At 50.1% G+C, this 50,216-nt stretch carries 42 protein-coding genes, 1 tRNA gene and 2 pseudogenes; 17 read left to right on the plus strand and 28 right to left on the minus strand.

Annotation, left to right across the window (positions count from 1 at the left end):
• Together J4G02_14820 and J4G02_14825 are read left to right on the plus strand one after the other, a co-directional pair.
• Nucleotides 1–691, plus strand: a 691-nt coding sequence (locus J4G02_14820) for a hypothetical protein (GenBank protein MCE2395842.1), incomplete at its 5' end; no start/stop codon positions are given.
• Nucleotides 692–710: 19 nt separating this feature from the next.
• On the plus strand, nucleotides 711–1,406 hold the full coding sequence (locus J4G02_14825; protein ID MCE2395843.1) for a ThuA domain-containing protein: 696 nt from the start codon (nucleotides 711–713) through the stop codon (nucleotides 1,404–1,406).
• A gap of 4 nt (nucleotides 1,407–1,410) precedes the next feature.
• Here the strand turns inward: J4G02_14825 and J4G02_14830 are convergent, their stop codons facing one another.
• From J4G02_14830 to J4G02_14845, 4 genes are all read right to left on the minus strand, one after another.
• A complete protein-coding gene (locus J4G02_14830) occupies nucleotides 1,411–2,376 on the minus strand; it encodes a TIGR03032 family protein (protein ID MCE2395844.1) in 966 nt (321 codons plus the stop codon).
• Nucleotides 2,377–2,575: 199 nt separating this feature from the next.
• Nucleotides 2,576–4,648: a metallophosphoesterase gene (locus tag J4G02_14835; protein MCE2395845.1), complete on the minus strand. Its 2,073-nt coding sequence runs from the start codon at nucleotides 4,646–4,648 to the stop codon at nucleotides 2,576–2,578.
• A 47-nt stretch (nucleotides 4,649–4,695) separates the two neighbouring features.
• The gene (locus J4G02_14840) at nucleotides 4,696–6,930 is read right to left on the minus strand and encodes a TonB-dependent receptor (GenBank protein ID MCE2395846.1); all 2,235 of its coding nucleotides are present in this window, start codon (nucleotides 6,928–6,930) and stop codon (nucleotides 4,696–4,698) included.
• Between the two features lie 34 nt (nucleotides 6,931–6,964).
• Nucleotides 6,965–8,698, minus strand: a complete 1,734-nt coding sequence (locus J4G02_14845) for a thiamine pyrophosphate-binding protein (protein ID MCE2395847.1) — start codon at nucleotides 8,696–8,698, stop codon at nucleotides 6,965–6,967.
• A 260-nt stretch (nucleotides 8,699–8,958) separates the two neighbouring features.
• On the opposite strand from J4G02_14845, the gene J4G02_14850 reads away from it, so the two are divergent.
• The 4 genes from J4G02_14850 (at nucleotide 8,959) to J4G02_14865 (ending at nucleotide 13,483) form a co-directional block, all read left to right on the plus strand.
• Complete coding sequence (locus tag J4G02_14850; GenBank protein ID MCE2395848.1) at nucleotides 8,959–10,095, plus strand: transposase; 1,137 nt, start codon at nucleotides 8,959–8,961, stop codon at nucleotides 10,093–10,095.
• Nucleotides 10,096–10,653: 558 nt separating this feature from the next.
• Nucleotides 10,654–11,538 carry a hypothetical protein gene (locus tag J4G02_14855; protein MCE2395849.1) on the plus strand — a complete coding sequence of 295 codons (885 nt, stop codon included), beginning with the start codon at nucleotides 10,654–10,656 and terminating at the stop codon, nucleotides 11,536–11,538.
• A 53-nt stretch (nucleotides 11,539–11,591) separates the two neighbouring features.
• Entirely contained in the window at nucleotides 11,592–12,374 is a 783-nt protein-coding gene (locus tag J4G02_14860) for a 4-hydroxy-2-oxovalerate aldolase (protein ID MCE2395850.1), read from the plus strand.
• A 35-nt stretch (nucleotides 12,375–12,409) separates the two neighbouring features.
• Complete coding sequence (locus tag J4G02_14865) at nucleotides 12,410–13,483, plus strand: Gfo/Idh/MocA family oxidoreductase (protein ID MCE2395851.1); 1,074 nt, start codon at nucleotides 12,410–12,412, stop codon at nucleotides 13,481–13,483.
• A gap of 39 nt (nucleotides 13,484–13,522) precedes the next feature.
• Here the strand turns inward: J4G02_14865 and J4G02_14870 are convergent, their stop codons facing one another.
• A complete protein-coding gene (locus J4G02_14870) occupies nucleotides 13,523–14,308 on the minus strand; it encodes a hypothetical protein (GenBank protein ID MCE2395852.1) in 786 nt (261 codons plus the stop codon).
• Between the two features lie 783 nt (nucleotides 14,309–15,091).
• Here J4G02_14870 and J4G02_14875 point away from each other — a divergent pair.
• Complete coding sequence (locus J4G02_14875; protein ID MCE2395853.1) at nucleotides 15,092–15,295, plus strand: hypothetical protein; 204 nt, start codon at nucleotides 15,092–15,094, stop codon at nucleotides 15,293–15,295.
• An 18-nt stretch (nucleotides 15,296–15,313) separates the two neighbouring features.
• Nucleotides 15,314–15,475: a hypothetical protein gene (locus J4G02_14880; protein MCE2395854.1), complete on the plus strand. Its 162-nt coding sequence runs from the start codon at nucleotides 15,314–15,316 to the stop codon at nucleotides 15,473–15,475.
• Nucleotides 15,476–15,606: 131 nt separating this feature from the next.
• Here J4G02_14880 and J4G02_14885 read toward each other — a convergent pair whose 3' ends face one another.
• The 3 genes from J4G02_14885 to J4G02_14895 form a co-directional block, all read right to left on the minus strand.
• Nucleotides 15,607–17,451 carry a hypothetical protein gene (locus J4G02_14885; protein ID MCE2395855.1) on the minus strand — a complete coding sequence of 615 codons (1,845 nt, stop codon included), beginning with the start codon at nucleotides 17,449–17,451 and terminating at the stop codon, nucleotides 15,607–15,609.
• Nucleotides 17,452–17,577: 126 nt separating this feature from the next.
• Nucleotides 17,578–18,672 (minus strand): aldose 1-epimerase family protein, encoded by a 1,095-nt coding sequence (locus J4G02_14890; protein MCE2395856.1) that lies wholly within the window; start codon nucleotides 18,670–18,672, stop codon nucleotides 17,578–17,580.
• 492 nt (nucleotides 18,673–19,164) lie between these two features.
• On the minus strand, nucleotides 19,165–20,409 hold the full coding sequence (locus J4G02_14895) for an ABC transporter permease (GenBank protein MCE2395857.1): 1,245 nt from the start codon (nucleotides 20,407–20,409) through the stop codon (nucleotides 19,165–19,167).
• Between the two features lie 307 nt (nucleotides 20,410–20,716).
• On the opposite strand from J4G02_14895, the gene J4G02_14900 reads away from it, so the two are divergent.
• Both J4G02_14900 and J4G02_14905 read left to right on the plus strand, forming a co-directional pair.
• Nucleotides 20,717–21,178: a VOC family protein gene (locus tag J4G02_14900; protein ID MCE2395858.1), complete on the plus strand. Its 462-nt coding sequence runs from the start codon at nucleotides 20,717–20,719 to the stop codon at nucleotides 21,176–21,178.
• Nucleotides 21,179–21,207: 29 nt separating this feature from the next.
• Nucleotides 21,208–22,548: an aspartate aminotransferase family protein gene (locus tag J4G02_14905; protein MCE2395859.1), complete on the plus strand. Its 1,341-nt coding sequence runs from the start codon at nucleotides 21,208–21,210 to the stop codon at nucleotides 22,546–22,548.
• A gap of 82 nt (nucleotides 22,549–22,630) precedes the next feature.
• Here the strand turns inward: J4G02_14905 and J4G02_14910 are convergent, their stop codons facing one another.
• The 20 genes and pseudogenes from J4G02_14910 to J4G02_15005 all read right to left on the minus strand — a co-directional run bounded on the left by J4G02_14910 (nucleotide 22,631) and on the right by J4G02_15005 (nucleotide 40,283).
• Nucleotides 22,631–22,990 carry a hypothetical protein gene (locus J4G02_14910; GenBank protein ID MCE2395860.1) on the minus strand — a complete coding sequence of 120 codons (360 nt, stop codon included), beginning with the start codon at nucleotides 22,988–22,990 and terminating at the stop codon, nucleotides 22,631–22,633.
• A gap of 24 nt (nucleotides 22,991–23,014) precedes the next feature.
• Nucleotides 23,015–23,533 carry a hypothetical protein gene (locus tag J4G02_14915; protein ID MCE2395861.1) on the minus strand — a complete coding sequence of 173 codons (519 nt, stop codon included), beginning with the start codon at nucleotides 23,531–23,533 and terminating at the stop codon, nucleotides 23,015–23,017.
• Nucleotides 23,534–23,823: 290 nt separating this feature from the next.
• Complete coding sequence (locus J4G02_14920) at nucleotides 23,824–23,964, minus strand: HNH endonuclease (GenBank protein ID MCE2395862.1); 141 nt, start codon at nucleotides 23,962–23,964, stop codon at nucleotides 23,824–23,826.
• A 287-nt stretch (nucleotides 23,965–24,251) separates the two neighbouring features.
• Nucleotides 24,252–25,493 carry a beta-ketoacyl-ACP synthase II gene (fabF, locus tag J4G02_14925; GenBank protein ID MCE2395863.1) on the minus strand — a complete coding sequence of 414 codons (1,242 nt, stop codon included), beginning with the start codon at nucleotides 25,491–25,493 and terminating at the stop codon, nucleotides 24,252–24,254.
• A gap of 132 nt (nucleotides 25,494–25,625) precedes the next feature.
• Nucleotides 25,626–25,859, minus strand: a complete 234-nt coding sequence (acpP, locus tag J4G02_14930) for an acyl carrier protein (protein ID MCE2395864.1) — start codon at nucleotides 25,857–25,859, stop codon at nucleotides 25,626–25,628.
• 46 nt (nucleotides 25,860–25,905) lie between these two features.
• Nucleotides 25,906–26,646 carry a 3-oxoacyl-[acyl-carrier-protein] reductase gene (gene fabG / locus J4G02_14935; protein MCE2395865.1) on the minus strand — a complete coding sequence of 247 codons (741 nt, stop codon included), beginning with the start codon at nucleotides 26,644–26,646 and terminating at the stop codon, nucleotides 25,906–25,908.
• Nucleotides 26,647–26,650: 4 nt separating this feature from the next.
• A complete protein-coding gene (fabD, locus tag J4G02_14940; protein ID MCE2395866.1) occupies nucleotides 26,651–27,628 on the minus strand; it encodes an ACP S-malonyltransferase in 978 nt (325 codons plus the stop codon).
• Nucleotides 27,629–27,759: 131 nt separating this feature from the next.
• The gene (locus J4G02_14945) at nucleotides 27,760–28,749 is read right to left on the minus strand and encodes a ketoacyl-ACP synthase III (protein ID MCE2395867.1); all 990 of its coding nucleotides are present in this window, start codon (nucleotides 28,747–28,749) and stop codon (nucleotides 27,760–27,762) included.
• 68 nt (nucleotides 28,750–28,817) lie between these two features.
• Nucleotides 28,818–29,003: a 50S ribosomal protein L32 gene (gene rpmF, locus J4G02_14950; protein ID MCE2395868.1), complete on the minus strand. Its 186-nt coding sequence runs from the start codon at nucleotides 29,001–29,003 to the stop codon at nucleotides 28,818–28,820.
• A gap of 235 nt (nucleotides 29,004–29,238) precedes the next feature.
• A complete protein-coding gene (locus tag J4G02_14955) occupies nucleotides 29,239–29,784 on the minus strand; it encodes a DUF177 domain-containing protein (GenBank protein MCE2395869.1) in 546 nt (181 codons plus the stop codon).
• A pseudogene (locus J4G02_14960) lies at nucleotides 29,781–30,982 on the minus strand (aspartate kinase). Before J4G02_14960 ends, J4G02_14955 begins: the two are co-directional and overlap by 4 nt.
• Nucleotides 30,983–31,275: 293 nt before the next feature.
• Nucleotides 31,276–32,322: a T9SS type A sorting domain-containing protein gene (locus tag J4G02_14965; protein ID MCE2395870.1), complete on the minus strand. Its 1,047-nt coding sequence runs from the start codon at nucleotides 32,320–32,322 to the stop codon at nucleotides 31,276–31,278.
• Nucleotides 32,323–32,595: 273 nt separating this feature from the next.
• Nucleotides 32,596–33,546, minus strand: a pseudogene (locus J4G02_14970) (WD40 repeat domain-containing protein).
• A gap of 126 nt (nucleotides 33,547–33,672) precedes the next feature.
• Complete coding sequence (locus J4G02_14975) at nucleotides 33,673–34,734, minus strand: threonine synthase (protein ID MCE2395871.1); 1,062 nt, start codon at nucleotides 34,732–34,734, stop codon at nucleotides 33,673–33,675.
• A 14-nt stretch (nucleotides 34,735–34,748) separates the two neighbouring features.
• Entirely contained in the window at nucleotides 34,749–36,134 is a 1,386-nt protein-coding gene (locus tag J4G02_14980) for a homoserine dehydrogenase (GenBank protein MCE2395872.1), read from the minus strand.
• Nucleotides 36,093–36,166 (minus strand) — tRNA-Pro (locus tag J4G02_14985). The genes J4G02_14980 and J4G02_14985 overlap by 42 nt, the downstream gene beginning before the upstream one ends.
• Nucleotides 36,157–36,390, minus strand: coding sequence for a hypothetical protein (locus J4G02_14990; GenBank protein ID MCE2395873.1), 234 nt, complete (start codon nucleotides 36,388–36,390; stop codon nucleotides 36,157–36,159). Before J4G02_14990 ends, J4G02_14985 begins: the two co-directional genes overlap by 10 nt.
• A 344-nt stretch (nucleotides 36,391–36,734) precedes the next feature.
• A complete protein-coding gene (locus tag J4G02_14995; GenBank protein MCE2395874.1) occupies nucleotides 36,735–37,526 on the minus strand; it encodes a sugar phosphate isomerase/epimerase in 792 nt (263 codons plus the stop codon).
• Nucleotides 37,527–37,791: 265 nt separating this feature from the next.
• A complete protein-coding gene (locus J4G02_15000) occupies nucleotides 37,792–38,805 on the minus strand; it encodes a mandelate racemase/muconate lactonizing enzyme family protein (protein ID MCE2395875.1) in 1,014 nt (337 codons plus the stop codon).
• 500 nt (nucleotides 38,806–39,305) lie between these two features.
• Nucleotides 39,306–40,283 carry a mandelate racemase/muconate lactonizing enzyme family protein gene (locus tag J4G02_15005; protein ID MCE2395876.1) on the minus strand — a complete coding sequence of 326 codons (978 nt, stop codon included), beginning with the start codon at nucleotides 40,281–40,283 and terminating at the stop codon, nucleotides 39,306–39,308.
• Nucleotides 40,284–40,485: 202 nt separating this feature from the next.
• Between J4G02_15005 and J4G02_15010 the strand changes: the two genes are divergently transcribed.
• The 7 genes from J4G02_15010 to J4G02_15040 all read left to right on the plus strand — a co-directional run.
• The gene (locus tag J4G02_15010; GenBank protein ID MCE2395877.1) at nucleotides 40,486–42,738 is read left to right on the plus strand and encodes a DUF3604 domain-containing protein; all 2,253 of its coding nucleotides are present in this window, start codon (nucleotides 40,486–40,488) and stop codon (nucleotides 42,736–42,738) included.
• Nucleotides 42,739–42,807: 69 nt separating this feature from the next.
• Nucleotides 42,808–43,659: a phytanoyl-CoA dioxygenase family protein gene (locus tag J4G02_15015; protein MCE2395878.1), complete on the plus strand. Its 852-nt coding sequence runs from the start codon at nucleotides 42,808–42,810 to the stop codon at nucleotides 43,657–43,659.
• Nucleotides 43,660–43,726: 67 nt separating this feature from the next.
• Nucleotides 43,727–44,965, plus strand: coding sequence for an FAD-dependent oxidoreductase (locus J4G02_15020; protein MCE2395879.1), 1,239 nt, complete (start codon nucleotides 43,727–43,729; stop codon nucleotides 44,963–44,965).
• A 251-nt stretch (nucleotides 44,966–45,216) separates the two neighbouring features.
• Complete coding sequence (locus J4G02_15025) at nucleotides 45,217–45,483, plus strand: sarcosine oxidase subunit delta (protein MCE2395880.1); 267 nt, start codon at nucleotides 45,217–45,219, stop codon at nucleotides 45,481–45,483.
• Between the two features lie 60 nt (nucleotides 45,484–45,543).
• Nucleotides 45,544–48,477, plus strand: a complete 2,934-nt coding sequence (locus J4G02_15030) for a (2Fe-2S)-binding protein (GenBank protein MCE2395881.1) — start codon at nucleotides 45,544–45,546, stop codon at nucleotides 48,475–48,477.
• Nucleotides 48,474–49,160, plus strand: coding sequence for an aminomethyltransferase family protein (locus J4G02_15035; protein ID MCE2395882.1), 687 nt, complete (start codon nucleotides 48,474–48,476; stop codon nucleotides 49,158–49,160). Before J4G02_15030 ends, J4G02_15035 begins: the two co-directional genes overlap by 4 nt.
• Nucleotides 49,161–49,179: 19 nt before the next feature.
• Nucleotides 49,180–50,216 (plus strand): AMP-binding protein (locus J4G02_15040; GenBank protein MCE2395883.1); only part of this gene is annotated, 1,037 nt, incomplete at its 3' end.

Below are 50,216 nucleotides of genomic sequence, written 5' to 3' on the forward strand. Positions count from 1 at the left end.
GGCATCAGAAGTAGCCCAAAAAGTCACCGCAGCAGGGGTTCAACTGCATCCCAATCTGGATCACGCCGCAATCTTTTGTGACCCGCCGTATATTGTCGCAGGTCCATTAAAAAAACTCGGCTATGTCTCCGGTTGGGATGCCCGTTGTTATCCCTCGCCGGTAGATGAGTGCGACTATATCAACGTTTCGGCACAATTGCCAGAGGACAGTCTAGAGCGAAGAAACGGTTGGTTCGATTATGTCGCTGTTGTCCACCCGGTAGACAACCAAGCCTTAGACCACATGCTAAGTCAGGGTTACGGTAATCCGTTCATCCACCATTTGACATGGGGGATTGTTCCGCCGGAACGTGCAGGTACGAGCGATTTTGATTATGCGGGTCAGGTTGTGCGTTTTATGGTCAGCACCCGAACAGGGGACGAGCCCGGCACCCTGATTATTGCGTTGCCGCAGGAAGTGCTCGATCACCCTGAGTTTGCTGATACACTTCCGACATGGGTTGATGGAATAGAAACGGATCAGTATCAAGTCGAATCAATGCAGGGCGGTGGATTTCTAATTCAGTTTTTCGTATTGACAGGCGGAAGGATTGAAGTCGCATTGAGATCTGGGACAACACAGACGTTTAACCCGAAAAGTGTTCATAAGATCTCCAAAGATGAAATCAGTGCGATCCAAGATGATTCATAAACAGTAAAGGAACGGTTATATGAGCAAAGTAGTTCGAGTAACAGTATGGAATGAATATCGCCACGAAAAGACCAATGAGCAAATTGCACAGATCTACCCCGACGGCATGCACAACGCAATTGGAAATTATCTTAAAGAACAGCCGGGGTTTGCGGTGCACACCGCAACATTAGATGAGCCGGAACATGGGTTGACAGAAGCAGTCCTCTCCAATACGGATGTTTTAATCTGGTGGGGACACGGGGCGCATGGGGAGGTAGCGGACGAAGTTGTTGATAGAATGCACGTCCGCATTCTTGATGGCAATTCCAAGATTTTCACCAAACTGATGGGGACATCGTGCAGCCTCAAATGGCGTGAATCAGGCGAGAAGGAGCGGCTCTGGGTCATAGAGCATGGCCACCCAATCGTCGAAGGGATCGATGAATACTTTGAGATTGAGCACGCTGAGATGTATGGTGAGCCTTTCGATATTCCTGAACCGGACACACTGATTTTCGTCAGTTGGTTCCCCGGCGGTGAGGTATTCCGCAGTGGCTGTTGCTACCACCGCGGCAAGGGCAAGATATTTTATTTCCGTCCCGGACACGAAACCTACCCGATCTATCATAATCCGGACGTGCTACGCGTTATTGCTAATGCAGCAGGTTGGGCTGCGCCGGTTGATGGACCACAACCCGTTTTTGGAAACGCACAACCGATAGAAAGTCTATAGGGAATTACGATGGTTGTGAGGGATTAATGGAGGCTCCCTCCGGTAAAACCTGCACATCATAAATCTCCTCAACACCTGTCTCATACCTTAGGTGTTCAACAATACGTCCTTCAGATAGAGACACTACCACGATGCCGCTGAACAGCGCATCTTCGGAGATTGGCAGTGCTGCGAAGGTCGAACTCGTCTTTCGCAGCTTTGACAATCCCACGAACAGATAGTCCCTACAACGTGCCATGCCACGCACGAAGCCGGGCAACTGAGCAACCACTTCGTATCTGCCCGTTTCGGGTTCGGCACACACTAACTCCCCAGTCGCGGAGAGGAGCAGATAAAGTTTCCCATCATACACCCGTGGTGAGTGCGGCATCGGTAACCCTTCCAACACAATCTCGCCGCTGGGAACATTCATCAGAATCCCGCCCGCCACTTTGTTCTCACGCCAACCCTCAAAGGTGTTCACCCTCCCAAACGCTGTTACATACTCAGGTTGACCATCTACTATGGCCATACTGTTCAGATGGCAGCGGTCTTCCGGCGTTACGTCACTGACAAATGAGGGACGCCATTGGGTCTCGAAATCGGAGTTTTCGTCTGTCAAAGCCATGGAGGAAAGGAGGGTGTTGACAGCCCACAGTCCATCCTTCCCCCAAGCGAGGTCATGGGTGTCGACCTCTCCGCTAAAGTAAGTTTTCTCCTGCACATAGGTATCTTCTGCTGCGGGAGTATTGGTAAGCACCACTACCTCCTCCCGTGTAGCCACTGCGATCCGCTGATCGGAAACCGCCAATCCCATCGGTCGAGGGAAGTCCAAAGCAGGCTGCTCAATCGTTTCCGGGCTTGTGGCGCGGATAAAGATAACCTTACCCGCTTGGTAGGTGCTGAACACTAGCGTGCACCCCAATTCCCAGAGCAATTTGGGTAGAGTTGGCGAATGAGTGTAATGGAATGGAGATAACAGAGCATTCATGAGATTTCACCTTTGTGGTTCTACGCCACTAAGATTTTTTCGATAGATCTTCTCATTTATAGTGGATCTTAGAATTAATGAGACACTTCAAATCGGTGCGGTTAGCAAACCGTCCTACCGTTCTCCTGTTTGGTAGGCACTGTTTCCAACTGCGCACCAACCAAGACCCCCGCCGGGGGTCGAAAGTGTCTATTTATTTTTAGAATTCACTATAATCAATTGACGGACTTTCAATGAGGATAGGAGTTTGGTCAGGTGTCAAAATGCAGTTTTTAGCGTCATGAAATTTTACACTTTGGAGAGTAATCTTGGATAATTGGTAGACCTTCAGCGATTCGCCCTCTTTCATATCTAGGAATGCTTCCACATTGAGCGCTTCGCTTACTGTGGATTCCGATCCGCTGTCTAGTAACAGGGTATAGGTCGAAGTGTCGGTCGAAAGCTGTAAAGCCTTCAAACCGTTCACCTGCTGAAGACGAAATGAGTGCTTTGAAACCTTCAACGACCGGCTAAACATAATCGTGTTGAGAGATTGTAGAGTATAGCTTGCAAGACGTGGATTACAAAGGGTGTCCAACAGACCATGCGTTACATCCATCGTGCGATCGAGATCGATGAGGGGTTCAAAATAGATGCGGCTTCCCGGTATCGTCGCCATCGAAAACAGCCCCTCCGCTGCTAAGTTTGCGTTGGTTTGGTTGTTAGTCGCGGCGAATTCAAGGCTGAAATCCACATTAGAAATATGGCTGAAGGGTGTTATTCCCACAATTTCCTGAATCTGATTACACAGCGATTGATCGGTATCCAGCTTGCAAATAACCCTATCAATTGCTACTCCATTTACCGCCAAAAATTGATTAAGGGTTGGGATTTCCTGAGGAGTGTATCCCAGCCGAAAGCGGGGAAACTGTTTCCCTGAAGTTGCCTCCCTACAAACAATCGGTAACAATGTAACGGACACACCAAAATCTGTCTGAAGTGCTTTGATGATTTCAATACATTTCTCCGACGGATAAAGCGTTTCGACTATCTGGATTTCCAGCCCATCTATCCTTGGATGAATTTGGCGCACCGTATCCAAAATATCCAACTCTTCGGAGAAAATGGCCACGGCATCTAACTTCACGCCCTCTTTGCGCAAGATTTCCAAACGCCTCCGCTGAAAGGTGTCTAGAAAATCGGTAAGTGGTACACGGACATATCCAACCCCCATCTCCATGCATGCGAATAGGGGATAGTCATTTCTCACCTTCTCGCGTATCGCAGCGGGCCAAGCGCGTGGAATTTCGGCGGTCGTCGACAACGGCTGACTCAGCGTGATGCCGAGTGGGGAGTGAGGAAGTGTGCCGCTCACCCGTGTGATGAGCCGTTCTTCCGGTTTTGTTGGAAACTCTTCAACCCCAGATGTCCGAACAAAGTGAATGTCTGTTTTGTCCGCTCTCACCCGCATCAGATAAAACCCAAATTTAGGGGCGTCATCGCGCCCTCGTTCAGGCGGTGGCGAACCGGCAAACAGGCAGGAAAATCCAGGGCGGGTAAAGACAGGGGAGGCTAAAACCGCGTATCGCGTATCCGATAGGTGATCAAAGAAGGCGAAGTGAACATGCCCGGCGAGGAGCATCTCGACCTTGTAAATTCGTACTAGATCGAGCAGCCAAACTCTTGCGAGATTTGCTATATTGTCGTAATGCCCCATCGAAGATTCGGTCTCATCGAACAGATAGGGTGGCATGTGTAGAAGGATGAAAAGGCGTTTCTTTGTATGTTCAGCCAAGTCCTTTTCCGCCCATGCCTCTTGCTCGGCAGCATCAGGGAGTGTACCATTCATGATCTGCGAATTGAGCACCACAAAATGGCAATTCCCCTGATCGAAACTATACCACGACTTGCCGAACCTCTGATGATACCAATCCAACACCTCCCTACTGACGTGGGACGCGGGTGCGGTGGGATCGGGCTTATCACCGATGTCATGATTTCCCGCAACATAGTAGGGCTCAATACCGCATGCTCGCATCTGTTCAAGCGATTCATCCATTGATTTGTAAAATCGCTCTACATTGTCGGGGTATTCTTGAACCATATCCCCGTTGTGCACAACGAATTGAGGCTCAAGTGCGGCCACCATGCGCAAGGCTACTTCTCGCCGCGCAGATTGCTTCCGGCGGTTCTCAAATTCGAGAGATGTCCCGCCCGGATCGAGCATGTAGTGGGAATCGGAAATGACAACAAATTCAAAGAGTGCGTTTGGCAAAAAGGATTTGTTAAACATCTCTCACAACCAAGATTCGGAGGATTGGCGGAAGACCGTGGTGCCCTTCAAAAACGTCGCACCACTTCCAGTCCCCAAAACTGGGGTTCATTGACATAGCTAGTTAGGTTGTTGAAGTCAATGCCGCCGGTAGGAGACATATCGTTAAGAATGTTGCGGCCTATAATTGCTATTTCTGTGTTGCCGTATGGCAATAAACAGGCAAGCCGGAGTCCACCCTCCAAGAGCCAATCATCGGCATATTCCACAGAATCGTAGAGAAAAAAGCGCACGCGGCTGCGATAAGCCCAATCTGTAGAGGCGATGAGGCGCATACCTGCCGGAAGATCAACCGCATAACGCAGCGTCACATCTGCAATCCACTCTGGAGCTTGCGGTAAGCCATTTCCATCAATGGAAAAGGTTCCTTCAGCCGAACCGGGCGGGTCCAGCACCGTACATGGTGCGCCGCAACCCTGTATAGCCAAAATCGGATCGTCAATACGCGTTTGGTTGTAACTAAGCCCGGCTGTCACCTCCAGTGCTGTGGTCGGTGCGAGAACGAGCTCTGCTTCAACGCCACGGCCGATCGTACCTTCAGCGTTCACCAACCGGTTGAAATTGGTCTCTCCACCCACTGCGGTGAGCTGCTGATCCTGCATAAAGTAGTGGAACGCAGCGAGATCCAAGTGCAGGCGTTGTCCCAACAGGCGCAACTTTGTGCCGCCCTCAACAGACAGAATGGTCTCCGTATCCGCTACCGTGACCTCATCACCAAACAGCAGCCGTCCCTGAATACTGGGGGCGCGAAATCCACGCGCTGCGCGGACATACGTCTGCACACTCGGTGCGATCTTATAGCGTAGGCTCAGATCCCCGCTCAATACCGTGGCTTCAGGGGTCTCGTGGATGGGACCGATGGGCCCCGCCTCCGTGACAGCGGGAGCTTCGATCCGCCACGCTGTATAATCCTTCGTATCATTAGACAATCGTAAGCCAGCCCCGAGTTCCAGATCTTCGACCAATCGGAAGGTCAGCGCCGCAAACGCCGCTCGCGCAATGGCTAGTTGCTCTTGACGTACCTTCCCATCTTGAACACCCTTAGCGAAGGTATTGTAGTTGAAATCTTCCATCTCGACAAACTCGCGGAAATAGTACAACCCAAACTGGTAGGCGAGACGGTACCGTCCGGTACTCATCAGACGGAGTTCTTGGCTGAATTGGCGGAGCGCAGGAATGCCGGACGCTGTTTCAGAAGGAAATGGGATTACGCCGGGACCACTCGGCAGACTGAAAGCAGCACCGTATCCACCGTCAATGTCTCCACGCGAAAAGGTGGTGAGCCGTTCCAGCCCTGTCAACGAAACTAGTTGGAAATCCCCTATGTCATAACGGACTTCAGCTGCCAAGCCCTGTGTACTCAATGTCTGCTCATTGCGTCCGTCGTGTGCGATGCGGTCACGCGAAAAATCTTCCACCAAATCTCCCTGCTCCTTCGACAGCGTATTGGCGCGAAACAGACGTGCGGTGCCGTCGAGATCACGGGCATGGAATTTGACCCATGCTTCCAAGTCCGGGGTAGGTGTCCACAAAAACTGTAGGCGCCCAGCTATGTCCCGATGTCCCCCTAGGCCATCTTCCTCGTCTGTGTATTCGTTATCTATCCAATCGCCTCGCTGCTGAACAAGCAGTGAAAATCTCGCGGCGAGTACAGATGGAATAACTGGACCAGACCATGCTCCCTCAAAATTACTGCTGTTGAACCGTCCATAGTTCAACCGACCATATCCCTCTAGTGTCTGGGTGGGACGCGCCGATTCAAATTTGACAGTTCCTGCGGGGGTATTGCGTCCAAACAGTGTGCCTTGTGGCCCCCTAAGCACCTCAATCCGATCCAGATCAAAAGCAGGAAACCCTTTCAACAAGGCATTTTCAAGTACAACCCCGTCGTAGAGAACGGAAACCGGCTGCGAGGCATTGAGGTCAAAGTCCGTATTGCCCAAGCCGCGGATGTAAAAGCGCGGAAATACACGCCCAAACGAGGATTCCATCTGCAAACTAGGGGTACGATTCGACAAAAAGCGCACATCCATGCCAGATGAACGCAAGGCATCGGATTTTTCGCCCTGCAGCGTCGAAATAGAGAGCGGCACGTCAAAAGATCGCTGCTCACGCTTTTGGGCCGTAACCACAACCTCTTCTAGCATCATAACCTCTTCGACTTCCTCATCGGCAACAACTGTGAGCGATATAGCCAGTATCGCTGAGAAAGCCAAAGCACCTAACTGCACGCCAAAACGCATATTTTTCCTCCTACACAGCACGCGGAAATTTGTTCTACATCTGCCAACCCTGATGCCATTCAGACTCATGTCCAAGCCCTTCTCGTGCTACAACAACATCAAGTAGGTAGGGTCGATTTTCTTTGAGGATGCAGTCAATTCCACGCTTCAGTGCTGCCCCCAGCTCTGACGGATCGGTGACACGTTCACCATCGACACCCTGAGACCGAGCGAGCCCAGCATAATCAATCGACGGTCCTCCGAGGAAGAGTCCGGGGTATTTGCCTTCCTGCACCATCTGACTGTCCGGCATTTCTCGCGCCCAGTTTATACGTACAACTTGATAGCTTTCGTTGTTAGAAACAATTGTCAACACGGGGGTCTTGTAACGAGCCATAGACCAGAACCCTGCTGCGCTATAGGTAAGCGAACCATCGCCGATGCTTAAGACAACGGGTCTTTCGTCTCCAATCCCGATCTTCGCACCAACCGCACCGCCGACTGCCCAGCCGAGCGAGCCACCGCCACCACCGAATCGCCACATTTGTTGATGTCCAAATGGCAATAGTGTTGTTCGGGCGGTTGGGTTTTCGCCAATGATTATCGAGTCTTTCGGTAGAAGCGTCGCCATCTGTGCCTCTAGCAGACTAGGATGAATCACATCGTCGTCCGCATGTTCCCGCACCACCGCTTCCTCACGCTCAAGCAGGAGTTTTGCGTAAGTTGAGACCTTGGCGCGTTGGTTGCGCCACAACTCGGTGGTATCAGTTCCGTACATGCTGGATATTGCCTCACACAGTGCGGGCAGGGTATCTTTTAGGTTACATTGGGCAGCTAGATCGAGCGGATAGTGCCGTCCCATCAACGTTGGGTTGGGACCAATCTGCATCACAGTCGGTTCCTCCGCAGATCCATGAAGCCCTCGACAACCCACCATGAATAGGAGATCGGGTTGCAGCCCTGTTACTTCGGAGAATTCCTTTTCTACTGGATAGCCACCGCAGGACAGTGGATGATGGGTCGGGAAGTTGGCACTGGTTTGCCGACTACTCAAAACTGGTGCACCGAGCAATTCCGCTAATTGTACGGCTTCGTCTTGTGCGTTTTGATTCCAGACATCATCGCCGAACATCAGGGCAGGGCAGCCACACTCACCGAGTTTTCGGGCAATCGCTTCGATTGTTTGGGGTCGTGCTGCTCCCGGACCTTCAATCTGATACCCTGCCCCTTCCCCAATCTCCGCCTCAAGGTCCTCCTGATTGAGCAAATTCGCGTTCATTGAGATAAAAACGGGACCCGTTGGTGGGTTCGTCGCCTCCCGCATCGCCCTCGCTGTCGCCAACGTAAGTGCCTCCGGCTGATAGCTAACTTGATAAGCGCAACGCGCCTCTTTAGTCACACCGCGCATCAGTTCTGCCTGACTCAGGCCGGGAAAGGGGGTTAACCCTCGGAAATCCTGAACCTCCATTGTCCAATCTCCAGCGATAACAACCACCGCCGAACCTGCCATCTGGGCGTTGTAGAGTTGACCCGCCATCTGAAGCGAACCGCCGGTCACGTGGGCGATAGCTACGCCTACTTTGCCGCTAGTGCGATGGTATCCATCTGCCATGGCCGAGACCAATCCCTCATGTTTTGCCATAGCAATCCTCAAATCCCCATCTTCGGCAACAGCCGCAAAGAGTCCTGTTTCTGCCGAGCCGGGGTTGGTAAAAAGATATTCAACCCCGCATTCCTTGAGCATTTTGACTAGGATCATTCCGCCTGTACCGCTAATCTTTTGTCGCATTGAGTCCTCCGATGTGTCTGAAAAATAGGTTTATCAAAATCTTCCGTTCTAAAACCCCGTCATTTATGCGTCTTCGTCCCGATTTATCGGGGGCGGGGATACAGAACGGCTAATACGGTTGATAGTCAAAAAAGGTTGAAATTGTAGGTGAAATATAGTATAACTTTTTTGGCTTTCGTGGGGACGTTTCAACCCACCGCTCGGTGGTGGTCCCCACACCCTTTTGAAACAGGATATGAGAGCCAGAAAGCTAGTCTACCATGAAGACCTACAAGTTCAAACTGTATAGCAATCACGGGAATCGTGAATTGCACAAGACCATAGATGGTCATGCTCATGTGTGGAATCACTGCGTTGCGCTTCAACGTCGTTACTATGCGATATATGGCAAGTATATCGGCAAGTTTAGACTGATAAACCATATCTCTAAACTGAAACGGCTTGCCAAGTTCGTCCATTGGCATCAACTGCCAAGCCAAGCGATACAGGACGTGGTGGCTCTTATAGACAAAGGCTACAAGGCTATGTTTGAAGCCCGTGCTGCTGGCAAGAAGTGGGGTCGTCCCCGCTTTAAGCCACGTCGTAAATACAAGTCGTTCACATTGCTACAAGCGGGTTGGGAACTTCTGCCGGGCAACAAGATTCGGATTGGCAAGCGAATCTACCAATATTTCAAGTCCCGTGATGTGCCAGGCAATCCGAAACGTTGCACAATCAAACGGGATGCCATCGGCGATGTCTATATCACTATCCTAACAGACTATGAAGAACCTGACTTCCATCGAGTCATGACGGGTAAAATCGCAGGCTTCGATTTCGGTCTCAAACGGTATCTCACCGGTCATAATGGACATGATATAGACTCACCTGAGTTTTTCAAACGCAGCATCAGCGCTATTAAACGTGCAAGTCGTAACCATTCACAAACTAAAAAGAAGTCAAAGAACCGTGAACGTGCACGGCTTGACTTAGCACGGAAGCATCGCAAGATTGAACGACAACGGGAGGACTTCCACTGGAAACTTGCACATCAACTCACAGACCTATACGATGAGATACGGCTTGAAGATTTGAACCTTAAAGGCATGAAACGCCTTTGGGGACGTAAGGTCAGTGATTTAGGCTTTGCCGATTTCGTTGTGAAGTTGAAATACATTGCAGCGAAAAAGGGTGTAAAAATCACGTTCATTGATAAGTGGTATCCTTCAAGTAAAACTTGTTCAGTCTGTTGGGTTGTCAATGACTCGTTGAATCTGCGTGATAGAACATGGCAATGCAGCGATTGTGGCACGACACACGACCGTGATAGAAACGCTGCAATTAACATCTACAGGGTTGGGGCATCAACCCTCGACGGAGAGGACGTAAGACCATCTTCGGATGGCAATCCTTGTTGATAGCGCAATTCCCAAAACTAACGGACAGGGACATCAAAAGAATCCCCGTCCTTTAGGGCGGGGAGTATGTCAAGATTCGGCTTTAGTTTCGGGTATCATAGCAAAGTCCGTCCAATTCCGCAACGAAAAAGTCGCAGCTTTCATAGAGGGTTTTCAGGCATAAAAAACACCGCAAAAATTTTAGTCCCTTTTCGCTACAGCAATCGGTTATAATGGAAAACAACCTATCATCCAATCATCAGTGTTTTTGGTTGGGGACTTTTCAATGCTACGCTTATTTATAGTGAATTCTAAAAATAAATAGACATTTTCGTTCCCGGTGTTTGGTAGACGCTGTTTCCAACTGCGCCTACCAAACGGGAGACCGGTAGATGCGGCATCCTAACCGCACCAGTTTGGAGTGTCTCATTACGTTTCTAAAAATCCCCAATTATTAGAATGAAAAAAATAATTGGGGATTTTTTGTTTTTGGGTATATTTTCGGCATGAGAATCGTTTTATATTATGAGAACGGGATTGACTTGTTCTTTTACTTCAACGATAAGGAGTACATCAAACATGAAACTAATTCTCAGCAGGAAGGGATTTGATACAGAAAACGGTCGTTGTCCCAGTCCTATTTTCCCTAATGGTAAGCTGTGTTCCCTGCCGATACCTGACTGCGACTCAAACATTAGATACGATGACATTAGATATGGCGATATGAATATCGGGGAGATAGTCGAGAATCTCACCCGCAGACGACAGCCTCAAAACAGGATTGCTCCCGAGTCTCGCGCCCACTTGGACCCAGACATTAACTACGAAGCTTACCCACGTGAAAAAGGTTGGCAACCCCTGTTTGGTCAGGGCAAGGGACATCAAACCCATCTAAGCGACCAGGGTGTGCAAATTGGCGATCTGTTTCTGTTTTTCGGACTCTTCCAAAAGGTTAAAAAAACTTCTGGCAAGTGGTGCTTTGTCAAAGACGCTTCTAGACAACATATCCTATGGGGTTGGCTTCAGATTGGAGAAATACACAAGGTCAATGAACTGACGCAGGACCAGCTTTCATGGACGCGCTACCATCCTCATCTACAATACCTACAATACCCCGAGCCCTACCCAAACAACACACTATACATTGCGTCTGAAGTATTGGACTTGGGCAATGGACCAATAAAACCGGGCGCGGGCCTATTCCCGAATTTTCATGAACGGTTAGTTCTGACAGATCCGGAGGGGTCAGAGGTGACGGATTGGCGGCTGCCTCGGTGTTTCTACCCTGATGAGAGTAAGTGCCCGCTTACCCACTTTCCCGATCTTAACAACAACTGGAATCAAAATGATAAATACGCCTATGCATGTCGCAAGGGGCCAGGACAAGAATTTGTCTTAGATCTCGATCAATATCCCGACGTAACGGATTGGCTCGTCCAGTCCATCTTTACTCATGACTGCTAAACTTGCAAAATATGAATCAGTACTACACGATTAAAACCTGAACGAGAGGAAATATGAGAAATAGCAAAACCCTAAAGAAAATTCGCCAAAACCGATGCGCACGAGTGTGTGGCTTGGGACACTATCTGCCGTTTTTTGTGCGTTACGCCGCCCATTTTGGCTATGATGTCATCTGGCTGGACCTGGAGCACCGAGCGATGACCGATCGTGAGGTGCAGAGCCTGTTGGGACAATGCTATCACAACGATATCGACTGCATGGTGCGACCTCCCACCCAAGAACGGACGCGACTCTATCGTTACTTTGAAGATGGCGCAACCGGTTTGATGATGCCCTTAATCTCAGATGCGGCGGATGCCCAGCACATTGTGAACGCTGTGAAATTTCCTCCTGTAGGTAATCGTGGTATGGACGGTGCCGGTCTGGATGGCGATTTCGGGCTTGGCGTCTGGCGTCCAGACAGCACCTATACCGACGATGCCAATCGAGAGACTTTCATCGCGATTCAAATCGAGACACCGGAGGCACTTGAGAACGTCGAAGAGATTGCGGCTGTGCCGGGAGTAGACGCGCTTTTCGTTGGTCCGGGAGATCTTGGGCTACGCCTGAGCCAGAGTGAAGACGAGACACAGACTAGCCTCGATGCAGCCATCGCCCAAGTTGCCGATGAAGCCAGAAGGCACGGCATCGCTTGGGGCATTCCTGCCGGAACACCTGAACTGATTAAACAGTACCGCGCAATGGGAGCGCAGTTGCTGGCTTACGGCGGAGATTTCTCATTAACGGCTGTGTTGGAGCATAGCAGCCAAGATTTCGACGAAACACTTGGCGAGTAGCACTGACTTTAGATGAGATGTGCGAGGAGGTAATCATGGCTATACCGACAATTCATGTGGGCTGTACCCATTTCGCTCGTGGGCGGCTTCAGGCGTTAGTCACCTGCGAAGGGTTATATCCTGTCGCCTGTGTGGATATCAACCTTGAGGAAGCACAAGAAGGGGTAGGGTCGTTAGAAGGCGCTGTGCCCGAAGGACTTGGGGACCGGATCTATACAACAATCACGGAAGCACGGGCGAGACATCATGCAGAGGCGTGCCTCATCTACGCTTCGACGCCGGTGCACGCAAAGCTGGTTGTCGAAAGCCTAAATCTTGGGCTGCATACGTTGTGTGTCAAACCGATTGCAACGACGCCGGATGAGTTTCGGGAAATTATCAAGGTTCGCAGGGCGCACCCTAATCTGATGCTGGTGCAGGGACAAAATAAACGCTGGAATCCTGCCGCTTCCAAGATGCGGGCGTGGCTGCGTGAATCGGATGGTATCGGCGAAATGCTTGGTGGGGAGTGTCGATTCTGGATTCGTCAAAATCTTTGGCGTGCAGATAATTCACGTTATCCGGACGCTTACGTTGAAGGGATTTTCTTTCACGCTGCCACCGCACATCAACTCGATCAACTTGTTGCGGCGAAAGGACTTCCAAAGCATGTGACGGCATGTATCCACCACCGGGAAGATCATGAGATTGCTCAGACCGGCGTTTGGGGAACAGCGGGCGGTCAGGCATTGCTGGAATACCCAAACGGTGCGCCTTTCTGCTATACGGGAACGAACGCCTCCCATGCAAACCCATTCGGCTGGAGCGGTCACTGGACATTTCACGGGGAAAATGGGGATATTCGACGGGACGGAGGGCATCTCCAGCTTTTCCGTAAGGGTGAATGTGTCGAAGATTGCCAACTTCAAGACCTTCATCCCGGACTCGTCGAAGACGATCGTCTTCAGTTTGATGCCTTTGCAGATGCTATCTCCACAGGCAGAGATCGGGAGTGGTTGCGGGAGAGTACGTTGGGAACATGGATCCTGATGGAGGCGTGTAAGACATCGGCACGCACGCATACCCGTGTTGATGTCGAACGGTTACGTGTGGAGTTGATGGGCCTTTAGCGGGAATTCCTGTCGTCCCCTGTTGGATCTTCAAGCGACTCACACCAACGATACCGAAGCTAGGTAAACATTGGAACCGTGATTATCGCCCGCTGCGTATTCGTGGGATGAATAGTACGCGATAAGTACTTGGCTATCACTGATAGGGAGAATACCGCCGTAGCCGGTGTCTCCCCCGCTGGGAAGGACCGTATGCAGCCGGATATCACCATCTTCGTATAGGAAGACTCCAGTTCTGAGTTGGCTCTGGTCGTAGTCACTGTACTTATCGTTGAACCGATTCTCCGTGGCGCGAACACCTTCATTGGCGAAACTTCTGCCGGTGACAATAACCTCCTCGCCAACTATAGCGAGGGCTGAACCATAGCAGCGGGATTCGCGGGAAAGATAACGGTCCCACTGATCATAAGGCGGTTCTGAGGTGGAAAGCAACGCACAATGTCCCCGCGCTCGTGTGATAGCTAACAGGCGGCCATCGTCAAAGAAACAGAGGGAGGTTTCACTGGGCGCCGGTGTACCAAAGTGGATTCCTGTTGTATCATAATAGGCAGGTTCCTCCGACCCGTGGACGATCTCCGTGACCCACTCCCATCGTTCGCCGTCAGCCGAAGCAAGCAAATCAACTGAATTGTGGTTTCCGAGCGGTGCATGTCCAACTGTATCACATGCTACGTAATAGCGCCCATCGAACTCAGTTGGATGCCAAAAGTCGTGGTTCCTGAGAAAACATCTCTTCGGTGGTGCCCAAGTCGCTCCGTCCGTCGTCCACGTTACTACCTGCTGAGATGGAAAACCGAAGTCAGAATCTCCCGTGTCTTCCTTCACCCCGTACAACAGTAGTTTGTCACCGACAGGGAGCAGATTCGGGTCTATTGTCTTTCTTCCAATGGCAATGTGGGATGTCCAATTCTCTAGGTCAGTGGAGGCACATACCCTGATTTGGGAGTCCTCGGTTCCGTGACCAGTCCCATCAACGAAACAGATGTAGTAGACCCCATCCCCTGCTGTTATTATAAACCGTTTTTACCCAATTCACGTCTATTTTCATGATTATAGTAGATTTTAGAATTAATTGGACACTATGAACGAGCGAGGCCATCAACCTTGTTCGCGGAGTTACGGCACACGGCGTGTGCCTACTACTTTTAATGTCTATTTATTTTTAGCATTTACTATAGTTTCTTTCTTTAATTAGGGTGTGTTGACATTTGTGAAGCTATCTGCAATCGTGGAAGCGAGGTTCTATTTCCCATTCACCAATGCGGGTTAGAAAACCCAAACCATACAGGTTGAATCTATTGTAGATTGTAGGTCGAGATTCATACTTCGACGATGAAACGTCGATTTTGGAAAATCGACCTACAGAAGCCCGACATCGTCTCTGACGTGTAAACAAAGGGTTGGGAGACCCAACCCCTACGAAGAATCATACGTCTGTGCACCCTCTTGATTGTCTGGTTACAACGAAATGTCAGCAGAGCCTAATAACTCAAGTTACACATTGCCATTTATTGACAACTTCAGGGTTGGATTCTATTTGACAAAAGCGATCTCGTCGCATACAATAAATAGGCACTTGATTATAGTCCCAAAGGAGGTGTAACCCAAATGCGCATACTAAAACTGACACTAATTTGCTGCGTCGCAATTCTGCTTGCTATTGGCTGTGCTTCAGAGAAGCAGATGGAAAAGGCGGCTGAGACAGCAGCACCTGCAACGACAGAAGCTGAAACCGCTGCAAGTACGGATATGTCCGAAGCAGCACCGGCGGCTCACGAACAAATCACGTTAAACGTTGATGGGATGACGTGAGGCGGCTGTGTATCCAAAGTGCGGGCCGCACTTACAAACGTTCCGGGCGTGATTAGCGCCGATGTTTCCCAAGCAGATGGTAAAGCCATTGTTAAACTGGAAAAAGGCAAAGCCACTGATGTCCAACTGGCCGATGCTGTCAAAAACGCGGGTTTTAGCGCAAAGACCGCGACAAATTAGTCGATTCCCACAGTTAAAGCGAGAACGGAAGGTGTCGAATCAATTAACCGATACCTTCCGTTCTTCCATTTCTTCCTTCCTACCTCTACCACATCACTTAACAGCTCTTTGATGAAACTAGTGTTGTCGAATTACTGCATTCCTCCCATTTGCTGCAGACCAACAAGCATAATGAGGATTTCCTTAAAATCGCCGAGTGAGATAAATAGCTCTCCTGCAACACCGTTGTCCCGATTTTGGCTAGCAATACCGATGCTGTAGGTTTCGGGAATGTTCACCAAAAACATTTGGATCATGCCAATGTTTGGATCTGCTTGCGCAAAAATCTGTACCAAACTCTTGACTGCAGTGATAGGTGAAAGCGCAAAGAACATGTTGTTTTTGAGCGTCAACGCACCGGTCAATTTGGCGTAGCCAACCCCTTCATCAAAGCCTGCCTCCATACCCGCCATTCGGTCTAGTACGCTTTTTATAAGTTGGGCGTTACCCGCCATTGCGTAGAGCATTTTTCCACCGTTGATGACATAGTAGATATTCCACTGCTCTGGGGCAGCAACTTCCATTCCGGGCGGAAGTTCAGCGAAAATGGCGTTGATATTTGGCAGCATATAACTTTTAATCTCCACACCACTGTATATCTCTGGGGGACCTGCAGACACATCGCTGTACATACCAGCGAATTCCTCCGTGGTTCCCAGCGCTTGTATTAGTCCCATGGTCGCTCCCAAATATCCGGTGAAGTCTTTCTCCATGGTAGCTTTAACCTGTGCTTCATCCTTCACATCGTAGATGTATAAAAGGTCAGGCATCAGGCTACTACCGAAATTGACAGAAAAAGCGAACTCATCCCCCAAGCCTGCGTAGAAATTCTTCGTGGCTTCAGTAAGTGCATCGGATGCTTCTTCAATCTTCGCTGTATCCGCGTTTGAACTCGAAGGGATAAATAACTGCATCATTGTCTGTGTAAGCTCAATGAACATCTCCTTCTGAAATTGCATTTCACCATTGAGAAACGCAGTTTGGGGCAGGTATTTAAGATGTGTTAGTTCCTTCGGCATTTGACTAATATACGTTTGGATTTCGCTATCTGGCTTAAATTTGAGGAACGGAGACACCTGGAGGTCGGTCCCGTTGAGCTGCAAGGTAAGACTCAAGGTTTTTGACTGATCCAGCATCCATAGACCGCCGTCAATTAGACTTTGAGCCTGCCCTAAACCGACACGGAGCTCTGGATCGGTTTCTGCACTTGCCTCCATTTCTTCCTTTAATCCTTCCGCTTTTTCAGTCAGCGTGGAACGGAGGGCATCCGCAATCGTATCCATTGCAAAATACGCAATCACGTCATTTACGCCAGATGTGGTATCGAGTTCGAGCGATTGAAAATCGGTAGTGCTTGCAATCGATGGCATCACTTTTTTCTGAGTATCAATGACCTTTTTACAGACCTCCGCTGAACCTGAATAGATCATGACATCGTCCATCAGAACAAATGCGCCCTCCTCACCCGTAGTATAATACGTCACACCGTTATGGGTGGAAGAACTACTGCCTTCCGCCTCCATCTCGATTAGCTGTTTAACGCTTTCCGCATCTTTAACGTGAACCGCAGCGGAATACAGCACTGGATTCACATCGGAGAGAAATACCGCGAAGTTTCTCCGCATATCCAGACCCAGTTCCTCCAATTCTTCTAGCGTTTCAAAACCTGCGCCAAAGGTCTCAGCTAATATCTGAGCGGGTAGTTCTTGCGGTGGATCTTCAGGAATCAGTTCTGTCAGAAGCGTATTAATTTCATCATTAAGTCCTAGTAAACTCGGTATGTAAATCACCCCAACGGTATCGTGGGGGATGACATTCAAAACGCTGTCAGGATCAACATCGGGCGCCGCCATTACTTCTTTCCCGCTGTAGCTTAACACCATGATGCTAGTCAGCAAGATTAGAGTTACGGCAGTTAAACGACCGGGTGCTTTCATAATTTATTTCTCCTTTGTAGAGGTGAGTTGGTAGGTATATAGAATTGATTTTAGCATCATGCTAGTTTACGATAGGCTTGAGAAATTTACACGGTGAATCTATCAACCCGTTTCAGTCGATCCAGATTAGTTATTTCTCTTTGTCGCTTCAATCTTTTCTGCTAGCCTCTCAATTGCTGTGTTAGAAGTCAGAACACCGATTTCAACTTCGTAATGCCTGCGTCCACCCGGTTCTAGAAATTCCAGCGTCCCTCGTTCTCTCTCCTTTGACCTGCCATCGACCCAACAGTTTGCCGGTTCCAACCCGATAACATAGAGACCCTCAGCGTTCATTTTCCACTGGACGAATCTGGGAAGCTGCGTTTTGTGGTATCTCACGTACAGCCCGAGACCTTGTCCATTGTTGAAGGACCGATTGACCAGAGCAACGTAGATATGGTTATCCTCATCCGCTTCCATCTCATGATAATACACCTCTTCACGAAAATCGACAGTAGGTGCTTCGCACCGCGCATGGTCGCTCAATTTTCCCGCGGCGTGTTCATCCATTGGGGTTACTTGCGACGAAGGGGCAATCAACTCGGAACCTTCAGCAACGATTGGAAACCCGGGATTGATATGGAATAGATACATGTGCGGTGTATCCTGATAGCCAAGATTCTCAACAATATCTTCAATATGGAGTTTGGTTGCGCCAAGTTCTGTCCAAATACGACGGGTTCGACAGAGGTTTTCACCGTAGACCGTTGTTTCTGTCACCTTGCCTTGAGTCCACATGATGTACCGATCTCCCTCCCAACGGCTATCGATCCATACATTTTGGGCGGGGATATAAGAGACACGACCGTGTAAACCAAGCGATTCTTCCTCGTCGGTATCCGGCTCGCCAAGGTAGGTCATGCCGCAGGTGGTTAGTAACCCACCAAAGAATCCACGCAGCCAGCCGTTCCCCTCTGGTTCATAATAGGTCGATGCGACATCGCCGGTGCTGGAGCGCCAGCACAATGGAATACCGTTGTATTCTGCATAAGAGATGTCCAATCCACGGTCTGGTAGAACAGAAAAATTTAACCCGGAGCCCGTCCGAAAATCAACGCCAGCCACCCCTTTTTCCGACCCACTCGCTAATTCATATTGCTTCACACCGGCAATTTGGGAGATGTCCCCAACATGCCGAAGCAGTTGTAGGCGATGGTACTCCTCGCCATATAAGTTGATCACATTTATCCCTCCTTTTATACTCGCATTTTCTAATTTTTATCAAATTGTTTTTGCCTATGTGGCGTTCTGCTTGATAGTTGACATTTTGCTGCCGCCACTTTGGGAAACGCTTGAACCTCTGACCGTTCACGCTTTGCGTCTCATCCATTCTATACACATGCCCCCCGCTGGGGCTTTAAGGACTGTACCGTTGCGCGTACTATATACATATCGCCCCGCTGGGGCTAAATGAACTAATGAACCCCTAACCCTTTACGTTTCATGTTCACTATAGTTGGGTTTCGCTATATCTATCTATAAAACAACGGTGTTGAAAGGTAGCGGGTCTATTGTGGTTGATAGGGATTCGATTTTAACCGCTCAACCCAACCTACAATATTCAATATACACTAGCCCGTAGCTCTATGTGCACATCTCGACACGAAAATGTCGATTTTCCAAAATCAACCTACTTAACTCCACCTATGTAGTGGCTTCTTCTTAATAGCAACTTTATTCATGCCGCAAAGCCTCGGTCGGCATCAAGCGCGCCGCCTTATACGCAGGAAGAATCCCAAAAACGACACCAATCAACATGGAAGAACCGAAAGCAACGGCTGCCGCCCATAGAGATACCACGGCGGGCCATTCCGTCTCCTTGATGAGGAAGGTTGTGACTCCCCATGCGACCACAAAAGTAATGAATCCACTAATGAGAATCCCAATCAGTCCCCCAGAGACGCTCAGAACAACCGATTCGATTAGAAACTGCTGTAGAATGTCACGGTGTCGCGCACCAACGGCTTTGCGCAGTCCAATTTCCCGCGTGCGTTCCGTAACGGAAACGAGCATGATATTCATGATACCAATGCCGCCGACCAATAAGGAGATGCTCGCGACACCGCCCAGTAGAATTTTGAGCACCCGACTGACGTTCCCGACCTGTTCCAATACCGCCTTTGCGGTGTAAAACTGGAAGTGTTCTTCAGTGCCGTGTTGGCGACGCAGGGTAATCTTCACTTCGGCGAGTGCCTGATCCACCTTTTCAAAGCTCTCCGCTTTCATCCATAGTTCAAATCCCCGCTTCTGATCACCGATGAAACGGGTCCACATCGTCGTGAACGGCACAATCAACTTTCTATCCCAACCGCCCGTCGCCATTCTGTCGCCCTTCTCCTCCATCACCCCAACGACGGTAAAGCGCTGCCTGCCAATCTTTAACTCTTGACCGATTGGATCGGTTTTGCCAAATAGATCCCTCTGAACTTCAACCCCAATCGCACATACTGATTCGTTCCGATCCAGATCCTCCTGTTGGATAAAACGCCCGGATTGAACATACCAATTGTGAACTTCTTGATAAAACGGCGTAACCCCTTCAAAACGGAAATGCTTCGTCTCCCCTTTGTACGATATGGGCCGCGCCATAGTGTCAATTTCCCCGGTGATGCTTTTCACCGACGGGCAAGCCATCGTGATTGCCTCAATATCTTCGTAGTCGAGATACACCGGAGCTTTATTCTGGATCCATTCTCCATCTTCTCTCTGGATCCAGCGCGGACGGAAACAGATAATTAAATCGGATCCACCCATCCGTTCAAATTCTGCTAAGACTAAAAACTTTGCCCCATCGCCAATCGAGACCATGCCGACAACCGCAGAAATACCGATGATGATACCGAGCATCGTCAGTAATGATCTGAGTTTATTCCGTCTCAGCGCAGCCAATCCAATGAGTAAACTTTGTATGATTTGCATTCAATTCTCCTGTATCTTTTGCCTTCACCTCTGTCTACACATTGAGACGGAATTTAGTAGGTAAGGATTAACACGCACCGTGAGTGAAACGTAAAACGTGAAACGTGATGCGTAGATTGGTTCATTAGTGAAGCAACCCGCATCAAAGGTTACTACTGCTATCCGCATTCAATAGTACCGCTTAAAAATTATAGCACGATTTACACAAGTCTGAAACAACATTCCGAATTGACACCATATCGCATTTTTGGTAAAATGCTTGGAGGTAGTAAAGGCAGTCAATGACATGCAACCTTGAGGAGGCAGCATGAAAGTCACCGGAGCGCACCATACCAGTTACACTGTTTCTAACCTTGAACGCTCACTGGAGTTCTATGTCGGATTGCTCGGCTGCCAGGTGATTTGGCAGCGCGAAAACCGCGACCAATACTTCCGCGATATTGTAGGCTATCCTGATAGTGTCGCAAAGATGGCAATGTTAAGTATTCCAGGCTCGCCCCACGCTATTGAGTTAATTGAGTACATTGTTCCGCGTGGTGTCTCCGCCGATGTTCGCACCAAAAACGTGGGCAGTTCACATATCGCATTTCTGGTTGACGACCTCCGGTCAGGGTATGAGGAATTGTGCGCAGCGGGTGTAAAGTTCCGTTCACCACCTGTCGCGATTACGGCAGGGGCGAATAAAGGCGCTTGGGCGGTTTACCTGACAGATCCGGATGGGATCACGATGGAGTTCTTTCAACCACCAAAGACAGAAACGAAGTCATAATATAAGTCAGCAGTAAATAAGGGGGTAGTATGGACAAACAAGCATTACAAAATTCGCTGGACAGTTTAATCACGGAGTATGTAGCTAACAATCCACGCTCAGGGGAGATGTTTGAGCGGGCGAAGGAATCGCTGCCGGGCGGCAACACCCGTACTGGTGCGTATATGTCTCCCTTTCCAATCTATATAGAGCGTGGCGAAGGCGTCTATTTCTACGATCTAGATGGCCACCGTTTATTGGACTTTGTCAACAACAACACCGCTCTGATTCTAGGTCACGCTCACCCTGCGATTGTCGAAGCACTTCAGGACCGTGTGGCAAAAGGAACAGCGTTTTCTCGACCGACAGCCCTTGAAGTTGAAATGGCGGAGTTGCTGCGGGAACGGGTGCCCTCTTTGGAACGAATTCGCTTCTGTAGCTCCGGAACTGAGGCAGTGCTGAACGCATTGAGAGTCGCTAGGGCTTTCACTAGCAAACGCAAAATTGCCAGATTTGAAGGGGCATATCACGGTGTGGGTGAATACGCGCTCGTTAGTTACGTTCCGCCGTTGGGACCAGAGTTGGGACCTGCCGATCGCCCCCGATCAGTTCCTTCGACAGCAGGCCTCTCACCAGCAGTCCTCGAAGAGGTGTTGGTACTGCCGTTTAACGACGCGGATGCCTGTGCAGAAATCATAAACGAAAATGCTAATGATTTGGCAGCTGTAATCGTGGATCCTTTGGCAACGGGTGCAGGAACCTGTATCCCGGTAGACGGTTTCTTAACTCGGCTCAGAGAACTTACAACACAGGCAGACGCACTACTAGTTTTTGATGAGATTATCAGTTTCAGGGCTTCCCCCGGTGGTGCACAGGAACTTTACGGTGTGAGACCTGATTTGACGTGCATGGCAAAAGTTATTGCAGGTGGAACGGCGGGAGCTGCCTTTGGAGGACGCGCTGATGTGATGGAATTGTACAGTCCCCTATCCGGAGCGAAGATTCCTCAGTCAGGGACCTACAACGCAAATCCCATCGCTACAGTTGCCGGACTCGTCACGCTCCAAACGATGACACCGGAGGCATACGACAAAATCGGTGCGTTGACACAACGGTTAGGAGCAGGATTGGTATCTGTGTTTGATGATGTAGGAATCGAAGCCCAAGTCACTGCCGTTGGCTCACTTTTCCGCGTCCACTTCCTGCCTCGTCCTCCACGGAACTATCGAGAAGCTGCGCAGGATGACAAGCTATTGCAGGATTACCTCTTCTTCTGGCTCCTGAATCACGGGATTCATTGGACGAGCGGTGGGAATATATCCCTCCCGATGACGGAGGAACATATTGACAGATTGGTGTCCGAAGTTCGGAATGCGTTCCAACAGTTCTGAACCACGGTAATGAGAGAACATCTGTGAGAAGAAGGATTAGGCTCTAAGGGATCTCATAAAGAGCCTACCTTCTTTTTCTACTTCATAAAGATTCTACCTTTAAAATATGCTCTACCAACTTTCTTTTCCCCTCAACATTTACAATAATATTAAATGCCCAGAGTAGCGGATCTGTCAACTCATCAACAGTGTCTATGAATTTTTCTCGGTCTACAAGATCTTGCGGAAGACGTTGTGTAGAGGCTAAAACTTCGGAATCTAAACACTTTTGTTTTTCTCTCTCATCAGATGCTATGAATCCACCAAGCGCGTCACGATACGTTTTATAAAATAGAAGTTTCTTGTCAAAAACTTGTCGTAATTGCACCGTAATCTCAACATTCCCTAAATGCCCACATTTCCTGTAAAAAGATGTTGCTGTTTTAACCAGTTTACCAATCACCCGGACAAATTGCCAAAAGCTACATCATTCTTCTTCCTCATTAGAACGCCGCCATATCTTGTCTAATGTCTCTCTATGATAGACAATCCCATACTCATTTAATTCCCAGTAAGTATCTAAGCCTCTGTTTCCTGTCTTTAGAGCAATCCATCCACCCGCAACTCTTGACGAGTTCTGCCAGTATAAGCCCCCTTCTTCCGTTACAAATTCATAGATATCTCCTGTTGAAATGACAGGACGATAGGGAAATACCGGATGGGCCGTCACTGTAATATTCGACCAAATTACCCGAAAAATCGATGTTATTCTCGCTTCAATTCGCTCGCTAATTTGTCGAGTAACTGTCTGCGAATCCTCACGGCGTTTCAACATATATTCGATTTGGTCAATTTCTGCAAGTCTAAGTTCATACGGTTGGGTGATACTACCAACTCGAATATAAACTCTCGTAGACTTCTCAATTGCGTGAGGCGCTCGCGGGCTTTCATTAACACGAATTACAACAACTACATTGTTTCCGTTAGGAACCTCACAGATTATCACTTCAGGTATAACTGCGGGGTAAATACCGGTAAGGGCACTCTACTGGATCTGCTCTTCAATTCCGCTTCTCTCGGGTATGCCCTGAACAGGAAATATGACTTGATTCATTGAATCAGTCTCCGCACCAATAATGAAAATGCCGCCGAAGCTATTGGCAAAAGACGACACGATTTTAGGGATATCCTTAATTTCCTACTTATATTCTACTCGCACACCTTCATCAAATTCGCGACAAAAAGCTTCAATATCTGAAAAAGCGATCTCGTCTGCAACCTTTGTGAACATAACTTTTAACCGCTTTCTAATTTCGCCTGCAACTCCGCAGATGTTCCCATTCCCTTCATCGAATTGCAAGTCCCACACAGCACCGACAGGCTTTCAAAGAGATCTGTCCCTCCCTCACTGCGAGGGATTTTGTGATCTATTGTCAAATTGCTATGCCTAAGCACTTACGGCAGTTACCTAATTGATTCGAGCGTTGGGAGTTGTCCTGTATAGCGATGGATTTCGAACTACAAGACTTTGAATGTTCAACGGCGTAAGCCCTAATAGGGAAAAAATAAGGCTCATGTAAAGAAATCGTGCGACAGAAACCGTAGGGGCAACCACAAGGGTTGCCCCTACGGTTTCTCCCTTCGCGCTTTGCACTTTCTGTTTACATGAGCCAAAAATGAAACACTTCAGTCTCTATTAAGTTATAGCTAACAGCGGGCAGATTTCATGCCACATATTTTCGGACAGCAATGGATGTGTTGTGTCCGCCAAAACCGAATGCGTTGGACAGTGCGACCTGAATATCCGCGGATCGTCCTTGATTCGGCACACAGTCTAGATCACATCCTGGATCAGGATTTTCGTAGTTGATGGTTGGTGGGATATAGTCGTTTTCCATTGCGCACAAGGTGGCAATCAACTCGACTGCTCCGGCAGCACCTAGCAGGTGACCTATCATAGATTTTGTCGCACTCATGGGAAGACGATTGGCATGGTCCCCGAAAAGCGACTTAACAGCCAGTGTTTCTGCAATATCGCCCGATGGCGTTGAGGTGCCGTGGGCATTGATATAATCAACGTCCTCCGGTGCGATTTGGGCATCTCTGAGTGCCAATTCCATTGACTTGGCAGCACCTTCTCCGTTTTCACTTGGGTGCACCATATCATACGCATCGGCACTCATCCCGTAGCCGACGATCTCGCCATAGATAGGCACATTGCGTTTCAAGGCGTGTGAGAGGGATTCCAAGACTATCACGCCTGCCCCTTCGCCCATCACAAACCCATCACGCTCTTTATCAAATGGACGGCTTGCCCGCTGTGGTTCGTTGTTGCGTGTAGACATCGCGCGCATGGCGCAGAAGCCAGCAAAACTCAATGGGGTGATTGCGTCTTCCGAACCACCGGTAAACATCACGTCAGCATCGCCACGTTGGATAATTTTGAACGATTCCCCAATCGCGTTATTCGCGGTTGCACAGGCGGTGACAGATGCAAAATTGGGGCCCTTGAGCTTCAAATGAATCGAGATCTGCCCGGCAGCCATGTTAATAATCTCGTAAGGGACAAAAAATGGGCTGACCCGTCTCGGTCCTTTTTCCATCAAGATTCGGTGATTTTCTTCTAGAATGCTGATACCACCAATTCCGGATCCGACGCCAACGCCAACGCGGTAAGGATCTAGCGAAGAAAGGTCGAGATCCGCATCCTGTTGGGCTTGGATTGCAGACACCAGTGCGTATTGGATAAACAGTGGCAAACGCGCCACAGCCTTCCGCGGCAGATAGGTCTCCGGCGCAAACCCTTTGATCTCGCCCCCAATCTGCGTACGAAAATCTTCCGGATCAAAATGTGTCACCCGATCAATACCGCTTTTGCCTACCGCAATTGATTCCCAAAACTCATCTTTAGTGTTGCCTACAGAACAGACAACTCCCATTCCAGTGATAACGACTCGATTCCCCACGAATATACCTCTTTGTAAGGGAATGTGTGCTGTTACATAACCAAAGGTTGATAGCACACGCTCCCCACGTAATAAGCAGAAACTGTCTGCCGAATCGGTAGCTACGGCACTCTAATTGAGCAAATACAACTATTAGATATTCTCATCTAGGTAATTAAGCGCTTGTTGCACAGTGCGAATCTTTTCAGCTTCACTGTCCGGAATTTCAATATCAAATTCCTCTTCAAGTGCCATAATTAATTCCACTGTATCCAACGAGTCAGCACCTAAATCATCCATAAACGAGGCATCAGGTTTAACCTGCTCTTCGTCAATCTGTAACTGATCTGCAATCATTTTGATAATTTGATTTTGATCTATTGCCATTGATTTATTAACCTCCAAAGTTATTGAAAATTGTACATGGATTCACTTACATAAACATACCACCATCAACTTGGATAGCTTGCCCTGTGATGTATCGGGCGGCATCTGACGCCAAAAACAGAGCAGTTTCTGCGACATCCGCTGGTGTACCGAAACTGCCCGCTGGAATCATCTCTAACATTTTCTGTTGATCTGTTTCCGATATTTTTTCTGTCATATCAGTTGTGATAAAACCGGGGGTAATTGCATTCACCGTGATACCACGGCTGCCGGCTTCTTTGGCAACGGATTTCGTCAAGCCAATGATTCCGGCTTTGGAAGCGGCGTAGTTCGCTTGTCCGGCATTTCCTGCAACTCCCACAACTGATGAGATATTAATGATTCGTCCACTTCTTTGGCGCATCATCGATCGGATAACCATCCGCATACAATACGCCGTTCCGGTGAGATTGGTTTGTAAAACCACCTCCCAGTCCTCATCCTTCATCCGCATAAACAATGTATCACGGGTAATTCCAGCATTATTTACAAGGATATCGACACGGTCAAATTCTTCCAGCGTTAGATCCACAAGTGCCTCTACATCGGCTTTGTTGGAAATATCAGCTTGTGTTGATTTTGCGTTTCCAGCTTCATCTGAAAGGGATTCAACGATGGTAGCAACCGATTCAGCGGAACGTGAACAGAGCATCACAGATGCACCTTCCTGACAGAATTTTCGAGCAATCGCTTCCCCGATTCCACGTGATGCACCTGTTACAATTGCTACCTTGTCCTTAAGTATCATTTAATCAACCTTTATTGGCTAGTTCCATCACTTTATTGAGGCTCTTAGTATCCTCAACATTCAGGCAAATCGCGTCTGGAAGGGTACGACGTACCATCCCAGAAAGGACTGTTCCAGGTCCTACCTCTACAAAGTGTGAGATACCGGCAGCCCCAATAGTCCGTGTTGACTTTTCCCACTGAACGGCCGAGGTCACCTGCGCTATCAACAAACGGCGAACTTCGTCCGCAGTTTGAACAAAGTTGCCCGTTACGTTAGCAGCCACCTGAATACTTGGATTGTTGAACTGGAAATCGTTGATTACAGTCTGAAGTTGCTCTTGTGCCGGTGCCATTAAGGAAGAATGAAACGCACCACTCACTTCAAGTTTGAGGGCACGTCTAGCATCTGCCTCCTTTGCGCTATCCATGACGCGCTCAACAGCGGCGGTATCGCCGGAAACAATTAGTTGCCCGGGACAATTGTAATTTGCGATTTGAACCACCCCGTTCCTTGCATCTTGATCCTGGTCAGACGACGCAGCTTCGCAAAGCTCCTGTAACGTTGCTTCCTCCAAGCCTAAAATTGCAGCCATTGTGCAATCTTGTCGCTGGGAAGCCTCTGCCATGAATTGCGCCCGATATTCGACCAACTTCAGCGCATCCGCGAAGGTAAGCACGTCCGCCGCAACGAGGGCGGAATACTCTCCGAGGCTATGACCGGCAACCGCTTTCGGCGCAATCCCGTGTTCGTTCAAGACTCGCAACACCGCAACGCTACATGTTAGAATCGCCAGTTGTGTATTTTCGGTCTGTTTCAGTGCTTCCGCGGGTCCTTCAAAGCAGAGCTGGCTTAACTTCCGATTCAGGATCGCGTCCGCCTCGTCAAAGGCCGCACGCGCTGTGGCGTATTCTTGGGAAAGTTCCAAACCCATTCCCACTTTTTGGGCACCTTGACCGGGAAAGAGAAAAGCAAGCGCGTCTTTTAGCGAGGATTCGATCATATCAGACATAAACCCTAAATTTCTGGTTTGTTTAGATTTTCGCTCATGTTAAGAAATCGTACAACAGAAACCGAGTTTTCAAGAAAAAACTCGGTTTCTCCTACTGCTTCGCACTTTCTTTTTATATGAGCCTAGATCTTAATCAGAGTGCTTCCCCATGTCAGGCCGGCACCAAATGTAACTAGTAATACTAAGTCATCCGGTTTAACCCGTCCGGACCGGAGGGCTTCGTCAAGCGCAACGATTGTAGTGGCGGCAGAGGTGTTTCCGTACTTGTCAACATTGATATACACTTTTTCTGGGTCAATCCCAATCCGCTCTCCCACGGCTTCGATGATGCGGATATTCGCCTGATGCGGGATAAGTAGATCTATATCATCAACAGTCAGTCCTGCCATGTCCAACGCCCGTTGAGCGGCTTCTGGCATAATACGGGTACCCAGCTTGAACACCTCTCGTCCACGCATCTTGATCGAATGCATTCTGTCATCAATGGTCTCATGGCTTGCCGGAAGGCGTGTACCGCCTGCGGGCATCCCTAACAGATCTGTATCGGCATAATCGCCATCAGATCCGATATAAGATGCCAGAATTCCTTTTTCCTCATCTGTTCCCTGCACGATTGCAGCACCTGCCGCATCTCCGAACAAAACACAGGTATTCCGGTCTTCCCAATCGAGAATTTTATTAAAAACCTCTCCACCGACAACTAGAATCGTTTGATAACGTCCGGACCGAATCATACCGTCAGCAAGGTCAAGTCCATAGATAAACCCTGCACAAGCTGCCGAGAGATCAAAGGCACAAGCGTTTTTAGCACCGATGCCTTGCTGCACATAACATGCAGTTGAAGGAAAAAATGTATCAGGGGTCGCAGTACCAACAATGACCATCTCAACGTCAAGCGGATCAATATCGGCGGCTTTAATAGCTTGGCGACTAGCTCGAACACATAAATCCGAGGTTGCCATATCAGGTTCCGCAATGCGTCGCTCTACAATGCCAGTTCGCTGTCGAATCCATTCATCGCTAGTATCGACCAGTTTTTCTAGGTCAAGGTTTGTTAAAACTCCCTCCGGCAGGTATGAACCCGTCCCGGTAATTGCTGTATGTCGAGCCATTATGATAGCGTCCTTTTTGGTTTCAGCCGTTATTTAATCCCACAGTTGAAGCTGATTATAGTATAGGCTTAAGCTTCTTCAGCCGTTTTCACCACAACCCGCCCGTTATAGTATCCACAGCTCGGACAAACACGATGAGATAGGATTGTTTCTGAACAGTGGGGACATGTTGAAACAAATTTTTCCCCAAGTGCATGGTGGCTTCTTCGCATTCGTTTTTTTGATTTTGAGGTTCGACGTTTTGGATGTGCCATAGGTTATCTCCTTATTATCGCATGAATTTTGTATTTTGACGCAAGTTGCTGCTTGTTGTTTCGATGCCTTTCTGAATCGTGATGCGTAATGCGTAAGAAGTTCATTATGGATGCCTTGGTGCAAATAACAAACTAATGAACTCTTAGGGGGTTACAGCATACTTTGCCCCGATGAATCGGGATTCAAAGCAGATGCTTACTACTAGCAATTTGCGTTATTTTAGCATCAGACAAATCAGTTTTCAAGCGCACGGTCAGACTGATCTAGCAAATCCGCCAAAGCAGCAAATGGCGAGGAACTCTCTTCAGAGATCTGACAACCACAGTCAACAACATTTCGATTTTCTCCACATTGCGGGCAGAGTCCCTTACATTCCTCCGAGCAGAGAGGCCAGTTCGGAATTTCGAGCATGAGGCTTTGCCGGACCTCCTCCGATAAATCGATTGTATCTCCCAAATAATACCGCTCGCCGGTATCCGCATGCCATGGCTCAGAAGGCGTAGCCACATCGGTTGGATAAAATTGGGCTTCGATATCCCCCGAAACAGTCGTTGCAAACGGCTCAACACAGCAACGACACTCGACCTCAACCGATGCTGAAAAACTCCCTTTCACATAAACATCTTCCACGCGGCGTGAGAGTTCGAGATGTCCGTGAATATCTGCAACAAAATGTGCTTCTTCTAGCGCTAAATCAATTTCCGCCGAAGGCACCCAAACTTCACGGCGTGTGATTTGGCTGTCAGAAATTTCTCTAACAATGAATTCGAGCGTTTTCACAAAGAAGTGCCCCCGAGTTCAAATCGATCGTGAATTGTACGCACAGCACGTTCCGTTTCACTCTCATCAATCACACAAGAAATTGTGATTTCTGAAGAACTAATCATCTGAATATTGATATTTGCATCAGCGAGAGCTTGGAACATTCGGGCAGCGATACCCACATGACTCTTCATCCCAATTCCGACTAACGACACCTGCGCAATGTTTTTGTCTGGGCTAACGCTGGCGAAACCCACTTCGCTTTTGAGTCCTTCGATGATTTTAATTGTTGCTTGCAGGTCCTTCTCAGTAACTGTAAACGCTATGTCGGCTGTATAACCATATCAATACTGATGTGGGCATCAGCAACTGCCTGAAAAATACGCGCCGCGATCCCCGGTATGTCCGGCACACCGAGCAGCGATACCTTTGCTTGGTCTTTATCAGAGGTCACCGCACTGACAACAACTTCTTCTATCATCTCGTCTTCCTTTACCACCATTGTGCCTTCGGCTTCGCTGAAGCTAGAGCGGACGCAAAGATGAACACTAAATTTCTTCGCAAGCTCTACACATCGAGAGTGCAAGACCCTTGCACCAAGTCTCGCCATCTCAAGCATTTCATCATGAGTAATCTGGTCGTGCTTACGGGCATTTGGAACGACACGTGGGTCTGCTGTGTAAACGCCTTCTACATCCGTATAAATATCACAACGATCAGCCTCTAACGTTGCGGCAATGGCAACAGCAGTGGTATCGGAGGCACCTCGTCCGAGGGTCGTAATCTCGTTATCAATGGTTACCCCCTGAAAACCCGCTAGTATAACAATCCTTCCACGCTCAAGTTCCGATAGGATGCGCCCTTTGTTGATGCTCTGAATTCGGGCATTGCTATAGAAGCCGCTGGTGATGATGCCGACCTGCGTCCCTGTGAGGGAGATTGCTTCGTATCCAAGTTCTGAAACCGCCATCGCCAACAAGGCAATTGAAACCTGTTCACCGGTGGACAGCAGCATGTCAAGTTCCCGTTCAGGGGGATCTACAGAGATCTCGTGGGCAAGTCGAATCAGATTATCAGTCGTATCTCCCATCGCAGACACGGCGACAACAACAGCGTGTCCACCCTCATGTGTCAGTGCGATTCGCTTGGCAACATTTTTGATCTTTGTAGCATCCGCGACTGAGCTCCCACCAAATTTTTGGACAATGATTCCCACACTTATTAACCTCTTGGCTTATGTTAAGAAATCGTGCAACAGAAACCGAGACGTGATGCGTGAAACGTGATATTGGAAGAATGGAAGAGAATCTAACGCAAGTGCTTGCATCCCGATCTATCGAGGGACGCCATGACGCAGAGAAAAAAAGCGGAAAACGCGCAGAAGCCTTTGTCCTGTTTTCCCGTTTTCATCTTCTTTGGGTCCCCGCGCCTTTGCGTTTGATTTAACCCATCCTTGCACACCATGACTTACTGCTATTGTCCACCATCTGCAAGCCAAGCCGAGCCGGGCTACTTGGCGATTACCATCCGTCTCGTGGCAGTATAATCCCCGGCGGACAGGTGATAGAAATACACACCGCTTGCCACCGGCTCACCCAACTCGTTTCTCCCATCCCAATAGACCGCCTTTGACCGACTCTCGTAGACCGCCGCAATCCGATGCCCAACGTCGAGCCTACGGACCACTCGACCTCCTCCGTCATAGATGGTCAACGTGACGAAGGCATCCTCCGCCAACCGGTACGGTATCCATGTCTCTGGGTTGAACGGATTCGGATAGTTTCGCAACAACGCCGTCTCTACCGGTATCTCGTAGGCAACTAATGCAGGCAACTGAATCCAGCTCCGCTTCACATCTTCAGCCATTACGGTATACCATAATGGCTGAACCCCGACAAACGGCTCTGAGGATTGCACAGAGATTTCGAGGATATCCCCAATCATAGCCGCCTGTCCCGTCTCTATGTCAACAACGGTGAGTTGATAGCCAACCCCTTCATTTCCGGTCATACCGGTAACCGCTCTGCCAGTCGTAGACTCTCGGTCTTTGATCGGAGTTGAAAGGTTCTTGACGGTCACCTGGAAACCCGACCCCGACTGTAGGTGGTGGGACAAGATGCCCCACCTACGGCTGGGGTCGGGTGAAACGATTGACCCTCTCACCGCCAAAACAGGAGTCGTATCCCCCACTTCAACACCCGTGCTTGCCATCGGCGGAGCGGCATCCGTTCCTGAGACGTTAGTCCATCCCTCACCGGAGATAGCCATTGTCGCAGCCTCCCGAGCGATTAGGATAAAGGATTGTCCCCCCGTGATGGGGATATCGCCGGGATCGCCTGCCCGCCCGACTGTCTTGAACGCCCCGTTATCTGAAACGATAATCACAGGGACGTTGTCCCGAATCCCATCGAGTGCGAACAGGTCACTCACCCGGGCTATCCTTGAATCTTTCAATGGCACACCCACTAGGTTGGTGCCCCGGTTCAAGGTAATGGTGCTATTTCCGTTTGTACCCAGCGCGTTGCCACTTAGACGAAGGGTCACGGCTTGGGTCATAATGGCAACGATACCGATCTCATCGGTCAACACTTTGTCCCTGGACGTGCCTTTGTCCGCGGTGTCGAAATAGGCGAGCCAACCCCCAGTTTTTTGGTCATGAGCGATAAGGAGGTTGACGGTATCTGCGCCCCCGAGGGCGTCGTAGAGGGTAGCAATAGATGTGAAAGTCTGTGCCCCGCCGTCAACGGCAGTCACCTTCAGGGGGATGTGAATCAAGCTGATGCCTGCTGGTATCGACCAGAGATATTCTTCTGCAAGGGTGGACGGTGTGAGCTCCCACAGGAGGACCGTGCCGTCGCGACTCCCACTAGCAAGGGTCCTCCCATCGGGACTAAACGATACGCTCCTGACCCAATCCGTATGCCCGGTGAAGGTGCGTATGTGCATCCCTGTGTTGACATCCCACAGCCGCACCGTTGCGTCGTCACTCCCACTGGCAAGGGTGCTTCCATCCGGACTGAACGATACGCTCCTGACCCAATCCATATGCCCGGTGAGGGTGCGTATGTGCATCCCTGTGTTGACATCCCACAGCCGCGCTGTATCGTCCAAACTCCCACTGGCGAGTGTGTTTCCATCCGGACTGAACGATACGGTACTGACCACAAACGTATGCCCGGTGAGGGTGCGTATGTGCATCCCTGTGTTGACATCCCACAGTCGCACCGTATTGTCGTCACTCCCACTGGCAAGGGTGCTTCCATCCGGACTGAACGCCACGCTATAGACCCAATCCGTATGCCCGGTGAAGGTGCGGGTATGCGCGCCCGTGTTGACATCCCACAGTCGCACCGTATTGTCGTCACTCCCACTGGCGAGTGTGTTTCCATCGGGACTGAACGATACGCTCCTGACCCAATCCGTATGCCCGGTGAGGGTGCGTATGTGCATCCCTGTGTTGACATCCCACAGCCGCACTGTATTGTCCAAACTCCCACTGGCGAGTGTGTTTTCATCGGGACTGAACGATACGCTCCTGACCCAATCCGTGGTCAACAGGGCGACCTCCTGACCGGTGGCGGTATCGTAGAGCCAAATACCGATATTACTCACCACCGCGAGCCGCGTACCATCGGGAGAATACGCGATATTACCAGATATCCTCCCTTTACCGAGACGTGCTGTAGCACCTTCAGGCAAACCCCATCGCGTGTAATCTTGGGCGAGGGTGTTGAGTGAAAATAGGGCTAACAGAATTAGTACAACTACAGTTGTTTTCATGTAAACGGCCCCTTTCTCGGAAGGGGGTTATCATCCTAATATGTCAAGTTTGTGTCAAAAAATGCGCGCGGACGGATATAAAAATCTGCCCCGATCTATATCGCTCGCATATGTGTTTCATGTTGCTCACACCTCATAAACATACTTCAGGATTGCATCTTCGCTCGCAGACACTGTGATCGGCTCACCCCCGATTTCTCCTAGCGCGGTGTCCGGATCCTTCAAGCCATGTCCGGTCAGGCTGCAAACGATTGTTGAGCTCAGCTTGAAATATCCGCTCTGATTCAATTTGATGACGCCAGCAACGGAAGCTGCGGAAGCAGGTTCAACAAACAACCCCTCTAATTTTGCGAGCATCTGATAGGCTTGCAAGATTTCGTCATCCGACACGTAACCGATTAACCCTTTCGATTCGTCCCGCGCTTCCTCCGCAGTCCGCCAACTTGCAGGATTTCCTATCCTAATTGCACTCGCAACTGTCTGCGGTTCCTCAATAGCATGCCCTAAGACTATCGGTGCCGCTTGGGCCGCCTGAAAGCCAAGCATTTTGGGAAGACTCTCTGCCTTGCCGCAGTCGTAATACTCTTTATACCCCTTCCAGTATGCGGTAATATTCCCAGCATTACCAACAGGCATCGCTTGATAATCAGGCACAAAGCCAAGATGGTCAATGACCTCAAAGGCACCTGTCTTCTGTCCTTCAATGCGATAGGGGTTAAGCGAATTTACCAGATGAATTGGGTGCTTTTCGGTAACGTCTCGCACAAGCTGAAGCGCTTTGTCGAAATTTCCATCAACCGCAAGGACTTTTGCATCGTGCATCAACGCCTGTGCCAATTTCCCAAGGGCGATTTCCCCCTTCGGAACGAGTACAATACATTTCAGTTTCGCTTTGGCAGCGTAGGCAGCAGCAGACGCCGACGTGTTGCCAGTTGAGGCACACATTACTGCTTGAGCACCATCCTCAACGGATTTGGAGATAGCAACGGTCATGCCCCGATCTTTGAAGGAGCTCGTCGGATTTAGTCCTTCGCATTTCAGGTAGAGGCGCAGGTCGTTACCAATTGCCTCATTTAAGTTTGTCGCCTCAACGAGGGGGGTATTCCCTTCCTTGAGCGTAATAATTGGGGTTTCTAATGTAACCGGTAGATATGCACGGTAGTGATGAATGACACCGTTCCAGACCATTCGCTGCGATTTCCTTAAAAGGCAACTTCCTCTTCAATGCGGATCAGTCGGCTTGTCCCCTTGACAACACCAAGTGTATCAATCTCTCGAATTGCCATCTGCATGTTTTTCTCAACAGCCTTGTGCGTTACGATCACAATTGAGGCAGTATCATCAATTTCATGCCGTTCCTTCTGGATGACAGATGCGATGCTGATACGGTGTTCCCCAAGGATATTGCTAATCTGCGCTAACACCCCCGGCTGATCCAAGACAACGAGACGGACGTAGTAACGGGTTTCAACATCATCAATGGGACAGAGGGCTATGTTGGCTTGTGATCCGGAAAGCCAACCGCGCGGGACTTGAGATCTCACCCTACCGCTAATCGATTTTGCCGCATCGATAATATCCGCAACAACAGCGCTCGCTGTCGGCATTTCGCCGGCACCTTGTCCGTAGAACAGGGTTGGACCAACGGCATCGCCAATGACACAGACCGTATTGAATGCACCACCAACATTTGCGAGCATACTGCGCACGGGCACCAATGTCGGATGGACACGCGTTTCAACCCGGTCCTGATTCAGTTTCGCGATAGCAAGGAGTTTGATCACGTATCCGAGTTCACGAGCGTACTGAATCTCATTGGGCGTGATATGTGTGATACCTTCCGTGTAAACCCCATCCATCGGCATGGCAAAGCCGTAAGCGAGAGAAGTGAGGAGGGTCAACTTATGTGCGGCATCAATCCCTTCAACATCAAATATCGGATCTGCCTCAGCATACCCTTTGGCTTGGGCATCTTTCAGCACTTCGTCAAAATCAACTTCGTTTTCGTGCATCTCCGTCAAGATGTAGTTGCAGGTGCCGTTGATGATACCGTAAATTGAATGGATACGGTTCGCAGCGAAACTCTCCCGTAGAGTTTTGATTATTGGGATGCCCCCTGCGGCGCTCGCCTCGAAATTCAGACTGACATTATGCTTATCAGCAAGTTGAAAGAGCTCAAATCCATGCGCTGCTAACAGCGCTTTGTTCGCTGTGACAACGTGCTTGCCATTGCGGATGGCTTGAGTGACCAAGGACCGCGCTTCATCGGTCCCGCCCATTAACTCTACAACTATATCGATCTCAGGATTCTCGACAATCTCGGCGGGATTTGTCGTCAAACACTCCGCACCCAATTCAACCCCGGGGCGAGATGCGGGTAGCGTCCGCTTCGCAATTTTGATTAAACGTAATTGGATTCCGGCGTTTTGTTCAATCAGATTATTCTGGTTGAGCAAAATCTTGGACACACCTGTGCCAACTGTGCCCCAACCAAGAAGCCCCACATTAATACTAGCGTTATCCACTACGACCTCTCTACACAAAAATCGGGGCGACTGGATTTGAACCAGCGACCTCTTGAACCCCATTCAAGCGCGCTTCCGGGCTGCGCTACGCCCCGACCATTATTCGTTCAGATGCAATACGGCTAAATGTTAGCACTGACCACTCCCAAGCATAAATACTTGGGATTCTTTCGACAGACTGACTCCCATTAGGGACGCTGTATTCCTGCTTCGGCGGGACACGCTCTGAAAGGTAGAGTCTTACCGTCTCTCCACGGGCGTTTAGACTCTCTGCGTGTCCCGCAGCGAGTATTGATTTAAGGGCTTGGTTATCGCCCAATACGCCTTTTACTCTCCATGCTATAGGAGTGTGGGAGACACCACTTAGCAGTGGCGATAGCATTCTCCCACAAGGCGATGTATCAAATATACCATATTTTGATTGAGAAAAGCAAACAAAATTAAAGGGGTTGGCCCCAACGCTAAAGCATTGGGCTTGCTACCATTTAGCAGTCAAGAAAAAAATTAAGAGAAGGTTCATGTAAAAAGCAGGTGCAAAGGTATTAAAGCATCCGCGAATTAACGCGAATCTTCGCAAATAACAAAGACGCTCATATCAAAAGTAAAGTGCAGAGAACGAATATATGAGCGTAAGAGAAAGGGGCAAATGAAAAGGTGATTCCGTCATACCAAAGTGGCGAACCAATCCCGCACCCGTACTTTATCCGCATCGTTGCCAAAACCGAGACTGAACCAGCCGGAATAGCCGTCCGCTTTCAACCGTGCAAACAGCGCGTCAAAGTCAATAGTGCCCTCACCGGGGACGAGATGGACCTCATAATCGCCGGTGTTGTCATTGAGGCGCACTTGACCAATATTCTCTACGCCAAACGCATCAAGGAACCCCTCCCAGCCTTCGGGCACAAGATGGCCGTGGGCGACATTGAATGCCCACTGAAAGTGTGGCGATTGAATCGCATCAAAGAACCAGTGCGTCTCTTCGACGTTGTGCGGGATGTAGTGGATTTCGGCATAGTCGGGTTCTTTGTTGTGGTTCTCGAAGAAGATGGGGACGTCTACTCGTTCTGCTCTGTCTACCAATCGCTTCATCCGTTCAACCGCCACTTCCCGTCGTTGTGGGACATCACCAAAATGATACCCTCCATGTCCCACAAGCCAACCGCAGCCGAGTCGGGCAGCCAAGTCGAGATTAGAGAACAGGTATTCGTCCACCGCTTCCGCCATGATCGGTACATACTCGGCGTTATTTATAGCGGACGATGGATGGATGCCAATGGCAATATCATGCCGTTCGCAGAGGTCTCGCACTCCCCGAACACGCGCGGCGTCGAATGAGGTAATGTCATTCGGGGGTAGGTCTGCTTGAAAATCAATGTACCGAAAACCATTTTCGGATGCCCAGCGAATCAAGTCCTCAATCGGTTGACCTGAAACATCAAAGCCGAAACGATTCATCGTGTATATCCTCCTCTACAGTATTAGGGCGTAGGTTGCTATTTGTTGTTCCGGTGCCCGTCTGAATGTGCAACGTAAAACGTGATGCGTAAAACGTGAAAACTGCTAGTTCATTGATTCATTAATGAACTAGTAGCAAGGAACAGCGATCGTTGTTCCCTACGGCTTCTGTTGCACCATTTCTTAACATGAGCCAAAAAGCGTTATTTCCCTCATGTCTACTAGGTTTCAATCCGATATCGCTCAATCGCTTCCTCATCAAGTTCTATTCCCAATCCCGGACCGTGTACAGCGCGTCTCCTTTGACCAGCTTGTTCAAAGGAGACCAAGCCTCCTCAGGGCGGATTGGCGGGGTTGTATAGACTAACTCTTGCATCCGGCATGTGCGGATGGTCGCAGCAACTTGCAGTGAATAGATTAGATCCATGCCGTGTGAGCCGTGAAAGATACATTCCATGCCGAACAACTCAGACATACTTGCCACCTTTTTTAGTGTGGTAATCAGATTGGCACAATGGGGTTGCACAATATCAAAGGCTTCGCCCTGAACATACCCGCGATACACTTCTTCTGGTTGATGCTCTCCACCGGTGATGGCGATATCCGTTTCTGCTCGCAGCCGCGCGTGGAGGTGTATGTCGCCGCGAGTGAACGGTTCTTCCAACCAAGTGGTATCAACTTCTTCCAATGCTCTGGCCGCACGAAGGGCGGTATCGTAATCCCAAGTGGAACCTGAGTATTGCCCTGTTCTGTCTACCATCACTTCCATTTTATCGGGTCCGCCAATCCGTTCACGGATTAACCGGATTGCTTCGACATCCTCCATCAGATCCGGTCGGAAGATGCGAATTTTGACAGCTTTCCACCCCTGTTCTGAATATCGTAATACATCTTCAGCCTGTTGTTGTGGCGTTACGTCGGTCTGATCCGCTGCCCCGGGCCACACACAGGTGAGGTATAGAGGAATCTCATCGCGATAGGAGCCCATTAGCTTGTGCAGGGGGAGACCTGCGGCTTTACCTACGATGTCCCACAACGCATTTTCTGCGCCAAACCACTTATTCAAACCGGCTTCGAGGTGTTGTTCAATCTGAAACGGATCCTCGCCCACCAAGAGCTGGCTGACAGCATCGACATCCACCGCCTCGAATCCGTAACCTATGATCCCTTCATCGGTATGGATTCGCGTAATCGCCGAAGAATTGTAGTATCTCTTCTGCCGTTCCTCCTCAGATATCGGGACTGCAACACGAAAGCTTTCAACAGAAGTGATTTTCATAACGTATCTCTCCTCATAGCAAATCAATCAGAATTCTGCTACATCTGATACCGCAAGTTTCCACCCATCGCTCTGCTAGGGCAAATAATGAAAGCGAGAACCAAGATAAAACTCTGTTATACACATCGCGCTCCTCTGGAGCGCAGGGATTGAATATATCGCCCTACTATAGACATATTGCTCCTCTGGAGCAAAAGGCAGACCTCTTCAGATTTAACAGCAAACCGATGGAGGCTCGATAGCTAGGGCGTGTTGACATTTTACTGTCATGAATTTGGAAAACATTATAATGATCGGACAATCTGTATAAGCAGCATGTCGATTTTGGAAAATCGACCTACAATAGGGCTTGGATATGTCTATCCAAGCCGAGCGGATTTGACAAATAGCAACTTGGACTCTAATAATCTGCGACTGAGCCATCCTTCAATCGACTGTCGGGCCAAGTGAACCTACGCTCCGCGTCTTTTCCGGTCTCAATTACCGACGCCTCATCAACCTCAACGCCCAAACCGGGACCTTCTGGCAGCGACACGTAGCCTTCCGCTCTCTGGCAAGACACCCTTGTAGCCCTCGTGAATCAAGAAAAATGGGACGGCCGCTGCCACATGTAGGCTGGCGGTCAAGCCGAGATGGGACATTGTGCAGTGCGGTGCAATCGGGACGTGATGGGATTCTGCGAGGGCTGCGACCTTCTTCATCTGACTGATGCCGCCGCCGTGCCCGCAGTCCGGCTGAAGGATGTCAATCACCTGCGCTTCGAGGATTTCACGCACCTCCCAGATAGTCCGATCGCGTTCTCCTGTTGCGAGGGGAACGGGGACCGATTCGCGGATCTTACGCATCACTTCAATGTTGCCGGGCACCCACGCTTCTTCCAAGAAGAGCAGGTCATCGGCTTTTAGATAGCTTGCAAATTGTTTGACGATAGGGGGTGGCAGACAACTATGGGCATCGAACATCACAGCGCCATCGGGTCCAACCTGTTCACGCGCGTCTCGTACTTTCTGAACCAGATCTTCGATCTCCGCAGGCGTCCCAGCGAACGGTTTGGAACCCCCGGGACCTGTTTTAATTGCTTTGGGACTTGGGTACATCCAGACTTTGTCGCGGCAGGGACCACCGAGTAAGCGGTAGACGGGAACATTCCAAAGTTTGCCGGCGATGTCCCACAACGCCATATCAATTGCGGAGATGGTATGCACCATCAATCCGCCACCGCGGATGTTGCGGTGGGCGCGAAACAGTCGTTGCCAGTGATGCTCAATACGAGTTGGGTTTTCACCGATGATGAGTTCCGAGAGCGATTCTGCGAGGCGGCAGGTAACATTGTTCTCCATGTTGTTAATTTCGCCCCAACCGGTGACTCCCATATTGGTCTCGATTTTGACATAGGCTTTGACGCCCATGGGGAAGGCGTGTAGCGCGGTAATTCTGATTTGAGATCCACTATCTTCAATTTTTGGTTGATCTGACATAAAGAAACTCCTTAACTCTGAATGATTAGATTGGAGGTTGTTGACCGAATAACATAATAGCATATCCGCCCCAAAAGGAGAACACAAAAAGATATGATGTATAATGCTTTTCTGTTGACGCCCTCAACAAATTGTGATATAAGAATGGTGTCCCCCTACCTAATTGAGATTCCTAGCAGCGAGGGTTGATAAGGAGTAATTAATGGCTGAAGAACAAGCGGCGGTCCTCGTCGATGACAGTAATCCGGTATTCACAATGAATGCCTCGGAGCAATTGAATATGTCTAATGCAGACATTCATCAATTGTATGGTGAAGTGCGTCTTGAGCCACGAGATAAGGTGGTGGCAGGTAGTTACAGGACATGGACGCTGACTTATACCGCAGGCAAAAAGGGGATAGCACCGGGTGGGCGGATAAGGATTTACACTGATTCGGATTCGGATCGGGGGACGCCACAGATGGACGATTCGGCAGGCGCAGATTACCTGACGATAGAAGCACCGCAAGCCGCGCGGATAGGTGTGCTAGTACAGAGCGTGCTTTCGGTAACGTTGGTAGTGAACGGTCGAGCACTTCAACCGGGAGAGCAGGTGGCCGTGACCTATGGCGATCGGAGCGAGGGCGGGCCGGGCTTCCGGTCACAGACGTTTCAGGAGGCACGACACTATTTCTGGGTAGATGTGGATACCGCCGGTGATGGAAACATCGTGACGTTGCCTGAGCCGCCGTACTTGATTATCGTGGGTGGAACAGCGGAAAAACTGGTAGTGACCGGACCGTCAATGGTCCTCGCAGGAGAGCAGTTCCAGATCCAAATCAGGGCAGAGGACGCATGGGGAAATCCTGCCTCGGCATACCGGGGGACGGTAGCGATTCAGTCCGGGAATGTGAGGGTGCCAACGGAGCGACTAGCGTTTGGCGCAGCAGATAAGGGGGTACAGTGGATTGAAGGGTGCACCGTTACACAAACGGGAATTCACCGACTGACAGTGGTCGATGAAAAAGCCGGGTTGACCGCCCAGAGTAATCCAACGTTGTGCCAAGAAACCAAGCCTTGCCACAATCTTTACTGGGGTGATTCTCACGGCGGGCAGATAGCGATGGCAGAGAAGATTCCAGACTTCTTCCAGTACGCCCGGGACGTCGCTGCAATCCATTTCGCAGGCTATCAGCGGAACGATCATGTGCTGTCCAAGCGGGACTGGGCGTTACAACAGGCGGCAGAACGTGTCTACGATCAACCCGGACGGTTTGTGGCTTTGCCCGGTTACGAGTGGTCAGCCAATACGAGCCGGGGTGGGCATCACAACGTGTATTTCCGGCGACATGACCAATCCATTCGGCGCTCCGACCACACAGGGCTGGAAGACAAATCGGACGCTGACACGGATCTGTATCATATCCAAGATGTCTACGAAGCTTTCCGAAATTCGGATGCAGTGATTACCGCTCACGTTGGTGGTGAACACTCGGATTTGACCTACCATGATCCTGCATTGGAGCCAGCAGTGGAGGTCACGTCCGACCATGGGACGTTCGAGTGGAACAAGATGGGCTTTTTTGGCGGCAGCGATAGTCACAATGGCCGCCCCGGAAACGACACACCGGGCTTTCAGCACCGGCGCTACGCCAAAGCCGGGTTGGCAGCTGTATATGCGCCCGAATTGACGATTTCGGAGGTACTTTCGGCGTATAAAGATAGACGCATCTACGCAACAACGGGAGCCCGGATTTTGATGCACACCGAAGCGGCAGGACACTCAATGGGAGCAGAATTCACTACATCGGAAAAACCGCAGATTTCCGCGTTCATCGCTGGCACGGCACCGTTTGAATCGGTAGAACTATTTCGGGGACTAGAACCCATTTACAGTCACCCCGCGGATTACAGTGTAGACAGCAACCGTGTACGTATTCTCTGGGAAGGTGCCAGTCGCAAAAGTAGTTATTCAGGGGTAATCTGGGAAGGGAAATTGAGGATCGCTGGTCGCCGCGTTGCAAACGTAGACAAGATTCGGTTCGACAGTCCACGCTCCCGGGTGTTCGACGTGGAAGATTATGGCTTGCGCTGGTATTCGGTGACCTGTGATCTGACTGGAGAAAATGATGGAGAACTAGAGTTGGTGGTAAATACCTCAGTGATTGCAGGACCGCTCTACGGGGGAAGTGGAATCAGTGCGCCTAGGCGGATGTCCTACGCCCCGGCGGAGAAAGTGGGGGTCAATATCAACTTGACTGAACTGAAGAAAGGTCCTGTGACGCTGGAAATCGGCGGGTTAAATCGGCGGGTGACAGTATCATTGGCTCCCACGCCACAGGAGGCTGGCGAGGCTAAATTTTCATTTGCCGACCCATCGCCAAACCCCGGCATCAATCCTTACTGGGTACGGGTCGTCCAGACGGACATGGAGATGGCGTGGAGCAGCCCGATTTACGTGGACTATGTAGCGTGATAGCCAAACCCAGCGAGCGCAAACGAGACACAGATTCCCCATACTATTCGCATCGAACAGGAGGTTGTAATGTTAAAAAACTCCCAAATAACCGAATATCATCAGGACGGATACACCGTCTGCCCAGGCTTCTTGACCGCGGACGAAGTTGCTCAGTTGCTCGCAGAAACCGAGAAGATTATCGGTGGCAACACGCTCGCAAACCACGACGACAAGCGGATGGAAATGGAGCCGGATCAACCCCCAGACGGGACAAAGGTGCGTCGGCTTTACGAGCCGTGCAGTTATTACCCGCTGTTCAGGACATTATCGGAGTCCGAAAAATTGCTGGACGCTGTGGAGGGCTTGATAGGTCCCAATCTCCTGTACCACTACAGCAAACTCAATATGAAACCGCCCGAAATCGGTTCGGTTGTGGAATGGCATCAAGACCTCTCCTACTATCCGATGACAAATCGAGATTCGCTCGCTGTGCTGTTTTACCTCGATGATGCGGACGCAGACAACGGTTGTCTACAGATGTTGCCCGGTCGGCACGAAGGAGATCTGCTTGCCCATACGCGTGAAGGGTACTTTCAAGGTAGAGTTACAGAAGCAGTTAATAGCTCAGAGGCGGTATTGGTTGAAGGCAAGGCTGGCACCGTGGTCTTTATGCATTGTATGACCCCACACGCCTCAATTACCAACTGTTCAAACCGCTCTCGACGCACGCTGATTCTCAGTTACCGTGCCGCTGATGCTTTCCCCATCTATTACGGGGAGATGACGAGTCATGTCGAAACACACACACGACTGGTCCGTGGACATCAGGCACAGATGGCACGCTTTACGATGAAGGAATTCCCTGTTCCTTACTACAAAGAGAGAAGTGTGTCGCTATATGAGTTACAGGAGCGATCACGGAAAGGGGATATCAGGTAGCCGAGACGAGTTGCAGTGAAGCCAACCGATCATATCGTCCTGTCAGAATTCTATCTACGGAAAACAGATGTCAATCCAACTCATTCGACAAGCCTTTAACGGCGATCGACCGCCGCCGAGAATGTGGCGCTCACATGAACTGAAAGATTACTACGATGTCGTTATTATCGGCGGAGGTGCACACGGGCTTGCCTGCGCCTACTATCTCGCCAAAGAGCACGGCATCACTGATGTGGCGGTGCTAGAAAAGAGTTACATCGGTGCGGGCGGCAGCGGTCGTAACACGGCTATTGTCCGCAGCAATTATCTCACCCCAGAAGGTGTGCGCTTCTACGATGAGAGCGTCAAACTCTACGAAAAACTGTCGGCTGAACTCAATTTTAATGTGATGTTCAGCCAACGGGGCCACCTGACCCTCGCGCATACCGATGGTGGGGTCAATACCATGCGGCGTCGAGCGGAGGTCAACCAGATCGAAGGTGTTGATTCGCGTTTAATTTGGCCCGATGAGATCAAAAGCCTCTGTCCCTATCTCGATGTAACTGACCATCCCCGTTACCCCATTTTGGCGGCACTCTACCATCCACCCGGCGGTATCATTCGCCACGATGCAGTCGTTTGGGGTTATGCTCACCAAGCGGACGTACGCGGCGTCCACATTCATCAAAACACAGAGGTAACCGGGATCAAGGTCAAGCGCGGAAAAGTGACCGGTGTGGAAACGAGCCGTGGTCCCATCAAAACCGGGACGGTTCTCAACGCAACCGCCGGTTGGGCTTCGACAATCACGGCGATGGTAGGAATTAACCTACCGCTGACTACTATCCCCCTGCAAGCCTGTGTGACTGAACCCCTCAAACCGTTCTTGGATGTGGTTGTTGTCTCCGGCAGCCTGCACGTCTATATCAGTCAGACCGATCGGGGAGAGTTAGTGATGGGGGCAAGCGTAGATCCTTTTTCCTCCTATTCGATGGCGGGTTCTCTCACATTCCTCGAGGGTATCGCGGGGCATGTTCTCGAACTATTCCCCTCTCTGAGTCATGTCCGTATCCTGCGTCAGTGGGCTGGTATTTGCGAAATGCCTCCCGACTACAGCCCAATCATGGGGTTCACACCTGTCAATGGATTTCTGATAGACGTCGGTTGGGGCACCTACGGATTCAAGGCATCCCCCATCGCCGGCAAAACTCTGGCAGAGTTAATCGCCACCGGTAAGACCCCAACCCTCATTGCTCCGTTCCGTCTATCACGCTTTGAGGAAAATGAGCTGGTTGGTGAGAAAGGTGCGGCGGCAGTGGGGCACTAATAAAACGCTTTTATTTTTAACGCAAGGGCGCAAAGTCGCAAGGATCGCAAAGAAAAGATATTAAAAAATCTTTGCGTTAAAATCTTTGGCTCGATGCAATTATAGTGAATTCTAAAAATAAATAGACACTTTCGCCCCCCGGTAGGTGCGGGTGAAAACCGCACCGGTTTGGAGTGTCTCATTAATTCTAAGGTCCACTATAACAGAAACCGAGTTTTCAAGAAAAAACTCGGTTTCTTATGGAGATCAATATGTTGCTTTTAACCTGTCCTAACTGCGGGGATCGAAATGTCAGCGAGTTCCGCTTTGGTGGAGAACTCGGTTCGCGTCCCCAAGATCCTTCCGCTCTCAGCGATGCAGAATGGGCAAACTATCTTTATATGCGCAATAATGTCATGGATGCGCAAACAGAGTGGTGGCATCATAACGCCGGTTGTGGTCTATGGTTTCTGGCTGAACGGCACACACGGACTAATGAGGTGATACAGACTTACCTTTACGTAAAACGTAATGCGTAATGCGTGATAGGGCTTTTGCTAATTTCATTATTTCCTATTAGATGTAGAACCGGAGAATGAATGCGAACTGAACAAGACAAACTAACAACAGCACTCAATCGACTTCAGCCGAAGCAAGGTGAGGTGATTGATCGCAATACTACGATTCGATTTACCTTTGATGGAGTAGAGTATACCGCCCACCCCGGCGATACTGTCGCTTCGGCTCTGACAGCAGCGGGTGTTAAAGTCTTGAGTCGCTCGTTTAAGTATCATCGTCCGCGTGGGCTGCTCTGTTGCACCGGGCACTGTCCCAACTGTCTGGTGCAGATTGGAGATGAACCAAATGTTCGTGCCTGTACCAGACCTGTGGAAGCGGGGATGGACGTCCGAGCGCAGAACGTTTGGCCCTCGCTCAATCGGGATCTGCTTTCCTTGACGCAACTGGGATCACGTTTTATGCCGGTCGGGTTTTACTATAAGACTTTCATCCGTCCCCAAAAGCTGTGGCCCCTCTACGAACATACGTTACGCCACGCGGCTGGTTTGGGCGAGGTTGATATCGATACGTCCCTAGGCGAGTTTGACAAGCAATATCTGCATACCGATGTTGTCGTGGTCGGTGGTGGACCGGCAGGCATTAGTGCGGCATTGAGTGCAGCCGAAGCCGGTGCCCAGGTGTTGCTTTTCGACGAGAATCCAGCCCTCGGAGGGCATCTCCGCTTCACTGTTCCTCTGGAATCTCCCTCAAGCCCGCAAGCGTCCAAAGACTTACCGGAGTTGTTAGAAGCAGTTAATCGGCAACCGAATGTCACGGTTTTCACCGAAACGAGTGTTCTGGGTTGGTATCAGGACAACTGGCTTTGCGCCGTGAAGGAAGCCCGTTTGTTTAAGATACGGACGAAATCAATGGTTGTGGCAACCGGTGCCTATGAAACACCCCTTATTTTTGATAACAACGATTTACCGGGCGTTATGTTAGGGAGTGCTGTGCAGCGTCTGCTTCACCTTTTCGGCGTCCTGCCCGGTAGACAGGTCGTGATTGTCACCGCTAACGAGGATGGATGGGATGTAGCCGCCGACCTTCACTCACTGGGGGTGAATGTAGCAGCGATCGTAGACGAGCGTGATCCCAACACCTGTACCAGCCCATATCGGGACGGATTGACGAGCGCTGGAGTTCCGGTGTTTTATCGGCATACCATCCTTGAGGCTCTCGGTTCAAACACAGTAAGAGGGGCACAGATTGCGCGGTTCGACGAACGAGGCGAAATTTCTCCCGCTACGGCACAATCGCTACAGTGCGATCTCATCGTGACGAGTATAGGTTGGACACCTGCTACTGAACTTTCGTATATGGCGGGCGGAAAATCGGAATACAATGAAGATCGAGCAGAAACAGTACCGGTGTTTACTCCACCGGGCATCTATGTGGTAGGACGAGCAGCGGGCACACACGCCGTTGATTCCCAGATCGCTGAAGCACAGCAGGCAGGATCGAATGCGGCTGCTTTTACGGGGTTCGGCGAATTCGATGAATTAACAGTACAGTCGTCTGGTGTTCCGGAACCGCGCCGTAGCTCTGATCGGGTGTGCGTGCCCGGCAAAAAGAAGGGATTCGTGTGTTATTGCGAAGATGTCACCGACGAAGACGTGGAAACGGCGATTGCGGAAGGTTACAACAGCATAGAGCTTCTCAAACGATACAGTACCATCTCAATGGGACCCTGTCAGGGTACGATGTGTTCGATGAACACCATCCATCTCTGTGCCCGTGCTAACGGTTGGACAGTGCAGGAGACCGGCACCACCACTGCGAGACCGCCCACCACGCCGGTGACACTAGGAGCTTTGGCGGGACAAAACATGGAGCCCGTACAGACGACTCCGATTCATCAATGGCACCTCGACCACGGCGCAGAGATGATGGTCGCGGGGCTTTGGCTGCGTCCAAACCACTACGGCAAGCCAGCGGCAGAAGCGTTGGGGGTACGTAATCGAGTCGGCCTTATTGACGTGAGCCCGTTGGGAAAACTGCAGCTTACCGGTCCTGGGGTGCCTGAGCTACTGGAACGCATCTATACCAACCAGTGGGACAACCTCCGTGTGGGACGGGTCCGCTACGGCGCGATGTGCAACGATGAGGGTGTGGTGCTAAACGACGGGGTCTGCGCACATCTGCAGGACGAAACGTGGTATATGACCACCACCTCTACCGGTGCAACAACGGTCTTTGAGTGGCTGCAATGGTGGTTGCAATCGGGATGGGGTGAAGGCATACACCTAACTGATCTGACGGACACCTATTCTGCTTTCAACTTAGCGGGTCCCCAATCGCGGGCGGTACTGGAGAAATTGACAGATCGAAATCTCACCAACAGAGCCTTTCCTTACATGCGTATCCGTTCCGCCAAGATCGCGGGTGTACCGTGTCAATTGTTGCGACTCGGTTTCACCGGTGAGTTGTCCTATGAAGTGCACTGTCCGTCCGGTTATGCGTTGCACGTCTGGGAAGCGCTGATGGAGGCGGGAAAAGAGGTTGATATTACCCCGTTTGGCGTGGAGGCACAACGCATATTGCGATTGGAGAAGGGGCACATTATCGTCGGACAGGACACCGACGCTATGTCTGACCCGCTCTCTGCCAATATGGCGTGGGCGGTGAAATTGGATAAGCCTGACTTTCTGGGAAAACCTTCCCTGATGCGAATCTCTGCCGAAGGACTGAAGCAGCTTCTGGTAGGCTTCAAAATGGTCGAACCCGATGTTGTTCCCGATGAAGGGCTACAGATTGTTGAGTCCGAAGCAGATGGACAGTTGAAAATTGTTGGTTGGGTCACCTCCAGTCGATTCAGTCCGACCCTTGAGGAGTCAATCGGACTCTGTTGGCTGCCGCCAGATATAGCATCTCAGAACGGTGCCTCCTTCACGATTCGTATGGACGGGCATCTAGCAGAGGCGCGTGTCCATCACGGTGCCTTTTATGACCCCGACGGAGAAAGGTTACGCATGTGAGCACTTCCAAAACGCCCGTCAAATTGACCCCCTTACACTCTACCGCTCAACGCTTGGGCGCGACTTTCACCGAACAGCGTGGATGGCGTATCCCAGAGGTTTATACGACGTCGGAAGTGGAAATTGCCGCCGCCCAAGGGAGCCTTGCCCTCGCTGATGAAACACCGAATGGGAAACTGTTATTTGAAGGAGATCAAGCAGAATCTGTGTTGATGGATGTCTTTGATCTAGATTCCCTCAAAGTCAACGAAGGACGCGATGGAATCTATCGTTTGCGGAACGACCTCTTTTTTATCAGCACACCACCCGGCAGAGAGGTTAGCACACAGAGAAAGTTGACGACCACATTAAAAGCATCTGAACAGTTTGGCACGGTCACAGACATAACACACGGACGAGCGGAGATTCGGGTGATTGGTCCTGCTAGTCAAGAACTTTTGAGTAAGGTATGCGGATTGGATTTCCATCCTTCGGTGTTCCCAAACGAAACGGCGAAACAGAGCAGTCTTGCCAAGACAACACAGTTAATCATTCGCAGGGACATCGGTAAATTACCGGCATTTTCCATCATCGGCGCACAGTCGTTGGGTCCCTATGTCTGGGATACCCTAATGGAGGCAGGCAGAGAATTTGGGATTGTCCCGATTGGCAGGGCGGCGTTAGCTGCGTTAGAGGACAAGTAAACGGGGAGGTAGACCGCCTGTGACGGCAAAGAAACTGACATGTGAAAATCTCATCGAATGCGGGTTAGACAAATCCACATCGGATCGCCTGATAGAGCGCATCAATCCGTTACTCGCGTCGCTTCCAGCTGCAGCGTGTTGGAGGGCAATTTCGCAAACCGTTTTAACCCCTGATCACCCGTTCGCCCTTCACCAACTCCTCCACAATACAGTTTTTGCCGACTGGAAGGGAGTGGCTGCCCCGGCTTGGTTTCCGGCGGAAGATGAAATTGAGAAGACAAATATTGCGGCGGTTATGCGGGAGTTAGATCTCGATTCTTACGAGGCACTCCATTCATGGTCGGTACGCCATCGCACTGATTTTTGGAGGTTGATGATTGAAAGACTTGGGATTCAATTCCATCAGAAATTTAGCGAAGTAGTGGACTTGTCTCAAGGAGATGAATTTCCCAAGTGGCTCGTAGACGCGCAGCTTAATATCGTCGAGAGCTGTTTTAACGCACCAAGCGCTGTCACCGCGATTGTGTTTCAGTCAGAGGGTTCGGTACTTTCGACGATGACCTACGGCGAACTCAACGCCCTGACCAATCGGGTTGCGAATGGCTTGGCGAACGCCGGCTTTCGGCCGGGCGACCCTATCGCCATAAATATGTCGATGCACCCCGAATCGGTTGCAATCTATCTCGGTATCATCAAAGCGGGCAGCGTCGTGATTGCGATCGCGGATAGCTTCGCACCCGATGAGATCCAGATGCGCTTGCGTATTGCAGATGCGAAAGGAATTTTCACGCAGGATTATATCCGCCGTGCTGGAAAACAGTTACCGTTATATGCGAGGGTGGTCGATGCTAAGGCACCAAAAGCGATAGTGCTTTCCCGTGGGGACGAGCCCCCGATTGAATTGCGCAATGGTGATTTAACTTGGGAGGAATTTCTCAGTAATAGTGATCGGTTTGACGCAGTTGGGTGTGATCCGCACGACCACACGAATATCCTATTTTCTTCGGGAACGACTGGGGAGCCCAAAGCGATCCCGTGGACGCAAACTACGCCGAT

It is taken from the genome of Candidatus Poribacteria bacterium (assembly GCA_021295755.1).
Lineage (GTDB): Bacteria > Poribacteria > WGA-4E > WGA-4E > PCPOR2b > PCPOR2b.

What these genes read in the sequence shown, in the direction of transcription:
- J4G02_14825 (MCE2395843.1), top strand. Translation starts at nt 711, where the DNA reads ATGAGCAAAGTAGTTCGAGTAACAGTATGGAATGAATATCGCCACGAA.
- J4G02_14830 (MCE2395844.1), bottom strand. Translation starts at nt 2,376, where the DNA reads ATGAATGCTCTGTTATCTCCATTCCATTACACTCATTCGCCAACTCTA.
- J4G02_14835 (MCE2395845.1), bottom strand. Translation starts at nt 4,648, where the DNA reads ATGTTTAACAAATCCTTTTTGCCAAACGCACTCTTTGAATTTGTTGTC.
- J4G02_14840 (MCE2395846.1), bottom strand. Translation starts at nt 6,930, where the DNA reads ATGCGTTTTGGCGTGCAGTTAGGTGCTTTGGCTTTCTCAGCGATACTG.
- J4G02_14845 (MCE2395847.1), bottom strand. Translation starts at nt 8,698, where the DNA reads ATGCGACAAAAGATTAGCGGTACAGGCGGAATGATCCTAGTCAAAATG.
- J4G02_14850 (MCE2395848.1), top strand. Translation starts at nt 8,959, where the DNA reads ATGAAGACCTACAAGTTCAAACTGTATAGCAATCACGGGAATCGTGAA.
- J4G02_14855 (MCE2395849.1), top strand. Translation starts at nt 10,654, where the DNA reads ATGAAACTAATTCTCAGCAGGAAGGGATTTGATACAGAAAACGGTCGT.
- J4G02_14860 (MCE2395850.1), top strand. Translation starts at nt 11,592, where the DNA reads ATGAGAAATAGCAAAACCCTAAAGAAAATTCGCCAAAACCGATGCGCA.
- J4G02_14865 (MCE2395851.1), top strand. Translation starts at nt 12,410, where the DNA reads ATGGCTATACCGACAATTCATGTGGGCTGTACCCATTTCGCTCGTGGG.
- J4G02_14875 (MCE2395853.1), top strand. Translation starts at nt 15,092, where the DNA reads ATGCGCATACTAAAACTGACACTAATTTGCTGCGTCGCAATTCTGCTT.
- J4G02_14885 (MCE2395855.1), bottom strand. Translation starts at nt 17,451, where the DNA reads ATGAAAGCACCCGGTCGTTTAACTGCCGTAACTCTAATCTTGCTGACT.
- J4G02_14895 (MCE2395857.1), bottom strand. Translation starts at nt 20,409, where the DNA reads ATGCAAATCATACAAAGTTTACTCATTGGATTGGCTGCGCTGAGACGG.
- J4G02_14900 (MCE2395858.1), top strand. Translation starts at nt 20,717, where the DNA reads ATGAAAGTCACCGGAGCGCACCATACCAGTTACACTGTTTCTAACCTT.
- J4G02_14905 (MCE2395859.1), top strand. Translation starts at nt 21,208, where the DNA reads ATGGACAAACAAGCATTACAAAATTCGCTGGACAGTTTAATCACGGAG.
- acpP (MCE2395864.1), bottom strand. Translation starts at nt 25,859, where the DNA reads ATGGCAATAGATCAAAATCAAATTATCAAAATGATTGCAGATCAGTTA.
- fabG (MCE2395865.1), bottom strand. Translation starts at nt 26,646, where the DNA reads ATGATACTTAAGGACAAGGTAGCAATTGTAACAGGTGCATCACGTGGA.
- fabD (MCE2395866.1), bottom strand. Translation starts at nt 27,628, where the DNA reads ATGATCGAATCCTCGCTAAAAGACGCGCTTGCTTTTCTCTTTCCCGGT.
- J4G02_14945 (MCE2395867.1), bottom strand. Translation starts at nt 28,749, where the DNA reads ATGGCTCGACATACAGCAATTACCGGGACGGGTTCATACCTGCCGGAG.
- rpmF (MCE2395868.1), bottom strand. Translation starts at nt 29,003, where the DNA reads ATGGCACATCCAAAACGTCGAACCTCAAAATCAAAAAAACGAATGCGA.
- J4G02_14965 (MCE2395870.1), bottom strand. Translation starts at nt 32,322, where the DNA reads ATGACCCAAGCCGTGACCCTTCGTCTAAGTGGCAACGCGCTGGGTACA.
- J4G02_14975 (MCE2395871.1), bottom strand. Translation starts at nt 34,734, where the DNA reads ATGGTCTGGAACGGTGTCATTCATCACTACCGTGCATATCTACCGGTT.
- J4G02_14980 (MCE2395872.1), bottom strand. Translation starts at nt 36,134, where the DNA reads ATGGGGTTCAAGAGGTCGCTGGTTCAAATCCAGTCGCCCCGATTTTTG.
- J4G02_14995 (MCE2395874.1), bottom strand. Translation starts at nt 37,526, where the DNA reads ATGAATCGTTTCGGCTTTGATGTTTCAGGTCAACCGATTGAGGACTTG.
- J4G02_15000 (MCE2395875.1), bottom strand. Translation starts at nt 38,805, where the DNA reads ATGAAAATCACTTCTGTTGAAAGCTTTCGTGTTGCAGTCCCGATATCT.
- J4G02_15005 (MCE2395876.1), bottom strand. Translation starts at nt 40,283, where the DNA reads ATGTCAGATCAACCAAAAATTGAAGATAGTGGATCTCAAATCAGAATT.
- J4G02_15010 (MCE2395877.1), top strand. Translation starts at nt 40,486, where the DNA reads ATGGCTGAAGAACAAGCGGCGGTCCTCGTCGATGACAGTAATCCGGTA.
- J4G02_15015 (MCE2395878.1), top strand. Translation starts at nt 42,808, where the DNA reads ATGTTAAAAAACTCCCAAATAACCGAATATCATCAGGACGGATACACC.
- J4G02_15020 (MCE2395879.1), top strand. Translation starts at nt 43,727, where the DNA reads ATGTCAATCCAACTCATTCGACAAGCCTTTAACGGCGATCGACCGCCG.
- J4G02_15025 (MCE2395880.1), top strand. Translation starts at nt 45,217, where the DNA reads ATGTTGCTTTTAACCTGTCCTAACTGCGGGGATCGAAATGTCAGCGAG.
- J4G02_15030 (MCE2395881.1), top strand. Translation starts at nt 45,544, where the DNA reads ATGCGAACTGAACAAGACAAACTAACAACAGCACTCAATCGACTTCAG.